At 37.3% G+C, this 57,671-nt stretch carries 59 protein-coding genes (2 of these 59 cut by a window edge); 50 read left to right on the top strand and 9 right to left on the bottom strand.

The genetic code is table 11. The annotated features are described in order from the left end of the window. From mnmG to MNY28_RS09520, 11 genes are all read left to right on the top strand, one after another. On the top strand, positions 1-1,093 hold the 3' portion of the coding sequence (gene mnmG / locus MNY28_RS09570; protein ID WP_346389691.1) for a tRNA uridine-5-carboxymethylaminomethyl(34) synthesis enzyme MnmG. Its footprint begins 791 nt before the window's first position; 1,093 of the gene's 1,884 nt are visible here — the last part of the coding sequence; its start codon lies beyond the left edge, outside the window; it ends in the stop codon at positions 1,091-1,093. Positions 1,094-1,152: 59 nt separating this feature from the next. Next, the gene (locus tag MNY28_RS09565) at positions 1,153-1,425 is read left to right on the top strand and encodes a hypothetical protein (RefSeq protein ID WP_346389690.1); all 273 of its coding nucleotides are present in this window, start codon (positions 1,153-1,155) and stop codon (positions 1,423-1,425) included. Between the two features lie 65 nt (positions 1,426-1,490). After that, complete coding sequence (locus MNY28_RS09560; RefSeq protein ID WP_346389689.1) at positions 1,491-2,852, top strand: hypothetical protein; 1,362 nt, start codon at positions 1,491-1,493, stop codon at positions 2,850-2,852. A gap of 204 nt (positions 2,853-3,056) precedes the next feature. Then, positions 3,057-4,523: an ATP-binding protein gene (locus MNY28_RS09555; protein ID WP_346389688.1), complete on the top strand. Its 1,467-nt coding sequence runs from the start codon at positions 3,057-3,059 to the stop codon at positions 4,521-4,523. A gap of 5 nt (positions 4,524-4,528) precedes the next feature. After that, positions 4,529-7,300 carry a Z1 domain-containing protein gene (locus tag MNY28_RS09550; protein WP_346389687.1) on the top strand — a complete coding sequence of 924 codons (2,772 nt, stop codon included), beginning with the start codon at positions 4,529-4,531 and terminating at the stop codon, positions 7,298-7,300. Then, positions 7,287-8,258, top strand: a complete 972-nt coding sequence (locus MNY28_RS09545; RefSeq protein WP_346389686.1) for a PD-(D/E)XK motif protein — start codon at positions 7,287-7,289, stop codon at positions 8,256-8,258. The genes MNY28_RS09550 and MNY28_RS09545 overlap by 14 nt, the downstream gene beginning before the upstream one ends. Beyond that, a complete protein-coding gene (locus MNY28_RS09540) occupies positions 8,251-10,308 on the top strand; it encodes an AIPR family protein (protein ID WP_346389685.1) in 2,058 nt (685 codons plus the stop codon). Before MNY28_RS09545 ends, MNY28_RS09540 begins: the two co-directional genes overlap by 8 nt. A gap of 11 nt (positions 10,309-10,319) precedes the next feature. Beyond that, entirely contained in the window at positions 10,320-10,550 is a 231-nt protein-coding gene (locus MNY28_RS09535; protein ID WP_346389684.1) for a hypothetical protein, read from the top strand. A 28-nt stretch (positions 10,551-10,578) separates the two neighbouring features. Next, positions 10,579-13,053, top strand: a complete 2,475-nt coding sequence (locus MNY28_RS09530) for a sensor histidine kinase (protein WP_346389683.1) — start codon at positions 10,579-10,581, stop codon at positions 13,051-13,053. 3 nt (positions 13,054-13,056) lie between these two features. Next, the gene (locus tag MNY28_RS09525) at positions 13,057-13,659 is read left to right on the top strand and encodes a response regulator (RefSeq protein ID WP_346389682.1); all 603 of its coding nucleotides are present in this window, start codon (positions 13,057-13,059) and stop codon (positions 13,657-13,659) included. Positions 13,660-13,661: 2 nt separating this feature from the next. Beyond that, on the top strand, positions 13,662-14,291 hold the full coding sequence (locus MNY28_RS09520) for a hypothetical protein (RefSeq protein ID WP_346389681.1): 630 nt from the start codon (positions 13,662-13,664) through the stop codon (positions 14,289-14,291). Here MNY28_RS09520 and MNY28_RS09515 read toward each other — a convergent pair. Further along, on the bottom strand, positions 14,288-15,364 hold the full coding sequence (locus MNY28_RS09515; protein ID WP_346389680.1) for a DNA cytosine methyltransferase: 1,077 nt from the start codon (positions 15,362-15,364) through the stop codon (positions 14,288-14,290). The two genes, MNY28_RS09520 and MNY28_RS09515, sit on opposite strands and share 4 nt — an antisense overlap. 103 nt (positions 15,365-15,467) lie before the next feature. Here MNY28_RS09515 and MNY28_RS09510 point away from each other — a divergent pair, with 103 nt between their 5' ends. The 3 genes from MNY28_RS09510 to MNY28_RS09500 all read left to right on the top strand — a co-directional run bounded on the left by MNY28_RS09510 (position 15,468) and on the right by MNY28_RS09500 (position 17,000). After that, entirely contained in the window at positions 15,468-15,902 is a 435-nt protein-coding gene (locus MNY28_RS09510; protein ID WP_346389679.1) for a very short patch repair endonuclease, read from the top strand. Positions 15,903-16,045: 143 nt separating this feature from the next. Further along, the gene (locus tag MNY28_RS09505; RefSeq protein ID WP_346389678.1) at positions 16,046-16,474 is read left to right on the top strand and encodes a transposase; all 429 of its coding nucleotides are present in this window, start codon (positions 16,046-16,048) and stop codon (positions 16,472-16,474) included. Continuing rightward, complete coding sequence (locus MNY28_RS09500; RefSeq protein ID WP_346389677.1) at positions 16,395-17,000, top strand: IS3 family transposase; 606 nt, start codon at positions 16,395-16,397, stop codon at positions 16,998-17,000. Before MNY28_RS09505 ends, MNY28_RS09500 begins: the two co-directional genes overlap by 80 nt. A 133-nt stretch (positions 17,001-17,133) precedes the next feature. Here the strand turns inward: MNY28_RS09500 and MNY28_RS09495 are convergent, their stop codons facing one another. Continuing rightward, positions 17,134-17,661, bottom strand: coding sequence for a TnsA endonuclease N-terminal domain-containing protein (locus MNY28_RS09495; RefSeq protein ID WP_346389676.1), 528 nt, complete (start codon positions 17,659-17,661; stop codon positions 17,134-17,136). A 206-nt stretch (positions 17,662-17,867) separates the two neighbouring features. Here MNY28_RS09495 and MNY28_RS09490 point away from each other — a divergent pair, with 206 nt between their 5' ends. The 13 genes from MNY28_RS09490 to MNY28_RS09430 all read left to right on the top strand — a co-directional run bounded on the left by MNY28_RS09490 (position 17,868) and on the right by MNY28_RS09430 (position 29,111). Next, on the top strand, positions 17,868-18,734 hold the full coding sequence (locus tag MNY28_RS09490; protein WP_346389675.1) for a hypothetical protein: 867 nt from the start codon (positions 17,868-17,870) through the stop codon (positions 18,732-18,734). Positions 18,735-18,795: 61 nt separating this feature from the next. Continuing rightward, entirely contained in the window at positions 18,796-19,332 is a 537-nt protein-coding gene (petA, locus tag MNY28_RS09485) for a ubiquinol-cytochrome c reductase iron-sulfur subunit (RefSeq protein WP_151899472.1), read from the top strand. 14 nt (positions 19,333-19,346) lie between these two features. Next, complete coding sequence (locus MNY28_RS09480; protein ID WP_151899473.1) at positions 19,347-20,561, top strand: cytochrome bc complex cytochrome b subunit; 1,215 nt, start codon at positions 19,347-19,349, stop codon at positions 20,559-20,561. A gap of 10 nt (positions 20,562-20,571) precedes the next feature. After that, positions 20,572-21,540, top strand: coding sequence for a c-type cytochrome (locus MNY28_RS09475; protein WP_151899474.1), 969 nt, complete (start codon positions 20,572-20,574; stop codon positions 21,538-21,540). Positions 21,541-21,774: 234 nt separating this feature from the next. Beyond that, positions 21,775-22,239, top strand: a complete 465-nt coding sequence (locus MNY28_RS09470; protein ID WP_346389674.1) for an RDD family protein — start codon at positions 21,775-21,777, stop codon at positions 22,237-22,239. Between the two features lie 54 nt (positions 22,240-22,293). Then, entirely contained in the window at positions 22,294-23,259 is a 966-nt protein-coding gene (gene moaA / locus MNY28_RS09465) for a GTP 3',8-cyclase MoaA (protein ID WP_346389673.1), read from the top strand. Next, the gene (locus MNY28_RS09460; RefSeq protein WP_346389672.1) at positions 23,256-24,014 is read left to right on the top strand and encodes a 7-carboxy-7-deazaguanine synthase QueE; all 759 of its coding nucleotides are present in this window, start codon (positions 23,256-23,258) and stop codon (positions 24,012-24,014) included. Before moaA ends, MNY28_RS09460 begins: the two co-directional genes overlap by 4 nt. A gap of 241 nt (positions 24,015-24,255) precedes the next feature. Further along, positions 24,256-24,837, top strand: a complete 582-nt coding sequence (locus tag MNY28_RS09455) for a 6-carboxytetrahydropterin synthase (protein WP_151899478.1) — start codon at positions 24,256-24,258, stop codon at positions 24,835-24,837. 91 nt (positions 24,838-24,928) lie between these two features. Continuing rightward, complete coding sequence (gene sufB, locus MNY28_RS09450) at positions 24,929-26,362, top strand: Fe-S cluster assembly protein SufB (protein ID WP_151899479.1); 1,434 nt, start codon at positions 24,929-24,931, stop codon at positions 26,360-26,362. Then, complete coding sequence (sufC, locus tag MNY28_RS09445) at positions 26,359-27,111, top strand: Fe-S cluster assembly ATPase SufC (RefSeq protein ID WP_346389671.1); 753 nt, start codon at positions 26,359-26,361, stop codon at positions 27,109-27,111. The genes sufB and sufC overlap by 4 nt, the downstream gene beginning before the upstream one ends. A gap of 1 nt (position 27,112) precedes the next feature. Then, positions 27,113-28,345: a SufD family Fe-S cluster assembly protein gene (locus MNY28_RS09440; RefSeq protein ID WP_346389670.1), complete on the top strand. Its 1,233-nt coding sequence runs from the start codon at positions 27,113-27,115 to the stop codon at positions 28,343-28,345. Further along, entirely contained in the window at positions 28,342-28,764 is a 423-nt protein-coding gene (locus MNY28_RS09435; protein ID WP_346389669.1) for a SufE family protein, read from the top strand. Before MNY28_RS09440 ends, MNY28_RS09435 begins: the two co-directional genes overlap by 4 nt. Then, positions 28,761-29,111 carry a metal-sulfur cluster assembly factor gene (locus MNY28_RS09430; RefSeq protein ID WP_346389668.1) on the top strand — a complete coding sequence of 117 codons (351 nt, stop codon included), beginning with the start codon at positions 28,761-28,763 and terminating at the stop codon, positions 29,109-29,111. The genes MNY28_RS09435 and MNY28_RS09430 overlap by 4 nt, the downstream gene beginning before the upstream one ends. 10 nt (positions 29,112-29,121) lie before the next feature. Here the strand turns inward: MNY28_RS09430 and glp are convergent, their stop codons facing one another. Further along, positions 29,122-30,333, bottom strand: coding sequence for a gephyrin-like molybdotransferase Glp (gene glp / locus MNY28_RS09425; RefSeq protein ID WP_346389667.1), 1,212 nt, complete (start codon positions 30,331-30,333; stop codon positions 29,122-29,124). 78 nt (positions 30,334-30,411) lie between these two features. On the opposite strand from glp, the gene MNY28_RS09420 reads away from it, so the two are divergent. The 14 genes from MNY28_RS09420 to MNY28_RS09355 all read left to right on the top strand — a co-directional run bounded on the left by MNY28_RS09420 (position 30,412) and on the right by MNY28_RS09355 (position 43,752). Next, positions 30,412-30,807: a hypothetical protein gene (locus tag MNY28_RS09420; RefSeq protein ID WP_346389666.1), complete on the top strand. Its 396-nt coding sequence runs from the start codon at positions 30,412-30,414 to the stop codon at positions 30,805-30,807. A 1-nt stretch (position 30,808) separates the two neighbouring features. Then, a complete protein-coding gene (locus MNY28_RS09415) occupies positions 30,809-31,480 on the top strand; it encodes a 16S rRNA (uracil(1498)-N(3))-methyltransferase (RefSeq protein ID WP_151899485.1) in 672 nt (223 codons plus the stop codon). 23 nt (positions 31,481-31,503) lie between these two features. Next, positions 31,504-33,183, top strand: a complete 1,680-nt coding sequence (locus MNY28_RS09410; RefSeq protein WP_346389665.1) for a GGDEF domain-containing protein — start codon at positions 31,504-31,506, stop codon at positions 33,181-33,183. A gap of 112 nt (positions 33,184-33,295) precedes the next feature. Further along, positions 33,296-33,496 (top strand): 50S ribosomal protein L31, encoded by a 201-nt coding sequence (gene rpmE / locus MNY28_RS09405; RefSeq protein WP_151899487.1) that lies wholly within the window; start codon positions 33,296-33,298, stop codon positions 33,494-33,496. Between the two features lie 9 nt (positions 33,497-33,505). After that, positions 33,506-34,315, top strand: a complete 810-nt coding sequence (rsmI, locus tag MNY28_RS09400; RefSeq protein ID WP_346389664.1) for a 16S rRNA (cytidine(1402)-2'-O)-methyltransferase — start codon at positions 33,506-33,508, stop codon at positions 34,313-34,315. 48 nt (positions 34,316-34,363) lie between these two features. Then, positions 34,364-35,050, top strand: a complete 687-nt coding sequence (gene rlmB / locus MNY28_RS09395; protein WP_151899489.1) for a 23S rRNA (guanosine(2251)-2'-O)-methyltransferase RlmB — start codon at positions 34,364-34,366, stop codon at positions 35,048-35,050. Continuing rightward, a complete protein-coding gene (locus MNY28_RS09390; protein WP_346389663.1) occupies positions 35,040-35,822 on the top strand; it encodes a hypothetical protein in 783 nt (260 codons plus the stop codon). The genes rlmB and MNY28_RS09390 overlap by 11 nt, the downstream gene beginning before the upstream one ends. Then, on the top strand, positions 35,816-36,649 hold the full coding sequence (locus MNY28_RS09385) for a hypothetical protein (protein WP_346389662.1): 834 nt from the start codon (positions 35,816-35,818) through the stop codon (positions 36,647-36,649). The genes MNY28_RS09390 and MNY28_RS09385 overlap by 7 nt, the downstream gene beginning before the upstream one ends. Positions 36,650-36,723: 74 nt before the next feature. After that, on the top strand, positions 36,724-37,956 hold the full coding sequence (locus MNY28_RS09380) for an LL-diaminopimelate aminotransferase (RefSeq protein ID WP_151899492.1): 1,233 nt from the start codon (positions 36,724-36,726) through the stop codon (positions 37,954-37,956). Continuing rightward, positions 37,956-39,218, top strand: coding sequence for a homoserine dehydrogenase (locus MNY28_RS09375; protein ID WP_346389661.1), 1,263 nt, complete (start codon positions 37,956-37,958; stop codon positions 39,216-39,218). Before MNY28_RS09380 ends, MNY28_RS09375 begins: the two co-directional genes overlap by 1 nt. An 8-nt stretch (positions 39,219-39,226) precedes the next feature. After that, positions 39,227-39,958, top strand: coding sequence for an SDR family NAD(P)-dependent oxidoreductase (locus MNY28_RS09370; protein WP_346389660.1), 732 nt, complete (start codon positions 39,227-39,229; stop codon positions 39,956-39,958). 122 nt (positions 39,959-40,080) lie between these two features. Beyond that, positions 40,081-42,156 (top strand): molybdopterin-dependent oxidoreductase, encoded by a 2,076-nt coding sequence (locus tag MNY28_RS09365; protein WP_151899495.1) that lies wholly within the window; start codon positions 40,081-40,083, stop codon positions 42,154-42,156. 126 nt (positions 42,157-42,282) lie between these two features. After that, on the top strand, positions 42,283-42,612 hold the full coding sequence (locus tag MNY28_RS09360) for a YraN family protein (protein WP_151899496.1): 330 nt from the start codon (positions 42,283-42,285) through the stop codon (positions 42,610-42,612). A gap of 51 nt (positions 42,613-42,663) precedes the next feature. Beyond that, entirely contained in the window at positions 42,664-43,752 is a 1,089-nt protein-coding gene (locus MNY28_RS09355) for an HD domain-containing phosphohydrolase (RefSeq protein ID WP_346389659.1), read from the top strand. Here MNY28_RS09355 and MNY28_RS09350 read toward each other — a convergent pair. Continuing rightward, positions 43,749-44,147 carry a thioredoxin family protein gene (locus tag MNY28_RS09350; protein WP_346389658.1) on the bottom strand — a complete coding sequence of 133 codons (399 nt, stop codon included), beginning with the start codon at positions 44,145-44,147 and terminating at the stop codon, positions 43,749-43,751. The two genes, MNY28_RS09355 and MNY28_RS09350, sit on opposite strands and share 4 nt — an antisense overlap. Before the next feature lie 73 nt (positions 44,148-44,220). Here MNY28_RS09350 and MNY28_RS09345 point away from each other — a divergent pair, with 73 nt between their 5' ends. Together MNY28_RS09345 and MNY28_RS09340 are read left to right on the top strand one after the other, a co-directional pair. Further along, complete coding sequence (locus MNY28_RS09345; protein WP_151899499.1) at positions 44,221-45,639, top strand: aldehyde dehydrogenase family protein; 1,419 nt, start codon at positions 44,221-44,223, stop codon at positions 45,637-45,639. A 166-nt stretch (positions 45,640-45,805) separates the two neighbouring features. Next, entirely contained in the window at positions 45,806-46,270 is a 465-nt protein-coding gene (locus MNY28_RS09340) for a DUF523 domain-containing protein (RefSeq protein ID WP_346389657.1), read from the top strand. On the opposite strand, the gene MNY28_RS09335 is transcribed toward MNY28_RS09340, so the two are convergent. From MNY28_RS09335 to MNY28_RS09325, 3 genes are all read right to left on the bottom strand, one after another. Beyond that, positions 46,239-46,487 carry a hypothetical protein gene (locus MNY28_RS09335; protein ID WP_346389656.1) on the bottom strand — a complete coding sequence of 83 codons (249 nt, stop codon included), beginning with the start codon at positions 46,485-46,487 and terminating at the stop codon, positions 46,239-46,241. The genes MNY28_RS09340 and MNY28_RS09335 overlap by 32 nt on opposite strands. Positions 46,488-46,558: 71 nt before the next feature. Then, positions 46,559-47,026 (bottom strand): DsrE family protein, encoded by a 468-nt coding sequence (locus MNY28_RS09330; RefSeq protein WP_151899502.1) that lies wholly within the window; start codon positions 47,024-47,026, stop codon positions 46,559-46,561. Between the two features lie 74 nt (positions 47,027-47,100). Then, complete coding sequence (locus MNY28_RS09325) at positions 47,101-47,571, bottom strand: rhodanese-like domain-containing protein (RefSeq protein ID WP_346389655.1); 471 nt, start codon at positions 47,569-47,571, stop codon at positions 47,101-47,103. Between the two features lie 109 nt (positions 47,572-47,680). On the opposite strand from MNY28_RS09325, the gene MNY28_RS09320 reads away from it, so the two are divergent. Then, a complete protein-coding gene (locus MNY28_RS09320; RefSeq protein ID WP_151899504.1) occupies positions 47,681-48,040 on the top strand; it encodes a metalloregulator ArsR/SmtB family transcription factor in 360 nt (119 codons plus the stop codon). A gap of 16 nt (positions 48,041-48,056) precedes the next feature. Here the strand turns inward: MNY28_RS09320 and MNY28_RS09315 are convergent, their stop codons facing one another. After that, positions 48,057-49,007 carry an MBL fold metallo-hydrolase gene (locus tag MNY28_RS09315; RefSeq protein ID WP_346389654.1) on the bottom strand — a complete coding sequence of 317 codons (951 nt, stop codon included), beginning with the start codon at positions 49,005-49,007 and terminating at the stop codon, positions 48,057-48,059. 335 nt (positions 49,008-49,342) lie between these two features. On the opposite strand from MNY28_RS09315, the gene MNY28_RS09310 reads away from it, so the two are divergent. Further along, positions 49,343-51,055, top strand: a complete 1,713-nt coding sequence (locus MNY28_RS09310) for an oleate hydratase (RefSeq protein ID WP_346389653.1) — start codon at positions 49,343-49,345, stop codon at positions 51,053-51,055. Between the two features lie 76 nt (positions 51,056-51,131). Here MNY28_RS09310 and MNY28_RS09305 read toward each other — a convergent pair whose 3' ends face one another. Beyond that, positions 51,132-51,941, bottom strand: a complete 810-nt coding sequence (locus tag MNY28_RS09305; protein ID WP_346389652.1) for a hypothetical protein — start codon at positions 51,939-51,941, stop codon at positions 51,132-51,134. 161 nt (positions 51,942-52,102) lie between these two features. Between MNY28_RS09305 and alaS the strand changes: the two genes are divergently transcribed. The 5 genes in view from alaS to MNY28_RS09280 are tightly spaced (each overlapping or abutting the next) and all read left to right on the top strand, a layout consistent with a single transcriptional unit that may run on beyond the window. Beyond that, complete coding sequence (gene alaS / locus MNY28_RS09300; RefSeq protein WP_346389651.1) at positions 52,103-54,694, top strand: alanine--tRNA ligase; 2,592 nt, start codon at positions 52,103-52,105, stop codon at positions 54,692-54,694. Further along, entirely contained in the window at positions 54,694-55,230 is a 537-nt protein-coding gene (locus tag MNY28_RS09295; RefSeq protein ID WP_346389650.1) for a hypothetical protein, read from the top strand. Before alaS ends, MNY28_RS09295 begins: the two co-directional genes overlap by 1 nt. Next, positions 55,220-55,777: a septum formation inhibitor Maf gene (maf, locus tag MNY28_RS09290; RefSeq protein ID WP_346389649.1), complete on the top strand. Its 558-nt coding sequence runs from the start codon at positions 55,220-55,222 to the stop codon at positions 55,775-55,777. The genes MNY28_RS09295 and maf overlap by 11 nt, the downstream gene beginning before the upstream one ends. Next, positions 55,777-56,793 (top strand): GGDEF domain-containing protein, encoded by a 1,017-nt coding sequence (locus MNY28_RS09285; protein ID WP_346389648.1) that lies wholly within the window; start codon positions 55,777-55,779, stop codon positions 56,791-56,793. Before maf ends, MNY28_RS09285 begins: the two co-directional genes overlap by 1 nt. After that, positions 56,790-57,671 carry the 5' portion of an aminotransferase class I/II-fold pyridoxal phosphate-dependent enzyme gene (locus MNY28_RS09280; protein ID WP_346389647.1) on the top strand. It continues 216 nt past the right edge of the window, so the window shows 882 of its 1,098 coding nt (coding positions 1-882); the start codon lies at positions 56,790-56,792; its stop codon lies off the right edge, out of view. The genes MNY28_RS09285 and MNY28_RS09280 overlap by 4 nt, the downstream gene beginning before the upstream one ends.

The raw sequence follows: 57,671 nt of genomic DNA, 5'->3' as shown, positions 1-57,671 counted from the left end.
TTTTACGGGTCAGATTGCAGGAAAAAGTCCGCGATACTGTCCTTCTATCGAAGACAAAATAGACAAGTTTCCCGACAAAGAGCGACATCATCTTTTTTTGGAACCGCAAACCATGGACAATACAGAGATCTATGTCAACGGGCTCAGTACCTCTTTGCCTCCTGAAGTGCAAAGAGAAATGATTCATTCGGTTAAAGGAATGGAAAATGCAAAAATTGTCCGTTACGGCTATGCCATAGAGTATGATTTTGTCGATCCGCGTGAACTGAAGCACTCGCTTGAAACCAAAAAAATCAAAGGTCTGTATCTTGCCGGTCAGATAAACGGGACAACAGGCTATGAAGAGGCGGCAGCACAGGGAATTATGGCGGGAATCAATGCCTCTTTGGCATTGCAAAACAAAGAACCGCTTATTCTTCGTCGTGATGAGGCATACATCGGTGTACTGATTGATGATCTGGTCACAAAAGGAACGAACGAACCGTACAGAATGTTTACTTCGCGTGCAGAGTACAGACTCCTTTTGCGTGAAGAATCAGCGGATGTACGACTGGGAAAATACGGACATGAACTTGGACTCATCTCCGATGAACAGTATGAAAAAATCAAAACAAAAGCCCAGCAGATACAAGAGGGTGCTAAACTTTTGGAAGAGACAAAATTTACACCAAACAAAGAGTTTAATGCACTGTTGGCATCTATGGACGAACAGCCGCTCAAGGATGTCTCAACCGCACAGCAGCTTATTGCCCGTAAAACATTTGATGTGCAGAAGATGGTCACGGTTGTGCCGGAACTTGACAAGTATGATGACTATATAAAAGAAGAAATTTTGGTGGAGGGAAAATATGCCCGTTACGTTGACAAACAGAGCCAGGAGATAGAACGTATGAAAAAATATTTGAAAGTCAAAATACCCGAAGGGTTTGATTTTACGGGTGTGAGCGGGCTCTCCAAAGAGGTACAGGAAAAACTGGCGGCTTTTTCTCCGCCGACACTTCAGGCAGCGATGAATATCAGCGGAATTACACCCGCAGCAATTGAGATACTGCATATATACATCAAAATGGCTGCAAGATCCAATAAAGTGTGAGAATGTTTATTAAAGTACGAGAATATGCACACTAAAGTTTGAGAATGAGATAAATTGACATGACAAAACCCAAAAGTATTATTCCTGAGTTTATGATACAAAACCCGGATGATGTTTTTATGTTTTTAATGCCTTTGAATCTCAAACTTGATTATGAAAATTATGCTAACAGTCACTTTAGTGTAGCTGTTAAAAATCTTACAAAATCAGAATTTTTTACTACAGAGCTTTCTCCTGAACTTTTTTTACAAGATTTCGTTTTCATCAGGCTTATAAAAAAGGGAAACAATTTAGGCAATATAAGCGACCATACAATGATATTAAACTACTAAAAAAGCAATTTAGGATCAATACAGAGCTTCCAAAAGATAAGTATGATATAGCTTTATTCAATTACATGGATGAGATGGAGATTGGAAAAGTATTGGGTTGGAAGAGAAAATACTTAGAGAAAGCAAAAAAGATACGATGTTTTATTTTTGAACAAGAAGATTATAATATCATCATTCCTCACTATGCGATTGCTATATACTACTATTATCGTACGACAGCAATGCGTGAAGCGATTTTAAACTGCAATCTTGAAAATCTTTATATTGCTGCACATAATGATGGGTATGATGCTTCTATTGTCATTCCAAAATATGTTACAAAAGCAGAAGCTCCATTTATATGTAGATTTGCAACCGTAGAAGAAGCACATAAAAAATTTGAAGATACCGGAAAGTTTATTTTGAACTATGTGCACCATATTAAAAACAAGTCAGGACAATATCCTAAAACTATGCCGATAAAAGCGAAGTTTCCTATGGAATATGTTTTTTTGATAGATGCAAAGGTTCATGAGTTTATGCATAAAGGTAAGAGAAGCTATTTTGTACATGAACTTGTGAATGATGATTCTGATATCGGTTTTAAAACACTTCAAGTGTTGCGTGAGCATAAGCAAAGCAGTATAGATATTGATTCGCTTAATAAGTTACCGACAGTACCCAGAGAGATTCCCGGGAAAATGACTGAGGTTTTAAAAGTGGAAGGAGCAAGCAAAAGAAAGCAGCATCGTACAGTTAGCACTAAGCGAAGCCAATGTAACAGTTTAGCGGGCGTTAGCATTAGTGAAGATATGGTTACGGCAGAGGGCATAGATACACTACTTAAAATATACAAAGAAGAAGTAAATGATGAAGTAACAGATCAAAACCTTACGGAATCTTCTAAAAATACAGAGAAAAAGATTAGAAAAACACGAATATCAAGTGAGTATGAGAAAAAGCAAAAAGAGAAGAAAGAATATACTCATAATTTTGATGAATTTCATCAATATAGCAACTATTTAAAACAACAACCTGATATAAAAAATTTTACTGTGTCTCCAAATAAAAATATGGAAAAAGTTATTGATATCTACACAGATAGAGAACATCATAAATGCTATGTTGAAGGAAGATCAAGGCAGTATATCACAGCCATATTTCAATATAAAACAATATATGTAGGACTTTTGGAATTGGAAAACAAGACTGGTACGGCAACAAGTACATGGGTCATCTCCTCAATTAACCCTATTTATCAAAGTGTATTTGGCAAATTTTTATATCATTTTGTTGACGAAGATAAAAAGATAAATGATATGAAAGAAGAGCATAAAAACAATATGCAGATACGATTTTCTACTAAAAATCATGAGAGAACTGAAAATTTGACTGAAAAGGATTTGGCTAAGTGGATGGTTGGAGTTCTTGGGAAAACTTTAGCATGAAATTTTACTTCTATTATTTTCATATATTTAATTGATGCCATTGCGGTAAATAACTTCTAAATTATTCCAATGTATAGATTTTATATAGTACAAATTTTATACATTAGTTTTTATCTAATGGCCAAAATTATGAATTAAAAGCAATTTTACAGGTTTAGTTAAGTAAAATGTACTATTAACTTTAATTAATAAGAATTCATAGCTATGACTAATTACGAATCTACCCTACCAAACCCAAAAAATTTAATTCATGCATTGCGTGATATTGGTTATTCTTTGGAGACAGCTTTAGCGGATATTATTGACAATAGTATTGCGGCTCAGGCTTCAAAAATACATATTCATATTGCCTTAAAAGATAAAATATTTGATAGTTATATTACTATTATGGATAATGGCTTAGGTATGAATGAAAATGCATTGAAAAATGCTATGAGTTTGGGTTCATTTGATCCTCTTTTAAAAAGAGAAGATAAAGATCTTGGACGTTTTGGTTTGGGACTTAAAACAGCTTCTTTTTCTCAAGCAACGAAATTAACAGTTGTATCCAAGCAATATGACACGATAAGTGCAAGGTGTTGGGATTTAGATCATGTTAGTAAAACAAAAAAATGGGAAGTTGCGGTTTACAATCAAAAACAGATAGAACAGATTCCAAGAGTAGGAGAACTTGAACAAACAGGTACACTAGTATTGTGGGAAAATCTTGATAGATTAATTGACCTAAGTGGTAAAAGGAATATAAAAGATGTTTTTTTAGAAAAGATAGATAGTGCAAGAGAACATTTGGGTCTAGTATTTCATCGTTATCTCTCTGGAGAAGCAGGTTTAAAAAAACTATCCATTTATATAAACGGAGATTTAGTTATACCATTTAATCCATTTGAAGGAGCAGGTAAACCTTTCCCTGAAGAAACAATCGGAAAAATAAAAATCCAGGCATATCTTTTACCGCATCAGAGTAAAACAACAGTGGAACAATATAAAAAACTTGGTGGTAAAGATGGCTATATGAAATCACAGGGTTTTTATGTATATCGTAATAGTCGATTAATGATTCATGGGACATGGTTTAGACTTGCAAAACAAACTGAAGCAACAAAACTTGCTAGAGTTAAGATTGACTTATCTAATTCTGAAGATTTTTTATGGTCTATTGATGTTAAAAAATCAAGAGCAACACCTCCAGAGTTAATTAAAGCAGAATTAAAAAGAACTATCGAAAGGATTACAGCCTCATCTACAAGGGTATATAAAAGTAGAGGTGCCCGTATTAGTAAAAAAAATTATGTACCTATTTGGATAGAGGAACATCAGCATAATGAAAAAAATTATAGAATTAACTATGAAAATCCTTTAATAGACTCTTTTTTAAATTCTTTAGATAATAAAACTACAAAAAGAGTAAAAGAAATTTTAACAATAGTAGAAAGTAATTTACCTTTGGATACTATTTTTGCAGATTTAGCTACTGAACCAGAAAACATAAAACAATCAAGCATCTCAAATGAACAACTAAAAAATTATGCAGAACAATATTGGGATATAATGCTAAAGATGGGTAATGATAACACTGCTATAGCTGAGCAGTTTAAACAAACAGAACCGTTTAGTAGATTTTCAGATTTTTGCGAATCATTTATACACTTTAAATTTGAATTGGCAAGGTAATAGAGATGAAAATAATTGAAAAAATAACTAATGATGTCATATATAAACTTTCACAACAACCGGAAAATAAGACACCAGAAATAATTCGGCAACTAATTGCTTTTGAATCAGCTAATCCGTTAAATCCAGTACAATTAACAGCAGAACAAATAGAAAAAATAGCAAAAGAAATAGAACATCAGTTTGGCCTTACAATGGAAGAAGGGACACTAATTGTTGATGATGAAAATTTTGAACCCTGGTTACATAATAAGAAGTCTTCTGAGAATTTTGAACCGTATTTTTGGAATCGATATGAAAAGTTATTACTTCAAAATGGTTTCGCACCACCTGTTGTTTCATCTATTGATAATGTAACAGATAAAATTGTTGCTAGACTAGAAGACCCCGATAAAGAAGGCCCATGGAATAGAAGAGGAATGGTTGTAGGGCATGTGCAGTCCGGAAAAACTGCAAACTTTATTGGTGTTATTAATAAAGCATCGGATGTTGGATATAAACTTATTATTATTCTCGCAGGAATGCAGGAAACTTTAAGGTCACAGACACAAGAACGTGTAGATGAAGGATATATTGGACAAGATAGTAGTAGAAAAAATGCGGTTGACTTTTCTGATTCATTAATAGGAGTAGGTCATTTAAACCATGATAAGCTACCTTATTCATTTACAACAAAGCATAAAGATTTCGATGATACAAGTAACTTTATCGTAGAAAAATATGATGATGCAACGATTTTAGTTGTCAAAAAAAATGCAAAAGTTCTTGAAAAATTGAGGGATTGGCTCAAAAAAAATAATTCTAATATAGATGGCACAATTTCTAATTTACCTCTTCTTCTGATAGATGATGAAGCAGATCATGCCTCGATAAATACAAATGATCCAGAAAAAGACCCTACTACAATTAATAAACGTATACGAGAGATACTTAATTTATTTCATCGGAAATGTTATTTGGCATATACAGCAACTCCTTTTGCTAATATCTTTATTGACCCATCAAATGAAGATGACATGTATGGAGATAATCTCTTCCCTAAAGATTTTATTATTAGTTTAGACCCTCCAAGTAATTATGTAGGTTCCGAAAAGATATTTGGAGATGATACTAATTTAATTAATATTGTTAGAGATATAGGCGATATCGAAGATATAATTCCACTAAAACATAAGAAAAATCAGACTATTACTTGTTTACCAGATAGTCTGCAAAATGCAGTCTATTCACATATTATTTCAAAAGCCATAAGAATATTACGGGGGCAAACTAACAAACATCATTCAATGCTAGTGCATCTTTCACGATATAAAGATGTACAAAAAGAAGTTTTTAATCTAATTGTTCAATTGAGGCGAGATATTGAAAAAGGGGTGAGGTATTATTATAAGCTTCAAAAAGAGGAAGCTTTGCATAATCACTATATGAAAAATTTGTATTCTATATGGGAAGATGATTTTAGTACTATTTACTCTCAATGGACTGATATTCAGGAAAAACTTTTGGAATCGGTTGCCTCAATGCAAGTTATGTTGATTAATGGTGATTCTGCTGATAGCTTAGAATATAAGGCCTATAAAAATGGTTTAAACGTTATTGCTGTAGGTGGGGATAAGCTTTCAAGGGGTTTAACTTTAGAAGGTTTAGCAACAAGTTATTTTTATCGTAGTACTTCAATGTATGATACTTTGATGCAAATGGGACGTTGGTTTGGATATAGAGATGGGTTTGCGGATTTGTGCAGAATATATTTAACCCCAATGACGGAGAGTTATTTTTCTCATATTTCAAATGCCGTTGAAGAACTTAGAGAAGAATTGAAAGAGATGTTTGTAGCTAATTTAACACCTAAAGAGTTTGGTTTAAAAGTTAGGACACATCCCGGGGCATTATTGATAACAGCAAGAAATAAAATGAGAGCTTCTAAAACATTACTTCACAGAACTGATTTAAGTGGTCGATTAGTTGAAACATATGTTGTAGATTTAAAACCTGAGCATAGAAAAAATAATTTGAACTTGTTTAATGAAATTGTAGAAAAGCTTCAAAAAACTAAAAAAGCTGAATACAGTGAAGCAAGCAGTAATAATTATGTGTGGAAACATGTTTCTGCAAATATTGTTGAAGAGTTTATCAAAAGATTCGATAATCATCCACGGGCACAAATGACACAAACCAGACCTATTTTGAGTTATTTGGAAAGAGCTTCAAAGTACTTTCCTGAATGGGATATTGTTTTTATTAGTTTAAAGAGTTCAAAAGAGCGGTATCCTATAGCTAATAGTGATCTTGATATAGGAATACAAAAAAGAGCATGTAATCCTAAGGGACAGTATGAAAAAGATAATTATATAGAAATAAGTAGTCGAAGAAGAGTTGCAGCAGGGACCAATGATGCTGAACGTGCTGGAATGTCTACAGATGAAATAGCAGAGGCTTTGGAAAAATGGAAGCAAGTGCAACAAAGTAAAGCAGAGAAAGAAACTGAACAGGGAAATAGCCAAAAGGCTAAAGAAATTTTGGAAAAAGAGCTTAAAATTAATAGTATTCCAGGAAGATATCTTCGAAGAACAAGAAAAAGACCACTGTTAATGTTGCATATAGTCAACGCCTATAAAGATATTAAAGATGAAACAACACTTGTTGAAGATTATCTTCCTGCATATGGTATTAGTTTTCCAAAAAGGGATGATATATATATTGAGCCTGTTGAATATGCAGTAAATACGACCTATGTACAAAATTATTATGAGGAATTTGAAGATGATGAAGAATAATCCATGGATAAATATTCCTCATACAAAACAAGGCATTAATTCAGTTCGAGTTGATCCAAATAATAGGTTTGATTTTTTTTGGGCTGTTGGAAAAGAAGGAAATTATCTTTTCATTATTGAACATGAAAATATTGAAGATTGGCCTACAAAAAAAATTGCGTTATCTGGTATTGATATACAGCAATTCCAGACATCAAAAGGATATCGTCTTTCATTGATGTTAAATGATTCCAATGATTGGGATATATTTTATATCTTATGTAAGGATTTACTTCAGGCGACAGATGAAGTAACAACACAAAAAGCAATGCTTATTATTATTTATAATAGACTTCAAAGATGGCAAAAATTATTTAGAAAATTTGGTAAAAAACTTTTAAGTGAACAGGAACAGCAAGGATTAATAGGGGAATTATATTTTTTAAAAAATCATTTATTAAATATATTTTCTACAAGTGAAGTACTTTCTTTTTGGAAGGGACCATTCGGAGAGCAGCAAGACTTTGGGATAGGAAATCTTACTGTTGAAGTTAAATCTAAGCAGGGAACATCTGCACCATATATACAAATAAGTTCGATTGATCAGCTTAACTGCAATACGGAAAGTTGTTTTTTATATGTGGTTACATTAAATATAGCTCCCAATAGCATTGAAAATGCAATAAGTCTGAATAGTATTATTTATGAAATTAAACAGTTGTTGCCAAATGCAGATGAAGTGGATATGTTTGAAAATTTGTTGTCAGAAGCGGGATATATGGAACTTTCTGAATATGATGAGAAACACTACTTAATATCAAAAGAGTCAATATTTGAAGTTAAGGATAATTTTCCAAGGCTTCGTGAAGAATTTATACCTCATGGAATTACTTCAATTCAATATAAAATAGAACTCAAAGAGTGTAAACCTTTTGAAGTAAGTTTTGATTATTTTAATAAAAGGCTGAAAAATGAGTGAGCCCTTAGAGAATTTTAGAGAAAGTTTTTTACAAGCGGTATATACTGCTGCAGAGGCAGAAGAAAATTTTTATGAATCTTCTTTCCTAGAACTATATGCGAAAGAACTTCTCGAATCTGGGGAGATTGACAATGAACTTGAACTTTCTCACTGGAGTGAAACAGGTATAAAAATAGATGGCTACAGTTACAATGAAGATGATGGAATATTAAATTTATTTGTTTCCATTTTCTCATCAGATTTAAATAGTAAAAGTTTAACTCAAACAGAAGTAAATCAAGCTTTTAAGCGAATAGAAAACTTTTTTGATAAATCATTCAATAAAAAATATTATTCTAAATTAGAAGAGTCAACAGCAGTATATGACCTTGCATATCAGATATATCAAGGAAAGAAAAATATATCTACAGTAAAGTATTATCTACTGAGTAACAAAATACTTAGTGAGCGTGCAGAAGTTAAACCAGCAAAACAAAGTGAAGAAATTAATTTCATTTATAATATTTGGGATATATCTAGACTTTTTAGGATGGATGCATCTAATCAACAAAAAGAAGATATTTATATAAACTTTGATGAGATTTCCAGTGAACCTCTTTATTGTTTGCCAGCACATTTAGATACTCAAGAGTATAAGTCATATCTTTTAGTTATACATGGTACTTTGCTCGCAATGCTTTATCATCAATATGGAGCAAGACTTTTAGAACAAAATGTTAGAACCTTCTTACAAGCTAGGGGAAAAGTTAATAAAGGGTTGCGTAACACAATCATAAATCAGCCTGAAAAGTTTTTTGCATACAACAATGGACTTACTACAACTGCAGAAGATATAGAACTTGAAGAGACAAAGCAGGGATTAAAAATCAAGTCTTTAAAGAATTTACAGATTGTTAATGGTGGACAAACAACAGCTTCAATTTATAGTGCAATGAGAAAAGACAAAGCAGATCTTAGTAAAATATTTGTACAAGTTAAACTTACTATTGTCGCACCTGATCAAGTAAATGAACTTGTACCAAAAATATCAGAATATGCTAACACACAAAATAAAGTTAATGCAGCAGACTTTTTTTCAAACCATCCTTTCCATATAAGGATTGAAGATTTTTCAAGAAGAGTATATACCCCCGCTGATGAAATGGGTAAGCAAAATAAATGGTTTTATGAACGGGCTCGAGGACAGTATCAAGATATGTTAGCGCATAAGACTAAAGCAGAAAAGAAAAAAATTCAGCTTGAATATCCAAAGCATCAATTAATAACAAAAACAGATTTATCTAAATTTGAAAATGTATGGAAATGTATACCTCATACTGTGGCAAAAGGAGCTCAATATAGTTTTATAGAGTATGCTAAAGAAATTGGAAAGCTGTGGGAAAAGAATGAAAAGGAATATAATGAACTCTTTTATAAGAGTGCTATTGCAAAAGCCATTATATTTAAAACTACAGAAGCAACTATCTCTAACTCTTCGTGGTTTGTAAGGGACTATAGAGCTCAAGCAGTTGCTTACTCAATATCATATTTAGCAAATATCGTAAAAAAACAAGATAAATATTTTAATTTTTTAGATGTTTGGAATCACCAAAGAGTTTCTGAAGCTACTCAAAACGCTTTAGACATAATTACAGAACAAGTATATATGGAGTTAACTAATCCTCCTGCAGGTATTACAAATGTAGGTCAGTGGGCGAAAAAAGAAGGATGTTGGGATACAATTCAAAAGCTTGATATAGAGATACCTCAAGAGTTTTATGAAGAACTTTTAGAAAAACAAGACTTTGAGATTGAAAAAAAACAAGCTAAAAAGATTCAACGCATTGATAATGCAATAGAAGCACAAAAATTAGTTTTTGAATTGGCTGAGAAAAACAAATGGTGTGAAATTAAAGAATTTGGTATAGAAAATGATATGCTTACACAGATGGAAATTGATTTGATTGATATAGCTTGTGCAATACCCAATAAAATACTTTCAGAAAAACAAGCATTAGTTATTGTAAATGCTTTGCATAATCTTGAAGAAATAGGGCTTATTTTACCATAAAAGGAGAAGTAATGGCACTAGTAACAACAATTAAGCTACAGAAACTGGAAAGAGATTCAAAGCATAATGAAGTTGAATGCACTTATACAATTATAGAGAATGAAGATGGAAAGTTTTTGCAAATAGATACTTATGGCTCGGAAAATCGTCAAATAAAAGGTAAAAAGAGTCAATCCATTCGGTTTTCCAAAGATGCAATCAATCAGCTAAAAAATATTATTGAAAAGCTTGAACTTTTATGAGAATAACAATTTAACAAAAGGAACAGTTTTGCATGACTCTAAACTCATTGAAATCGGCTATTTTCTATCAAGAAGAGGAAAAGACGCGCCCCCTCCAGAACTTAAGGTAAAGAGTTGGAAAGATGCTTATTTGTGTTTTTATGAAAAACTCAATAATGGTATGACAAAAGAAAACTTTATAAATAATCTAAAAAATTTCAGAGATCATTTTGACAGCTATATAGACAATAATCGTGTTGGATGGCTTGATAAAGATGGTAAGCCAGATAGGCTTCCAGAAAGATACCAAGCTATTTATAATATTTTATCTAAAATTAGTGATCAGGAATTATGGGAATACATAAAACCATATGCATCAATAGACAGCAATTCATTTTCATGGGAATTTGATGTTAATACCTTTAAATTGATAGGTAGTGAACTCATATCCGATAAGTTTACTGCAATAATAGAGCTTGTAAAGAATTCTTATGATGCTAATGCTACAGAAGTGAAAATTGAGTTTATAAATTCACATAGTTTAGACAATGGTAAAATCATATTGTCAGATAATGGTATGGGAATGAGTAAAGAGGATATTTCTGGAAAATGGATGAGAATTGGAACAAACAGCAAAAGGGTAAGACAATACTCTCCTGAGCCTTTTAAAAGAGTTTTACTCGGTGAAAAAGGCATTGGACGATTTGCAATAGAAAAAATTGCTAACCATATTATTTTGGAAACTAAAGAAAAAGATATATCTTCAATTCATCATCTTGAGATTGATTGGAGAAAATATGAGGAGTCTAGAAACCTAGATAAACCACCACTTTTTACGTCAATTAAAAATAAATATGAAGAATTAGACAGGTTTTCTTATGATAAAAATATATCACATGGTACTATATTGATCTTTGAATACCTTAAAGAAACATGGTCTCATACAGATATAGCTAGACTAAAACGTGAGCTTGCAAAACTTATTTCTCCAATAGATACAAAATATCAAAAATATGAATTCAAAATTTTTGTAAAAGAATCTGATGGAAAGAAACCTATATTTGAAGTAGAAGAATATCAAGAAATAAGAAATACATCTCTTGACTATGCATCAACTGTATATGAGATAGACTTTGAAATTAAAGGTTCTCAGATATTGCAAAAAGAACTTCATTTTAATGAAGAAATGGGAATGATAGAAATAATATATTCCAAAGCCCATTCGTTTGGACCAATAAAGATGAAACTTTATTATTTTAATAAAGATGATAAACGAAAATTCAAAACAGCATATAAAAATAAAGATGTAGCAATTGACGGATTTAAAATATATAGGGATGGTGTATTGGCAACACCTTTTGTGGAAATTGCATCTACTGAAGAAGGAGTAGACAAATATAGAGATATCTTAGGTATAGACAAAAGAAGATGGTCAAACTTTTTTGGAAAAATAAGCTCTCATGATTTCATTGGATTTATTGAAATTTCTAAAGAGTATAATCCTGGAATTAAAGATCTTACAAACAGACAAGATTTTGAAGATACAACGGAATATAAAGAATTTAAAACATTTATTATTTCACAACTTCAACAAATAGAAAAACTGCTTGAAGAAGAAAAAAAGAAGGAGAGAAAGGAAAAAGAGAATCAGCTTGATGAAGCATTAAATGAAGTAAATGAGGTTAAAAAAAGTTTAAAGAATCTCACAAAAATTACACCTGAAATTGAAAATACCGTTAAGCCAGTATTCTCAGTGTTGCAAACAATTGCTAAAACAATAAGAGAAAGTTCTAAGGAAATAAAAGATCTTAAAAGTGATTTAGAAAAACAGGAAGAAGTATATTTTAGTTTAATGTCATTACAAGAATATGCAGCAGATTTGGCACATATGGTAAGAAACTCATTGGATAAAATAATAGGATTTTCTGAATATCTTAAAGATGTGCTTGCGGATACCGACTTGCATGAAGAAGCAAAATTGATGTATTATGAAATGCTAAAATTGACAGAAGACGTCAACTATATGCTTAAATACGCACAATCTGGGGATGAGCTCAAAGAATTTGATGTAGGATTATTGATATTGAAAGTATTCAGTGCACATGCAAAAAGATTTGAAGAAAATAATATTAGTATAGAAGTTCCAAAGCCTGATTCACTTCGAATCAAACATAATGAAACTCTCCTTAGAGATGCTATTCAAAATCTTATCAGTAATTCAATTAAAGCACTGAGTAAATCAAATGCTGATAAAAAAATAATAAAATGTAATGCGTATAGAGAAGATAGTAAGTATTACATCATTTTTTCAGATAATGGAACAGGAATAAGTAACAATATAAAAGACAAAATATTTGATAGATATTTTACTACTAGTAAAAACGAAGGGGGTTCTGGTTTAGGATTGTATGTTGTAAAAAATAACTTGAAAACATTTAAAGGAACTATAGAGCTGATTGACAGTGAATTTGTTGATAAGGGATGTACGTTTAAAATTACTATACCAATAAAAGAAGGGGAATAAAAGATGATTAATGTCTTTTTTATAGATGATGAAATGAGTCCAGAAGAACCACATCAAAAAGTTTGGCAGAACAAATTAGATAAAACAGGTGAAGTTTTTTTTGTAAAAGTCTATTCTAATCCAACAATTGCATTTGAAGAAAAAGAGAACTTTTTATATAACACAATTATAGTTTTAGATTTACAAATGCCAGGATTTGATGGCGATAAGTTTTTGCATAAAATAAGAGAGAATAATATTCATATTCCTGTAATTATATATTCAGGTAATGTTAAAATTGAGGAAAATGAAACTATATTAACTTTAATAAAAGATAATATTTTTTCGTATATAGAGAAACCAAATAGAGATGAAGTTGTTAATGCAATTGTCAATGCATCTAAAATGCTTAAAGATATAGTTCCTTTGGAAGTTAGTGAAGCATTACAAGAGTATATTAATAGAGATCCTAATAGAAAAAATATCATTGTGACAACAAAAGATGAAGCAACAATTACTACTCAAGAAATTATTGAAGAAATTAACAAGAAGACACCCTTTGGAATTTCATATACAAAAGCTTTATATAAAATGAGTTTTGAAAGTTTGTTAAATGAAAAGAAATAAAAATGAATGATTTGGTTCTGATTTCATATACTGACAGTTTATTAGGAAACTATTTTAAATCCTGTCGAGATGATTTGAAGCATTTTATAGAACATAAGGATATTTCAATAAGAATTCATTGTGACCATGATGGTTGTAAGAAACAAGTATTAGAAGAAACAATATATGATCTATCTGACAATTATATTGTGGTAGCATTTACTCATGGCAATGAAAATGCGGTAATTGATCAGAATACAACAGAATTAATACATAAGACTGAGTCTGGAAACTATCATAGTGCAATTTTCTACTCAATAGCATGTTCCAATGCATCATCACTTGGGAAAGAATTAATAAATTACTCAAGTAAACTATTTTTTGGTTACAACCAAGATACTCATGGAATACAGGGACCTCAGAATTTAGTTAAAATATTTATCGAATCAGAAAATTTTGCATTGAAAAGGATTTTATCTGGCATAACTGACGGGAAAGCTCTTTATGAAGAAACGTATACTTTTTTTACACAAAAAATCGAGACATTAAAAGAAGAAAATAAATTGCTTGCACCTCTGCTTCTTCACAATAGGGAAGCTATGCAGATATATACGAATGAAAATGGAAATAAAAAAAGTTTCCCTGAAATTTAGTGAGTGGCTTTTAGGATGTGTTCAAAAATTGCTTTGGCAAGTAATGGTGGAACAGCATTTCCAACTTGTTGCTGCTGAAAACTCAACGGCCCTTTGAAAATGAAATCGTCAGGAAAGCTTTGCAGTCTTGCTGCTTCTCTCAAGGAAAGCCCTCTATGCTCATGAGGATGTATAAGCATGCTTTTTCTGTAGTTTGCAATGGTAACGGCAGGCTCATCTTCTTTTAAACGCTTGTAGATACCGCTATGAGTATGCTTAGTGCTTGAATAAGTTTTTAAAAGACCTCGTTTTTTTGCGGCTTCCCAGTTTTCCCCCTGCTTGATTGCTTCATATCTTTCTACAATATGTGGACGGCTGTGGGTTACATCATTTTGCAGGGCTTTTTTTGATGTTCTTCTTATGAGTTTCACATAGGGATGCACATGCGTAACTTTTTTATAGGAAGCTTCTTTAATCTTGTCACCATTTTTTAAAGATGGTAAATCTTTAAGTGCTTCACCTACGGTAACTTTTGGTTTTTTTTCTAGAGAATCAAAGTCAAATTGAATACCGCCTTTTTCTTTGCGATGACCAATAATAAAAAATCTGTTTCTATATTGCGGAACACCAAAATCAGCAGCATTGAGTACTGAAGAATTGGTTTCATAGCCCAGCGATTGCAGTTCTTTTTCCACTTCAACAGCAAATCGTCCTTTGTCAAAAGACTTAAATCCGACAACATTCTCGAAAACAAACCAGTCCGGTTCTAAATCTTTTACAAATCTGCAATATTCTCTAAACATCCAATTGTTTGGATTATCTAGATTTCTAGTTTTGGTGTTTGCAACAGAAAAGCCTTGGCATGGCGGACCTCCAAACAGCAAAAAGGGGTGTTTTTCAACATGTTCAAGAGGTTTTACAGTTTTGATATCTTTTGCAAGGACATTAGTATCAGGATGATTTTCTTTATAAGTAGCTGCTGCATGTTCATCAAATTCTACAGCTAAAACAGGGTTGATACCTGCCATAGCAGCACCGATACTCATCCCTCCTGCTCCACTAAAAATATCAACAGCTGTAAACTTTTTGGACACAGAAACCTCCACTCTATTTACTGAAATTTTACTATCTTATAGCTGCATTTAATCTTAAATATTTATGTTACAATATTTTTAATAATTAAAGAAGAAAGAAAGTATGGATAATTTAACTGCTGAACAGCGCAAAAAAAATATGAAAAATATCAAGTCTAAAAATACAAAGCCGGAGCTTCTTTTAAGGAAGGCTTTATGGAACAGAGGCTTTCGTTATCGACTTTATGGGAAAGACATATTTGGAAATCCTGATATTTATCTTAAAGGAAAGAGGATAGCAATATTTATAGATAGTGATTTTTGGCACGGGAAACTTTATCAAGAAGGGAAATCCATTCCTCAGACAAATCAGGAGTACTGGATTAAGAAACTTGAACGAAATCTAAAGCGCGATAAAGTAGTAAATAATCAACTACTAACAAGCAATTGGCTTGTCATTAGAGTATGGGAAAGTACGATTAAAAAAGATGTGAAAAATACAGCTGATACAGTCATGCAAATAATGCAAGATAATCATAAAGGATTTTTCAGCCTGTAATTACAAGAAAAATTTATTATACTCTTTTGTAAATCTTTACAAACTGTTTGTGAATACTAAAATGATACGGCTACACTTATTCATACTCAGAACATTTAGCAATTCTGAGATAAAATATCAGTATGAATAAGGATAAAAAGAAGATGAAAAACAGTAAATACACCAGAGAATTTCGAGATTCAAGTGTGCAGTTAGTGATGAATTCAAATGAATCAACAGTAAAGATTGCCAAAGATTTGGATGTCAATGAAAAAACACTTTATAATTGGGTCAGAGAATACAAGAAATCCAATAATATTCCCATAACACCACGAGGTGGATTTACAAACAACAGCACTATTAAAGAAACCGCAGAAGAAGAGAATAAACGCCTGCGTGCAGAGAATAAACTTCTCAAACAGGAACGAGACATATTAAAAAAGGCAACCGCACCCCAAGGGCACTTCTTTCAGGGCGCGTATTTCGCCAAAGAAACTCTGCGAAGTATGTGCCGTGAGCGAAGCGAGGAAATGCCCTTGGGGTGCATGGATACAAGAACACTCAAACGAGTTTCAAATAGCAGTGATGTGTAGGATACTTCAAGTCGATAAAGCAAGTTATTACCACTGGATAAAGCAAGGATGCCAGATGCAACAGATAGATAAAAAACTTAATGAACTCATTGAAATTATCTTTATGCAGGGAAGAGAGAACTACGGTACCCGACGAATTAAAGATAAACTGGTACAAAGGTATGGATTTGTTGTTTCTCTTCGTCGCATAGGGCGTATAATGCGTGAACTGGGGCTTGTTGCAAAGACGAAAAAACGCTATAGAATCAATACAACAAACTCAAATCACAACTTACCTGTTGCACCAAATATTTTAAACAGAGATTTTTATGCTTCATATCCTGATGAGAAATATGTTGGCGATATCACTTATATTCCAACAAATGAAGGATGGTTGTATTTAGCGACTGTAATGGATTTATACTCCCGTCGCATTGTTGGTTGGTCAATGGATGACACGATGAAAGTATCACTTGTAAATGATGCTTTAAATATGGCACTTATTGCCAGAAAACCAGCAAAAGGTTTAATCTGGCATACTGATTGAGGTAGTCAATATGCTTCATACTCTCACAAGGATTTATTACAACAACATGGCATAATTCAGAGTATGTCTCGTAAGGGTAATTGTTGGGATAACGCGGTGGCAGAGAGCTTTTTTCATACACTCAAAACTGAACTCATTTACCATGAGATATTTGAGACAAAAGCTCAAGCCAATCAGGCCATATTTGAGTATATTGAGGTTTATTATAGCCGACAAAGAATGCACTCTGCAAATGGTAATTTATCACCTGTTGAGTTTGAAGAAAAAATGATGTTACAAGTTGAAACAGCAGCTTAGAATCTTTATGGATAAGTATGAAATAGGGTTGACATATCAATGTAAACTTTTCTTCAAAATACTCTTTCTTTTTTTCAAGTTCCTGAGTATATTTTACTTCAATAAGGCTATCTTGTTTGTTTGAGTCGGAAGTATATCTTACAAAACAATCAGCACTGTATGTTTTGGTTCTGTTTTGAAAATCGATTGTTATTTGAGGTTGCTCTTGGTAGGATGCAACATCATCGTCAAATTCAAGAGTCAAGAAAAAGATTTTTTCCAATTTGGATTCATAGGCGATAGATTTATTATTCTTAACACTTGGAAAGTGCCCTGTTACTGAGCGGTAGTTCTTCTTTATTTGGCGTTGTGGAAAGGTAATCATAATAGATAGATTATATAATAGTAAAATAAACAGATATATTCTCATACTTTATTGAATAATTATCAAGCTTTATTTCATAAATTAGATGCAAGATATGTATGTTTTTAATCTCATAAATAGTACAATACTACCAAAAATAAGGTTTTTAAGATGAAAAATTATCATTCTCAAACTTTAGTAGATATGACAATGGCTGCAAAAAAACTATGAGAACTTTTTATTATGTGCATACGGGGCACAGAATAGGCCTGGACAGATTTCGCAGGGCAGTGGCGATACTCAATGCTTTAAAAGATGAAGATATTACACTGTTGACAAGTGATTATCGCATTGCACAGGCGGCACGTGATTTTGGCATACAAAAGAGTGTGGGGATTGATGTTGTCAGAAATATCCCCCAAATTGCCCATAACGGCGACAAGCTGATTTTTGATTCTGCAGAGGCAAATCCTGTCATGCTTGAGGATATGCGAAACTATTTTTCAAGATTTGTGAGAATCAGCGATAAGCCTGATGAGGTAAAAGCGGAGAATGAATTTTTGCTCTCTCCCTATTTGGAAGATGAAGGTATCTGCAAAGCCGTGGTTGTAGCTGACAAATACTTTACATGTAAAGAAAAGACAGTACCACTCTCCTATTTTTTCGGAGATGATGATTATGAAAAAGATTTGGAAAAACATGTAGATTTTATAGAAGATTTACGTCCACATTTGCAGCTTGGATTTTATTATTTTCTAGATTATGAAGAAATGTTAAAAACAAGATTCGTTCATTATTTCGAATTTGAAGAGTATGATGAAATGATAATGCAGAGTGAAGTTTTAGTCACAGCTTCGCCACAGGCAGTGCTGGATTCTTTAGCCTCTGGCGGGAAACCTGTTTATATACAGAGAGAAGATTACACACGGGATTTTATTCCTCTGTTTGAAAGCTTAAATATTCCTGTCGTTTATAATTATGATAAAAATCACTTAAATGTGATATTAGAGACTGTTTTTACGAGAAATTATGAAATAATTGAAAAAAATAGTAACAAAACAGCAAACTTTCTAAAAGAAAGCTTAAATTTATAAATAATTAAAACTTATTTGGTATATAATAAGGATTGAAAATTGAATAAAGAAGAGAGAAAACATGAAAAATAATAGCCGTAGAGGTTTTATGGGCAAAGCGTTTGGTGCTGTTGCCGGTGTGGGTGCTGTCGCTTCATTGTACGCGATGAAGAGATCATGGGATCCTTTACCGAGCGTCAAAGCAGCCGGATTTACTACTCTTGATATGTCGCAGTATAAAGAGAATGAGTTGGTAACAGAAAAATGGAGAGGGAAGCCTATTTTCGTTTTAAAGCAAACTGCAGAGATGGTTAAAAAAGCAGAAAAAAATCCTAAAGATTTAGAGAGACTTATTAAAATTGGAAATGATTACTTTTTAGTATGTCTTGGTCTTTGTACACATCTTGGTTGTATCCCTGGGTACAATCCTGACGAAAAAAGCTTTTTGTGTGCATGTCATGGTGGTATGTATGACTTTACAGGGGAGGTGACAAAAGCTCCTCCACCGCGTGGGCTTGATATTCCTCCATTTAAAATTGATGGAGACAAACTGGTTTTAGGTGAAGAAGGACCTGAATATAAGAAGATGCTTGAAAATGGCATAACATTAAAAGCATAAGCAAAGGAAGATAAATGGCACATTTTACAAAAGCAAAAAATTTGCACGATTGGCTTAATCAACGACTTGCGATTGATACGCTTAACCGTGTTTTAGCTACGGAGTATTGGATTCCTAAAAATATTAACTTTTTATGGGCAATGGGTATGATACTTGCGATTACATTCGGACTGTTATTGATATCGGGTATCTTTTTACTGATGTATTATCAACCGAATATTGATTTGGCATTTGACAGTGTAAACTACACGATAATGCAGGAAGTCGGTTACGGTTGGTTATGGAGACATGTTCACGGTGTAGCGGCATCTGTAGTGTTCCTGATAATCTACATTCATATGTTCACAGGGATATATTACGGTTCATATAAGAACGGTCGTGAAATGATTTGGATTTCAGGGATGCTTTTATTTGTTGCGTTTTCAGCAGAAGCATTTTCAGGATACATGCTACCATGGGGTCAAATGTCTTATTGGGCTGGTATGGTTATTACAAATCTTTTTGCTGGTGGTAGTTTACATGCTGATGGCTTAGTTGAGTGGATACGCGGAGATTATATTCCTGCTCAAGCATTTTTAAATCGTTTCTTTATGTTACATGTATTGTTGATTCCTTTGGCAATTATCGGTCTTATCGGATTACACTTCGGTGCGCTTCGTATTCCACATGTAAACAACCAGGACGGTGAAGAGATTGACTTTGATGCTGAAGCGAAAAAATATTTGGCCGGCGACAAAGCAAATTCAAAAGTAATTCGTTTTATGAATGACTTTTTGGCAAAAGATATGATGGTTGTGGGAATTTTCCTCATTCTTTTCTTTTATCTTGTCTTTTATCATTATGATTTTGCAATGGACCCTGTAAACTTTGACCCTGCAAACGGTCTGAAGACGCCTGCGCATATTTATCCTGAGTGGTATTTCTTATGGTCTTATGAGATTTTACGTCCATTTTCAACAGATGTTGGACTGATTGCATTTGCTTTTGCACAGGTAATTTTCTTTCTGTTACCATTTTTAGACAGAAGCCCAAATGCAGTGCCTGCGTCACGTCGAGGTCTGTTCAAATACTGGTTCTGGGCAATGTTGATTGACATGATTATACTGACGGCAATGGGTAAAGTTCCGCCAGAAGGTGTATTTAGCGCTATCGGTTTTTACGCGGCTATAACGTTTATCGGTTTATGGATTATACTTCCATTTATCACAAAATTTGAAAAAAAAGTTTAAGGAGTAAACAGTGAAAGAATTATTTATATTAGTGGTCGTAACTGTATTTACTCTTGTGACATACTATTTGGTTGAACCGTTTGCACATTCGCAAATGCACAAACACATAGAAAGTGAAGGGTTTACATACAAAGATTTACCGGCATTGACAAAAAAAGGTGATGCTGCACGTGGAAAAGACCTGGTCATGGGTGCAGGTGCCTGTGTTGGTTGTCACAGTATTGAGGTTGCCGGTATGCCTGCTCCGATGGATCCTGTAACTGCAGCACAAAGCTACGGTGTAAACCCACCGGATTTATCAAATGCAGGAGTTGTCTTCGATGCTAAATTTTTAGCGGCACTCATTAAAAACCCTGCACATGCTTTAATGCTTGAGCATAAATACAATGAAAAAAGCGGTAAATCTTATCCGATGCCACAGTTCTACGGAGCCGGCGGAGATATGGATCAGGAAGTGGCTGACATGGTTGCCTACTTACAGTCAATTGCAGTACCGCAAGAGAAATTAACGCCAAATATGGCATTTGAAGTTGCTTGTGGACGATGTCATGCAATTCATTATCAGTATAATTTAGACGGAAAGCTTCATGCACCGTGGACACAAATCGGAGAAAAACCGACATTCAAACACAAACAGGATGAGTTGGCATTTGAAACAAAAGTGCTTGATTATCAAGACGCTTTAACAAAATATCTCGGTACCTTGCCACCGGATTTAAGTATGTATATCCGTTCTCGCGGAGAGCACTACATCAAAACTTTTGTTGAAGATCCTCAAGCGTATCTTAAAGGAACTGCGATGCCTCGTGTAGGTGTGACTGCAGAAGCTGCTGATAAAGTGATTGAGCATCTTGAAAATGTCGGAGATTCCAAACGTCACAAAAGAGAAGAAATCGGTAAATATGTTATGATATATATTATTATCTTTGCAATATTTGCTATTCTTTGGAAAAAAGAAGTGTGGAGAGACTTGCACTAGTCTTTTTCTTTGGGTTTCCATACTTTGTGTGGGAATCCATTCCCTGGCTATTACAATCAATGTTATTAAGTTAAGCGACTTTTGGGAACCCGTACTTCAGTGCGGGCTGAGAGTGGCAAGAATATTGCAACAGCCGGCACTGAAGTACCGGTTCCGAAAAAGTATTAATTTTTTTCACTTAATAACACTGCGCTATTACCCCTCCTAAAGTTAAGCTTTGATATAATCTTTTTTATGAGATTTAGAGATATCAAAAAAAACACAAAACATCAAAAACAACAACAAAAGAGACCTCACATACGCTATGCGCGTTATCCGGATAGAATAAAAGCACTCATTACCGACTTGTTTATGATATATGCACCTATTTTATATATTATTGCTTATATTGTGATGGGAAGCAAAGAAGCATTTCAGTCTTCGCAATGGGCACCATTTTTCGGGGTAGCAACATATGGATTGATTTACGCCGTTCTTCTGGCAAAATTTGGACAGACTCCGGGAAAAAAAGCCTATAAAATTAAAGTAGTTGACGATAAAACATATAAAAATATAGGATTTTTTCGGGCTTTGTGCCGTTTTACAGCTTTTTTGTTTTCTGCAACAATTCTTTTAGGATTAGCAATTCCATTTTACAGAAAAGACAAAAAAGCATTGCATGATATAATATGCGCAACTGTAGAAATTGAAGTTGATTAAGAAGTGCATCAACTCTAAAAGATATAATGACAAGAATTAAAATTAGGAAATATAATGCTTATTGATAGCTATGACAGAGTGGTAGATTATTTAAGAGTTTCTGTAACCGAACGATGTAATTTTAGATGTCAGTACTGTATGCCCGAAAAACCGTTTTCATGGGTTCCAAAAGAAAACTTATTGAGCTTTGAAGAGCTGTTTGAATTTATGAAAGTGGCTATTGACGAGGGTGTGAAAAAGATTCGCATTACAGGCGGAGAACCGCTTTTGCGCGAAGATCTGGACAAATTTATTCAAATGATTTATGATTATGAACCTGCGATAGATTTGGCAATGACAACCAATGCTTTTTTGCTCAAAGGCACGGCACAGCGGCTTAAAGATGCAGGGCTTAAACGCATTAATGTCAGTATTGATACTCTTAAACCGGAAGTGGCACAGGCTATAGCGGGAAAAGATGTTTTGAAAAATGTACTTGAAGGCGTGGATGAAGCACTCAAAGTAGGGCTGAAAGTCAAAGTAAACATGGTACCTATGAAAAACATGAATGCTGATGAGATTGTGGATGTGCTGGAGTATTGCAAAGAGCGTAATATGAGTGTGCGTTTTATAGAGTATATGGAAAACAAATTTGCCAAAGCGGATATTTCAGGGCTGAAATCATCAGAGCTTCTGGAAATTCTCAGAGAAAAATATGAATTTGAAGATGAAGGTTTTGACGGTGCCTCGCCATCGCATTATTACAGAATGAAAGACGGATACCGGTTTGGTATTATTGAACCCTACGGAGATGATTTTTGCAAGCAGTGCAACCGTATAAGACTGACTGCCGAGGGTAATCTGATACCGTGCCTGTATTTTGATGAGGCAATGAGCATTGCGGAGTCGATTAAAAAGGGTGATATCAAAGGGGCGGCAGCTGTTTTAAAAGAGGTTGTGCGTACAAAACCGGAAAAGAATCGCTGGGGCGGAGAAGATGATGAAGTTTCCAACCGGGCTTTTTATGAGACGGGTGGATGATCTACCTCGTTGAGCATTTTTACTCTATTCAGGGGGAGGGCAAGTATGTAGGCACGCCTTCTCTTTTTTTCCGTTTCGGCGGCTGCAATATGAAGTGCGAAGGTTTCGGGTGTAAAGAGACAGCAAATGACGGTACAGAAGTTGTCGGCTGTGATACTGTTTATGCCGTCAATAAAGAGCATTTTTTACAGAGTTGGGTACCTGTTTATAAAGTAGAAGAACTGCTCAATATTCTCTCTTTGTATGATTTGCCCGAAGCGGTAGACATTGTTTTGACAGGCGGTGAGCCTCTGATTTATGCCAACGATACACTCTTTGTTGCTTTTTTGGAAGCCCTGGTGGCAAAGGGACATCAGATAACTTTTGAAACAAACGGTTCTTTAGCGGTTGATTTTGAAAAATATCCTGTATACAAAGAGTGTGTGTTCGCTCTGTCAGTGAAGCTTTTTAATTCTGGAGAATCCCTGAGTAAACGTCTGCGCGGTGATGTGATTTACAATATTGCCGCAAATGCAAAAGATGCTTTTTTTAAATTTTCCATTGACAAAGAGTCTATAAATATAGCTCTGGAAGAGGAGATACAAAGCGTCACCATGCATTCCCCTCAGACCAAGGTTTACTGTATGCCTGTAGCAGGAAGCAAAAAAGAGTTGGAAGAAAATACCGAACCGCTGATAGAGTTCTGCAAGGCAAAGGGGTACAATTTCAGTGACAGACTGCACATAAGAATCTGGGATGCCAACAAAGGTGTATAGCATCAAGGCAGTTTCATATGTTTTGTCGGAATCCGTACTTTAATGCTCAAACATGATTTGAGAGAAAAACTAAATTTTTTTCTGCAGTCCGGGCTGAGAGTGGCAAGGCTATTGCAACAGCCGGCACTGAAGTACCGGTTCCAAGAAAGCATTAGTTTTCTTAACTTAATAGTGTTGTCGGAACCGGTACTTCAGTGCCGGCTTTGTGTCTTTAAAAATAGGTGAACAAGAGGGATTTATCATGATTATCAGAAAACTTTTTAAATTTGAAAATGCACATATTGTACGGGGATGCTCAACTGTAAAATGCAGAAGTTCGATTCACGGGCACTCTTACAAAGTGGAACTGCTTTTTGCATCCAACTTTTTGGATAACGGACAGATGGTCTATGATTTTGGACTGATGAAGCAAAACATGAAAGATCTCGTGGAGAGTTTTGATCATGCGATTGCTCTGTGGCGTGATGATGATCCGGAGTTTGTCCGTGATATGAAAAAACACTCTGCGCGATGGGTCCAATTGCCGGTGTCGCCTTCTGCAGAGCAGTTTTCACGTGTTATTTTTGTGATGATAGAGAGACTTTTGTCGCTTACATCAACACAAAACGGAGAAAAAGAAGTACGCCTTGAGAGCGTCATAGTGCATGAAACCGCCACAGGTTATGCACAATGTTTTCGTGAAGATGCCCACTCAAAAAATATGGGTGAAATCAAGCTTGAAGAGATTGTTTTTTCTGTGCAGGTTTTAGAGGATTTTAAAGATAAAGACCTATTTGAAAAGATAAAAAGAGGAGAAACTTTTTTAAATCCTGCAAGTGTCTGAGCCCTCTTAATATTTTTTAATAATAGAGTGCTATACTTAAAGCAAACAAAAATATAAAACACTGTTCTTTTGGTATAAAAGGAGAAGAGATATGGCACAGGAAGAGATTAACAAAGCTGTCTCGGGCGAGTATAAACTCGGATTTGAGATAGATATAGAACAGGACACACTGCCTCCCGGGTTAAATGAAACAACCGTTCGTTTCATTTCCCAAAAGAAAAATGAACCGGAGTGGATGACGCAGTGGCGCTTAAATGCTCTTGAAAAATGGCAGAAAATGCAAGAGCCCCACTGGGCACATGTAACTTACGAACCTATAGACTACCAATCAATTTCTTATTTTTCGGCTCCAAAAAAGGGAGCAAATTCTCTTGATGAAGTTGATCCAAAAATTCTTGAAGCCTATAAAAAACTCGGCATTCCTTTGGATGAACAAAAACAGCTGCAGGGGATTGCCGTAGATGCCGTTGTGGATTCTGTTTCTGTAAAAACCACATTTTCTGAGGAGTTGAAAAAGCACGGGATTATCTTTTGTTCTATTTCTGAGGCCCTGCAGGATTATCCTGAACTTGTTAAAAAGTATATGTTCAGTGTCGTACCGATGAATGACAACTATTATGCAGCCCTGAATGCTGCTGTTTTTACAGACGGCACCTTTGTCTACATTCCAAAAGGGGTTCGCTGTCCGATGGAGTTGAGTACCTACTTTCGTATCAATGCACTCAACACAGGACAGTTTGAGAGAACACTGATTGTTGCAGACGAAGGAAGTTATGTAAGCTACAATGAAGGCTGTTCCGCACCAATGCGGGATGATTCACAGCTGCATGCCGCTGTTGTGGAACTGATTGCGATGAGGGATGCGGAAATCAAATATTCTACCATTCAAAACTGGTATCCCGGTGACAAAGAGGGCAAAGGCGGCATTTACAACTTTGTTACCAAACGCGGTCTTTGCAAGGGAGACAATGCGAAAATTTCCTGGACGCAGGTGGAGACCGGTTCCGTCATCACCTGGAAGTATCCAAGCTGTATTTTGCAGGGAGACAACAGTGTGGGTGAATTTTATTCAGTTGCCGTGACAACGCTTGCACAGCAGGCAGATACAGGAACAAAGATGATTCACCTGGGAAAAAATACAAGTTCTACCATCATCTCAAAAGGAATTTCTGCGATGCGGGGACAGAACAGTTATCGCGGACTAGTCAAAATGGCGGCCAAAGCTGAAGGCGCACACAATCGAAGCGAATGTGATTCTCTGCTTATAGGAAGCGAGTGCGGGGCACATACATTTCCTTATTTGGAGAACAAAAGTGCCCATGCCAAGGTTGAACATGAGGCAACAACAACAAAAATCAGCGACGAACAGCTTTTTTATCTGCGTCAACGGGGTATCAGCGAAGAGGATGCTGTGAGCATGATAGTACACGGATTTTGTAAAGAGGTGTTTAACCAACTGCCGATGGAGTACGCGGTAGAAGCCAAAGCGCTCTTAGAATTAACATTGGAGGGAAGTGTAGGATGAGTACAATGATGGAAATAAAAAATTTGCATGCAAATATAGGTGAAAAAAATATTTTAAAAGGATTGAATCTTTCACTCGAAACAGGGAAAGTTCATGTCATTATGGGGCCAAACGGTGCAGGGAAGTCGACACTCTCCAAAGCCATTGTCGGGCATTATGATATCAGTGTCGGTGAGGGCGATATTGTTTACAAAGGAGAAAATATTGTTGAAGAAGCACCGGAAATGCGTGCGCTCAAAGGTATATTTTTAAGTTTTCAAAATCCTGTAGAGATTCCGGGTGTGAGCAATGCCTATTTTTTACGAACAGCGGTGAATGCAAAAAGAAAGTTTGAAGGCAAAGAAGAGCTTAACGCTGCAGAATTTTTACGCGAAGCAAAGCGTCTGGCAACGGAACTCGGAATGAAACCTGAGCTCATTACCCGTTCACTCAACGAGGGTTTTTCGGGCGGCGAGAAAAAACGAAACGAAACACTGCAGATGCTGATGCTTGAACCTGATTTTATTATTTTGGATGAGATTGATTCCGGACTTGATATTGATGCTCTGCGGGCAGTAAGTGAGGGGATTAACAAAATCAGAGATGAGAAAAGAACCTTTTTGATTATCACACATTACAGCAGAATTCTTGAGTATGTGAAACCTGACTATGTGCATGTGCTCAAAGACGGCAGAATTGTTAAAACTGCGGGTCCTGAACTTGTGGCAGAGTTGGAAGAGAAGGGATATACAACTCTTGAGGAGTTTTAAAATGAAACAGATAGTTTTGGCAAATATTTTAGCAAACCTTTCTTCTGTGGTCTCACAAGAAACAGCAGCTGCGGCATCCCGTCTGCAACTACTCGGACTGCCTACGAAAAAAACAGAGCAGTACCGGTATTTTCCTATTGAAAAACTCCTCAATGCAGAGTACAGAGCAATCGCAAAAAAAGAGTCTGAAATTGAAGAAGCTGATTTTGTAGAGATAGTTGATGGTGTTGTAGTACGTGCGCCAAAGGGCTTGAAAATCGGCTATACAAAGAGGCGTACTATTGCTGAAGAACATTTTGACCCGCTCTATTATCTTGGGCATCTGCTCTCTTTGGAAGTCATTGAAATCAATTTTGAAAATGACAGCAGCATAAAGATTTTACACAGATATACCCAGGAAAATGCGCTTATTGCCTACAGGGTAGTTGTGCAGACTGCACCAAATATAAAAGTGACACTTTCTGAATCTTTTATAGGCTGTGATGCAAAAGAGAGTTTGGTGCTCTACGGCTGTGATATCCGTCTTCAAAGAGATACGCGATTCACTTTTATAAAAGATGAAACACTCGTTGAGGGTATCTATACACCGGTCCATTCACATTATATAGAGCTGGCAGAACAAAGCAGTGCAGACTTTTTCAGTTTTGATTTTGGCAATGCCGACGGGCTTCAGTTAATACAGGCAAAACTGATGCACTCAAGTGATTTCAGGGCACATCATCTTTTATATACAAAGGGAGAGAGCAAAAGAGGCACAGTTTCCCAGATTGTGCATGCGGCAAAGGAGGCAAAAAGTTCCCAAAAAGCAAAAACAATTTTAGGAGAGAGCGGACGGGGAATTTTTGATGCGCTCATTAAAATCAAAGCAGAAGGGAGCGGTACAAAAGCCTACCAAAACTCCCAGGCCGTTTTACTCAATGACGGGGCCTACATGGCGAGTAAACCACAGTTGGAAATTTATATAGATGATGTGGAAGCCAGTCACGGTTCAACGATAGGGGAGCTTGATGCACAACAGCTTTTTTATCTTCGCTCACGGGGTATTATGCTTGAAGAGGCCAGAAAAATGTTGATTTTGGCTTTTGCAAATGAAATCATTGATGCGATAGAAGATGAAAAAACAAGAGAAAATGTGCACCTCTCTTTTGAAAAGGTTTATTACGGTCATGGACAGTTGGAGTGTATAGCCACCTGCCATCACTGCTGTGAGACTGTGTTTGGAGAAGAGTTGTGAGTGTTAGGAACAAAGTAAATTATTACAAAGAAGATCTGGAGATGTTTGAAACACCAAACGAAAAGTTTGAATATATTTTTGATTTGGGAAAAAAACACACTGTCTTGCCTGAAGAAGAAAAAAATGAAGCAACATTTATAGAAGGCTGTTCTTCTCCTGCCTGGCTTGTCGGTGAGTGTAAAGATGGTAAGCTTGTTTTAAGAGGTGAGGGCAGCAGTGAAATGGCAAAGGGAATGCTGAGTCTGCTTTTAGATATTTTCAGCGGACAGGAGGTGGATGATATTCTTGCCTTTGATCCCAAAGAGCTTGAAAAACTGGGAATAGTCGAGCACCTTTCCCCTGTTCGTCAACAGAGTTTAGAGGCTTTTTTAAACAAAGTCTATGCTTATGCAAAAAGATGCAAAGAGGAAGTGGTATGAGTGATATAAGAGATGTGACGCCTAAGGAGAGTGAAGCACGGGTTATTGAAGAGTTAAAGAAGATATATGATCCTGAACTTCCGGTAGATATTTATAATCTTGGTCTGATTTATGATGTCAAGTGTGAAAAAGATCCGGTGAGCAAATTAAACAGATGCAAAGTTGTCATGACGCTTACTGCACCAACCTGTTCGATGAGCCAGGTCATTATAGATATGGTGAAAAATATTGCCAATACGATAGAAGACGGTTCTGTTGAAGAACTTGATGTTGAGGTGGTGTATGATCCGCCATGGGATCAAAGCAAGATGAGCGAAGAGGCAAAACTTGCTATGGGGATGCTGTAAAATTACGCTGCTAACTTAAAGGTATAAAGTCTGCACTGCAGAAGCTGAACTTTGTACTGATTGTCTTTACCGGGGTTTGTTTTGGAATTTCTGTACAGTTTTCATCAGTGATGATAAAACTGTTCGCCTCTGCGAGAGGAGAAATCATTCCCGGAGCATACTGCTCACAAACCGTAAAATATTCACCGTCAAAATAGCCGGGAATGACTGTTCTTCTTCCTGCGCGCAGTGTGACATCATTTTTCATTTTGGCAGTAATGGGGTTGATGTATTTGTCTTTTTGTCCGCTCATTGCATAAATAATGCTTCTTCCGAAAAGCTCAAAATTTAGAGCTGCTGCGAGCGGATTTCCAGGCAGATTCAAGATGACTTTGTTTCCGATTTTTCCAAAAGTAGTCGGTTTTCCAGGTTTGATGGCTACTTTGTCAAAAAGAATTTCATACCCGAAGGCGCCAAACGCCTCTTTTGTAAAGTCGGCATCTCCGACACTTACTCCGCCGCTTGTAATGATAAAATCACAGTCAAGTGCACTCCTTATGTGCGTATGAATATCTTCGAGGGTATCTGCGGCAGTACCGATAAACTCCACTTCACAGCCGAGTTCTTTGACACGGGAGAGGAGCGTCGGTGTATTTGTATTGTAGAGTTGATACTCTGTAATTTGCTCAAAGTGCATTTTCAGTTCATTCCCTGAAGCAAACAGAGCGACACGGGGCTTTTTGTACACTTTGACATGGCTGATGCCCTGGGATGCGAGCAGTGTGATCTGATGCGCATCGATTTTGTCACCGACACAGAGCAAGAGAGTCTCTTTTTTGATATCTTCACCACTGAGACGGATATGCTTTGAGATGACAAGATTGTCGGGAAGTTTGACACCGTTTTGGCACTCCTGTGTATCTTCAACCGGTACGATACACTGGGTTCCAAGCGGAATTCTTGCTCCTGTCATGATTTTGATGGCTTCTCCGTGTCTGAGTTCACCCTGAAAATCATCCCCTGCAAAAATTGTACAAGACACCGTAACACATTTGTCAGAGTCTTCTATCTTTACCGCATACCCGTCCATCGCGGAATTGTCATAAGGCGGGAGATTGTGTGTTGCTGTAATATTTTCGGCAAGTACATAGCCCAAAGCTTCTTCAATGGGCAGTATTTTGAGCGATTTTCGTTTCGTATTTGTATAAATCAGTTCGAGTGCTTTTTCAATGCTTACAGTCATAATAGTATATCCTTTGTGCAGACTCTTTGTTTAATAGACATATTATAATATAATTTCGTTATGAATGAAATGTATAATATGGGTTTAAGCCTACATAGTTGGTCTGCGGTTGCAATTTTGGTGATGATTTTTGTAAATCTTTTTTTTCTGATAAGTTCTCAGGAGCTTGCCAGATACAAAAGGGTCAACTCTTTGTATTTGACACCTTTGACAATGACAATACTTGGTTCGCTTTTGTTTACCGGTATTGTGATGATGGCGGCAAAGCACCTGCACTTCAGTATAGAAAATATTGCTATGATTTTTTTAGGTGTTGTATTGATTGTTTTGGAAACAAAAAGGTTAAAAGCCCTGAAATATCTGAGTACGAAAAAAGAGCATGCTTTTAACGCATACAAACCGTTTGCAAGAACAATTTTGCAGGCAGAATTTGTTTTGGTGCTTTTGATGTCACTGTGGATGTGGTTTTTGTAAAATGGTATATCTTTTCAATGCAGAGGCAGGCAAAGACTCTTTACATGTAAAGAGCGAAGATTTTAAATATCTTATAAAAGTACGCCGCCACAAAGTCGGTGACGAACTGGGTTTTCGCAATAAAGAAGATATAGAGAGGCTGCATATATACAGGTTGCAGAAAATCGAACCAAGAACGGCAGTGTTTGAGCGTATTTCTTCAGAAATCCTGAGAGTCAAAGCAGAAAAAGAGCTGCATATCGGCTGGTGTGTCATTGACAACAGGTCTGTTGAAAAAGTACTGGCAAGTCTGAACGAAACAGGGGTGAAAAAGATTACTTTCATCTACTGCGAGCGCAGTCAGAAAAACTTTAAGCCTGATTTCAAGCGGTTTGAACGGATCCTGCAGGCTTCAAATCAGCAGTGCGGGCGTACAGAGTTTATGGAATTTGCTACATGTAAAGGGCTTGAAACATTTATCAAAGAAAATCCGGATACAAAAGTTTTTGATTTTACAGACAAAATACTGGAGTGTGAGAGTGATTTTACAACAGTACTGATAGGCTGTGAGGGCGGGTTTTCAGCCAAAGAAAAAGAGTTTTTGAAAAATCAGGAAGTGTTCCGGCTGGATACACCTATGATTCTTCGTTCTGAGAGTGCAGTTTTAGCAGTTGCAAGCAAAATATTGCTTTAAGAGAAGCGTGATATAATTTTTGAATGAAGAGTTATAATATAATTTATAAAGATGAAAAAACATTTCAAAAATTTGTAAAAAAGTATAAACTGAAAGAGGAAAAGGCACTTCTTGTTCAGGTATTGAGCGGGATTACAGAGGAAGAGTTCTGTCTCTCTCTTGCACAGTTTATCAAAAAAGAACTCCCCTATGCAAATATCATCGGTACCACAACGGCCGGCGGCATAGCGAATGCTGTCATGTATGACAAAGAAGTTGTGCTCTCTTTGAGTCTCTTTAAAAAGAGTACAGTCGCTTCGAGACTTTACTCTTTTGAAGATGATTTTAATGTTGCAATGATGAAAAAAGCGCTGGTACGGGAAAATACAAAAGCGATGATAATTTTCAGTGACGGATTTAAAAGTAACGCTGAAGCATTGATAGAAAATATTCACAGGACCATGCCCGATATTGTCATTGCAGGAGGAAGAGCCGGTGATGAACTTTTTCAAAAAACATTTGTTTTTGACGAGAAAAATTACAGTGACAACGGATGTGTGATAGCAACATTAAGCGGTGAGGAACTGCATGCCAAGAGTGATTATATTCTTGCCTGGACCCCTATCGGCAAAGAGATGATAGTGACAAAAGCACAAGAGACAGTTTTGTATGAACTTGACGGAATCCCTGTTTTGGACATATACAAGAGATACCTTGGCAAGCATATTTTGGAAAAAATTCCTGAAGCATGTGCTCCTTTTCCGTTGTTGCTGAAAAAAGGAGACATTACTGTAGCGCGGGATCCTATTGCTGTGACGCAAGAGGGCTTTTTGCAGTATGCAGGCAGATTTGAAGTGGGCGATGTTGTGCGGTTTAGTTTTGCCGACATTGAAGATTTGACAGATCATCTTGATGAACTTTATGGTGCTTTGAGCCGGCACTGCGCAGAAACAATCTTTATATATTCCTGTGTCGCACGAAAAGCACTTTTAGGAGAAAAACTCGAAGATGAACTGGGTGTTTTGGAAGCCATTGCACCGACAGGCGGTTTTTTTACTTTTGGTGAATTCTTTCAATCTTCTGAGATGGCAGAGTTGTTAAATGTCACGACAACAGCGCTCTTCTTGTCAGAATCAGACTATACAGAGTGCGAGAAAAAAAGTTTTGCACCAAAGCATACTTTTGACTCTATAAAAAAATCATTAACCCATCTGGTCAAGATGACATCCCAGGAGTTGGAGACCCTGACTATCCATGATCCTCTGACTGCCTTGTATAACCGACAGGAGTATATCCGCATAGTTACAAAGAAGATAAAAAGTGCAAAACGGTATGGCGAAGTTTTTGGCATGATGATGATTGATATAGACTTTTTTAAACTGGTCAATGACAATTACGGACACGATGTCGGAGATCATGTCTTGAAAAAAATTGCACAAATTTTGCTGAAAAATGTACGTGAGGATGATTTTGTTGCACGATGGGGCGGCGAAGAATTTATTATTATTGTGAAAAATGCCAAAGTAGAAGCTTTGGAAAAAGTAGCACAGAAGATTCAGAAAAAGATGCTTCAGGAATCTTTTACTCCGGTGCCAAAGGTGACGCTCTCCTTCGGATTAACGCTTTACTGTGAGGGAGATGATGAGGATGCACTCTTTAAACGTGTAGACAATGCACTCTACAGAGCAAAGGAGAATGGAAGAAATCAGTATATCATCGGATAAATTTTGTATTAAGAAAAAATTTGGTTATAATTCCATTCAGAAAATCTGCCCCCATACGGATTTAAAAAATATATAGATATTCGTACTTCGACGAGTATCAAAAGGTAAAAAGATGAAAAAAGGTATTCACCCTCAGTTAGTTGACTGTACTGTAACATGTGCATGTGGAAATAGTTTTGTAACAAAAAGCCAAAAGCCGGAAATGAGAATTGATATTTGTAATGAATGTCACCCGTTCTTTACAGGCGAAGAGCGTATGGTTGATACGGCTGGTCGTATCGAGAAATTTAACGCACGTTACAATAAAAAATAATTTTTTAACTTGCTGACTCTTGTTCCAACTCCGATTGGAAACATCGGCGATATTTCACTCAGAGCGATTGATGCTCTGAGAAGCGCCGATACACTTTTATGCGAAGACACCCGCGTTACCAAAAAACTCATCCATATTCTTAAAGAACGCTATAATACAGAATTTAAAGAGAAACAAAAGTTTATTGCTCTGCATTCTCATAATGAACAAAGTTTTGTTGAAAAACTTTCTCCCTCTTTTTTTGAGCAAAATATTGTCTATGTCAGTGATGCCGGCATGCCCGGTGTGAGTGATCCCGGACAGGCCTTGGTTGCCTATTGTCTGGAACATGATATTTCCTATGATGTGCTTCCTGGTGCCAATGCCGTGCTTACTGCTTTTGTTGCCAGTGGATTTTGTGAAACAAAAATGCTGTTTTTAGGATTTTTGGACCATAAAGGAAGCAGTCGCAGTGAAGGTTTGCAGCGTGCTTTGCACAGTGGCTATACAACAGTTTTATATGAGTCCCCTCACCGTTTGGAAAAACTGCTTTTAGAAATTGCAAAAGAAGCACCTGAAAGAGAAATATTTCTGTGTAAAGAGCTGAGTAAGAAATATCAAAGATACCTGCGTGGCACTGCAGCTGAAATAGTTGTAAAACTTGATGGAAATTTTCGTGGCGAATGGGTTGTGGTGATTCAGGCAGCCAATGAACAAAACAGTTCTGCCGTTAGTGAAAACGATATACTGGCACTGGACTTGCCTAAAAAAGTGCAGGCAAAACTTATCAGTAAAATTACAGGTGAAAATACAAAAGAGATCTATCAAAGATTAATGTAAATTTATGAAAAAATTTTAAATAAACACTTTTTTGGATAAAATACTCTCATGTTAATTTATGCCAAACAACCAATATATTATCTTATCAACAACTATCCGCAAAAAATAAAGACTCTGTATCTTGCAAAAGAACTTGAAAAAAAAGAGTACTCCCGCCTTATGAAAATGGATTTTGCAATTAAACGCATTCCAAATGAAGCAGCCGTTAAAATGAGTAAAAATGCCAATCACCAGGGATTTTTGGCTGAAGTTGAAGATTACAAACTCCATAATTACCAGACATTTTTAGACAAAGAGTTTGTAGTTGTTTTGGCAGGGCTCACAGATGTCGGCAATATTGGCGCCATTGTACGAAGTGCTTATGCCTTGGGTGTGGATGCGATTATTGTCAGCGGGATCAAACATCTTGCTGTTGAACCATTGCTTCGTACAAGTACCGGTGCACTTTTTGATATGCCTTTGGCTGTTGAAAATAACATACATAACTTATTGAATGATTTTAAGATGTCCGGTTTTGTCAGCTATGGTGCTGATATGGGCGGTATTGATATCAGAGAAGCAAAAATTGCGAAAAAAAGGCTTTTAGTCCTGGGCAATGAAGGAGAAGGTCTGACCGCAAGAGTAAGCGCAAAATTAGACAATATAGTCAGTATAAAAATGGCACATGATTTTGATTCACTGAATGTAAGTGTTGCCGGAGCTATTTTAATGGACAGGATGAGATATGAACAATGACGGGTTGCAAAAATTAAAAGATATCGGCGCACAGAAAATTTATGAAGATACACACATACCGGTAGGACATATACAGGCAATTTTACATGCAAGTTTTGACGGTTTGAACAAAATTCAGTTTATTGGTTTTATTTCGATACTCCAAAGAGAGTACAACATTGATTTGAGTGAATTGAAAAATGCCGGAACTGCCTACTATAATGAAAAAAATCCTGTTGAGACAACCACTGAAGACGGGATTTTTATAGCACCGAAAAAAAAGAAAAACTTCACACTTTTATATATTTTACTTACAATGGTTGCTCTGCTTGCTGCTTTGTATTATACAATGGAATATACAGATAAAGAGATAAAGACTCCTCCTCCAAAACAAAGCAATATTCAGATTTTATCTGTTGATACAAATGTCAGTCAGAAAAAAGATGAAAACAAGACACTCAAAGATGCAAACACGACACAGGAAACTGCAATAAAAAAAGAAAAAGCCGTAGAGAAAAGTTTTAAAATTATTGCAAGATCAAAAGTCTGGATGGGTTATATTGATGTTGCAACAAACAAGAAATATCAAAAGACATTTATGGGAGAGTTTGATCTTGATCCAGACAAAGAGTGGCTTTTGATTTTTGGGCATGGCTACATAGATGTTGTCACGGATACAGAGAAAAAGAAATTTAATTCGAAAAAAACATTAAGACTCCTGTATAAAGAGGGTGCAGTGAAGGAGTTGACTTTTGAGGAATTTAAAAGACTCAACAGAGGTAGTGCATGGTAAAAGTCTTTGTTCTCATGGCACTCTTTTTTGGTTTTGCAAATTGTGCTGATATAACACAAGACCCATTGGATGTGAAAATTAAAAGCTTTTTAGGTAAGAAATCCTATGAGACAAACAAAGATTTTATCAATGTGATTTTTGAACCGAAATCCTCTTTTTATGTCAAAGACAGGGTCAATGCGGTAAAAGTCATACAGACACTCAAAGACAATGGTCTGTTAAATCTTTTTTTTCGTTCACCACAGGATTTTCGGCTCAATTTTAAAACAAGCGGGTATCCTCTCTTTTTTGTAAAAATTATGGAAGACACGCTGCAAAACCTGGGCTATTTCAGATATGTGACAACAGCATCAAATTTTGACAGTTCAGAATTTTCCTGGAGTATCAATCTCACATCAGAGTATGCAACCGACCCTTTGATACTGCAAAACGAACTGCAAAAAAGCGGTTGTAATATAATAGACGTAGAAAAAAATTCTCTCAAAGAGTGGACATACACCATTGACATAAGCAACGGATATCTCAATGTCGCTCAGCTGCATACAGGCGAAGAGATAAAACTAAAACGCTCTTTGTATGCCCACTGGCTTGATATTTCAAAGATCAGAAGTCTGACGATCAAAAGTTCAAGAAGAAACAGATGGTATCCGTATATTGCCTATTATGATGCCTCCTTGCATCTTTTAAAACTTTTTAAAAAAAATAAAATCTATAAAAAACTGACACTTATCATGCCCAAAAATGCGAAATATATCAAAATATCGGATATGCATACACTTAAAAATGTCAAAGATTCTCTTGTTTTATATCCAAAGGGCAAAAGATAATTTACAGACCGTAACTTTATTCTAATAATTTTTCGCTAAAATAGCACTAAATATTTCATGTTATAGGGTAAACAATGTTTGATGAGTTTAATTTTAATAGAGTTGAGAGACTTCCAAAGTATGTATTTGCGGAAGTTAATGATATAAAAATGGCAGAACGCCGTGCCGGTAAAGATGTGATAGATTTTTCTATGGGAAATCCTGACGGACCGACGCCGGAGCATATACGAAACAAACTTGTCGAATCAGCCCAAAAGACAAAAACACACGGATACTCCTCTTCAAAAGGGATTCCGAAACTCCTCAAAGCAATTGCAGACTGGTATGAACGCCGTTATGACTGCAAGCTTGATCCTGAAACAGAATGTGTTGCAACCATGGGTTCCAAAGAGGGGTATGCACACCTTACCTATGCCATTACAAACATAGGAGATGTGGCGGTTGTACCTGATCCTACCTACCCGATTCACGAATACTCTTTTATTTTGGCCGGAGGCAATGTTATCAAATTCGGTATAGAATTTGATGAACACTACCGGGTGAATGAAGATCACTTTTTTGAGAGTCTGGAAAAGGTTTTCAAAGAGAGCTCCCCGAAACCAAAATATGTTTTGGTCAATTTTCCGCACAATCCGACAACAGCAACGGTTACGCCTGAGTTTTATGAACGTTTGGTTGCGATGGCAAAAGAGAAAAGATTTTATGTGATTTCCGATATTGCCTACGGTGACATTACCTTTGACGGCTATAAAACACCATCTATTATGAGCGTAGAGGGTGCAAAAGATGTGGCAGTCGAGTCGTTTACGCTTTCAAAATCGTACAATATGGCAGGCTGGCGTGTAGGTTTCTTTGTAGGAAACAAAAAACTCATAGGCGCCTTGCAAAAAATCAAATCATGGTTGGATTACGGTATGTTTACGCCTATTCAGGTGGCGGCGACGGTTGCACTGAACGGCGATCAGACCTGTGTGAGCGAAATTACCCAAAAATACAATCACCGCCAGGAGGTGCTCATAGAAGCATTCGGGCGTGCCGGCTGGCATATACAAAAGAATGAGGCAACAATGTTTTCCTGGGCAAAAATTCCTGAGTGTGTCGCACATCTCGGTTCTTTGGAGTTTTCGAAACGTCTGTTGATTGAAGCAGGTGTTGCCGTGGCTCCGGGAATCGGTTTTGGAGAGTACGGTGAGGGCTATGTTCGTATAGCACTCATTGAAAATGACAACAGGATTCGTCAGGCTGCAAGAAATATTAAAGAATTTTTAAAACAGTTTGACGGCTGTAAAAAAGAGAGTAAAAAGTAATGATAAAAGTCGGAATAATCGGTGTCGGAACAGTCGGAACAAGTGTAGCCCAGATTTTAAAAGAGAATGCGGATGTGATTTCTGCCCGTGCGGGTGTTGATATTGTCGTCAAAAGCGGTGTCGTGAAAAATCTCAAAAAAGAGCGGGGTCTGGACATTGTATTAACAGATAATGTAGATGATATTTTAAATGATGAAGAAATAGACATTGTCGTAGAATTGATGGGCGGGGTGGAAGAGGCATTTGAAGTGGTAAAACGCGCACTCAAAGCCGGTAAGTCTGTTGTAACTGCAAACAAAGCGCTGCTGGCATACCATCGTTATGAATTGCAGGAGATTGCAAAAGACAAAGCCTTTGAATTTGAAGCGAGTGTTGCCGGTGGTATTCCAATTATAACGGCACTTCGTGACGGTTTGTCAGCCAATCATATAGAATCAATCATGGGTATTATGAACGGTACATGTAACTATATGATGACAAAGATGACGAATGAGGGTGTGGCATACGATGACATTTTAAAAGAGTCTCAGGAACTCGGCTATGCCGAAGCTGATCCGACGTTTGATGTGGGCGGATATGATGCTGCGCACAAGCTGCTTATTTTGGCTTCCATTGCCTACGGCATTGATGCAAAACCAGAGGATATTCTGATAGAGGGCATTGAAAATGTGACGCAGGACGATATTGCATTTGCCAAAGAGTTCGGTTATGCCATCAAACTTTTAGGGATTGCAAAAAAAGACAAAAATGAAGTGGAACTGCGAGTACATGCCTGTTTGATTAAACAAGAAGAGATGATAGCAAAAATAGACGGCGTGATGAACGGCATCTCTGTTGTCGGCGACAAAGTCGGCGAAACACTTTACTACGGTCCGGGTGCAGGCGGCGATGCAACGGCTTCGGCAGTTGTGGCAAACATCATAGATATAGCAAGAAGCGGAAAATCGACGCCGATGCTTGGATTTAACCGACCGATGGAAGGCAATCAGCTGACACTCAAACCAACGGAAAAAATCGAGTCCAAATACTATTTGAGAGTCAATGTCTCAGACAGAACCGGTGTTTTGGCAAGACTGACAAAAATATTTGAAACACACAATATCTCTATAGAAACCATGCTGCAGCGTCCAAGTGACAAGGAAAGTGCAAACCTGTTGATATCAACACATACAGCCGTGGAAAAAGATATACAAAATATGATCCGCGAACTTGAAGCACTTGATTTTATAAATGCAAAACCTTCTATGATCAGGATAGTGTAACTTTTAAGATGAAAATCCTGATTACAGGGGCAAGTTCCGGTCTTGGTGCGGAATTTGCACGTCAATATGCGAACAAAGATACTGAACTTATTTTGTTGGCACGCAGAGAGCAAAAACTGCGAAGCCTGCAAAAAGAACTCGCTCCAAAATGTAAAAGTATTACTTTGCTTGTTGTGGATGTGACTGATTTTGTTCAACTTCAGAAAAAAGTCAGGTCAGTCGGAGCAGTTGATTTGCTTCTGTTAAATGCCGGAATATCGCTTGGACATACGCAAAATATTCCAACGATACATGATTTTCAAAATCTTTACAATGTCAATGTGCTGGCAAATCATGCGATTTTAGAAGTGCTTTTACCGCAACTGCAGGCACAAAAAAGCGGTCATATTGTATTTGTTTCATCGCTTTCGTCACTTTTTACTATGCCGAGTGCAAAAGTGTATGCTTCGTCAAAACGTGCTTTAAATGCCTATGCTGAGGGTATATTTTACAAGTATGCAAAAGACGGTTTACATGTAAGCATACTTTTGCCGGGATTTGTCAAAAGTGAAATGACTGACAAAAATGAATTTAAGATGCCGTTTTTGCTGGATACTGCAGAGGGAGTCAAACGTATGAAAAAGGCAATAAAAAAAAGAAAAAAGTTTTATGCCTTTCCTCTTAGATTTTATTTAATCATTCGTTTTATGAATTTACTTCCATCAGCTTTAAGTCAAAGAATTGTAAACTATCTTTCATAGTTGTAAATTGCAGATTTTTTAAAAAACATATCTTAGAAGGCAAATCCTCGCTTTGCTCTGAGCTTCACGATATGCTTTTTAAAAAATCTTACTGAAAATACGGTAGTAGTTGAGGGTGGAAAATGGAAAATATAAAAACAATTGACAGTGTGTGCGCATACTGTGGCGTAGGCTGTGACATTGCCGCACATGTTGATGTCAAAGAGAACAAAATCAAGAAGATATTCGCACATCCCGACGGTGCTACATCAGAGGGAAAGCTTTGTATCAAAGGAACATACGGTTTTGACTTTGTTGATGCAAAAGAGCGTATTAAAAATCCCCGTATCCGAAAAAGCTTTTTGGAAAAGAATCCTCATATCAAAGCTGTTATAGCTGATTCGCTTCATTCTCTGGATGAAAAATGGTATGAAACAAATTTGGAGAGTGCAACAACAGCCGGTGCAATGAAGCTTAAAGATATTCAGGCAAAATATGGCGACAAATCTGTCTGTTCGCTTGGCGGGGCAAGAAGCTCTTGTGAGAGTGCCTACTATTTTCAGAAATTTACGCGTTATACACTGAACTCTCCACATGTGGACAACTGTGCGAGAGTCTGCCATTCCCCATCACTAAAAGGCATGCGTCTTACTATTGGCGAAGGGGCTGCCTCGAATCCTTTTGATGATATATACAAAACAGAATTTATGATCGTAATGGGCTCAAATACTACAGAAGCCCATCCTATTGTCGGAAACCGTATGATAAAAGCGGCACAAAAGGGCACGCCTATTGCATGTTTTGATGTTCGTGAGATAAAACTGCACAAGTTTTCAAAGTATAAAGCGGTAACACCGCATGAATCAAATCTGCTTGTTTTAAATATGATAGCCTACACTATCATCAAAGAAGAGCTTTACTGCAAAGATTTTATCAAAAACAGAACAAAGAACTGGGAACATTTCAAGGAAAACATATTAGCCGACCCGTATGCAAATCCGGAGTTTTTCAGAGATGTAGAGGGATACGAATATCTTGCGGATATGCTTCCTGAAATTGCCCGTGAGTATGCGGCCAAAAAGTCTTTGATTCTCTGGGGTCTCGGGATTACCGAACATGTGGACGGTTCCTATGCTGTTATGGCCATAGTGCATTTGGCACTTATGACCGGAAATATCGGTAAAGACGGAGCCGGTGTTATGCCGCTTCGCGGACAGACCAATGTACAGGGTGTCTGTGACATGGGAATGCTTCCGTATTATGCGCCTGATTATACAGCTCCAAAAGAGGTAGGGCTAATGACACCCCAATTGGTTGACGGAATGCTTGACGGCAGTATAAAAGGTGTTCTCAACATTGGTGAGGATCTGACACACATTCATCCGAATCTTAACAAGATTACGAAAGCCTTTGAAAATTTGGAACTGATATTTGTGCAAGAGCTTTTTATGACAGATATTGCCGAACGTGCCGATATAGTGGTAGGTGTAAAATCAGCCTACGAAAAAACAGGTGTTTATATCAATGCCATGAGAAAAGTACATCTTTCAAGACCTTTGGTAGAGTGTGATTTACCTGATGACTGGGAAGTGATCAAACTGCTTGATGAAAAGATGGGCGGCGGTTTTGGTTTTGACTCGTCCGAAGCAATATGGGAAGATGTCAGAAAAACAGCGACAAACAGATTTAAAGGCGCTTCTTACAAAGTGCTCAGAGAAAATGAAAAAAAAGGCATTTCCTGGCCGATAACCGAAGAGGGAGAGGGCACTCCTGTACTGCATCGCGAAGATTTCAGAACACGTGACGGCATTGGTGCTTTTAGATACCACGGATACAAACTCTCAGGGATGGTAGAAGAGATTTTAAACAAAAATCTCAAAGGATACCATCTTACAACAGGCCGTGCTATGGCACATTACAACAACTCTGCACAAACAAAATATACCGAAAAACTGATGAAACGCTATACAGAGGATCTCTTGTTGGTACATGAAGAGGATGCGGCAGACTTTGTGAGCGAAAAGGTGATTCTAAAAACAGAGTTTGGTCAGACAAATCCTCTTCGTGTAAAGTTTACCAACAAAGTCCGTCCAAAAACGCTTTATACAACATTTCATCATGCAGATTCAAAACTGAACAATATATTTGGAGACAAGAGTGATGAGCTGATTATGACAGCGGCATTTAAGTCTATACAAGTTGAAATAATAAACTGCTAAGCAAACACCAGCCCAGGTTAAAACCTGGGTTCCGAATAAATATAAGCATGTCAAGATATCGAGGAACCCAGACTTCAGTCTGGGCTGAGAGTTGCTTTGAAAATTGCCAAGAAAGGACATAAACCCATGAGCAGAGCAAAAGGAAATATAGCAGAAGAAAAGGCTGCTCTATTCCTGCAGGAACATGGGTATACTATTTTAGAAAAGAATTTTTATTCCCGTTTTGGCGAATTGGACATTATTGCCTTCAAAGATAATATCCTGCATTTCATAGAAGTAAAAAGCGGTGAAAATTATGAACTAGCCATTCAAAACATAACACCGGCAAAACTCTCCCGTCTTATAAAAACCGCACAGGTCTATATGAAAAAAAATACTCTGGATCCTGAGTATATGTTTGATGCACTGATAGTCACCCCGAAAAACATAGAAATATTGGAAAATATTACAATTTAATTTAATTTTTGCTAAACTGTAGAAAGTGATATTTGTTTTACAGGTTTTTTTATGAAAAATAATTTTTTGAATGATACAATGAATAAAGACTATTTGCTCAAAACATTTGACAGAGATGTCATTTTTTCTGCAACTGATTTGCAGGGAAAAATTGTATATGCCAGTGAGGCATTTTGCAGAATAAGCAAATATTCAAAAGAAGAACTTTTAGGAAAAAACCATAATATTTTAAGACATAAAGATATGCCAAAAGAGCTGTTTGCAGATTTGTGGGCTACTCTAAAAGCCGGAAAAGAATGGTATGGCGAGATAAAAAACAGGGCCAAAGACGGCAGTTTTTATTGGGTGTATGCGCATATCGGACCATATACCAATGAGAGCGGAGAAGTTGTCGGCTACCATGCATTGAGAGAAAACATTACAGACAAAAAAGCTTTGCAGGAGCTGCAGAAAAATATGGAAAATATGAATGAGTATCTCAAAGAAGAGGTACACCGCAGAATCAAAGATATTGTAGCACTCAACAAAGATATACGCGAAACACAAAAAGAGATCATATTTACAATGGGCACAATTGGCGAGAGCCGTTCCAAAGAGACAGGAAATCATGTAAGGCGGGTTGCAGAGTATTCCCGCTTGTTGGCGGAGTACAGCGGTATGGATAAATTTCATGCGCAGATGTTAAAAGAAGCAAGTCCAATGCATGACATAGGAAAAGTAGGCATACCCGATGCCATACTCAACAAACCCGCAAGACATACAGCCCAGGAGACTGAAATTATGAAGACACACACTACTCTGGGGTATGATATGCTTAGGCACAGCGACAAAGAACTTTTACAGATTGCAGCTACGATTGCGTATGAGCATCATGAAAAATATGACGGCTCTGGATATCTCAGAGGTTTGGCAGGAGAAGAGATAAGCATATATGCAAGAATTACCGCTGTAGCAGATGTATTTGATGCGCTTGGAAGCGAGAGAGTGTACAAAAAAGCCTGGAAGGATGAAGATATTGTTGCAATGTTTCAAGAAGAAAAAGGAAGACACTTTGACCCTCTGCTTGTTGATATATTTTTAAATAATATTGCGGACTTTAAGAAAATAAGAGACCGATATTGTGATGTTGCCTGCTCTTAGTTATTTGTATTTAGATCGGCTTCGTCTAAAAGGGTAAAAAAGCCTGCGGGCTCAAGCACTCCGAAACTTTCAAATAAAATTTTTCCCTGTGAATTAAGAAAATAGTGTCTTGGAACGCCGAATCTTTGGAATTTTTTTGGAATGAAGTGCCGGTCACGTGAGAGATATACAAGGATATAGTCTTGACGAAGCCTCTGTATGATTTTTTTTTGAGAGAGTGTTACTTCTTTAAATCTTTTGCAAAAATGGCATCTGTCCGCTCCGACAAAGAGATAAATGTTTTTGTGCGCTTTTTGTGCCTGATTTACTGCCGTATTGTAATCATGCAGCCATTTGTCCGTTTCAAATCCAAAAAGAGAAGATGCTAAAAATAGGATAGTTATAAATGTTTTCATAATCAAATTGTATTAGGATTACAATTAAAATGATATAATTTTCCTAACATAAAATGATATCTTAGGAAAAATGATGAAAGAAGCAAAAATATTTTTCGGTTCTAAAGAAGCAGAAAAAGCAGAAGTAAGCCAAAGAAAATCGCCTTACAGCGGGGAAGTGGTCTCAACTGCCCCTGTATGCAGCGAAGAGGATGCAAAAAAAGCATTGCAGATTGCCAAAGATGCCGCTGTATTTGCCAAAAAAAGTACTTTGGCACAGCGTTGCGCATGGCTGCTTGATGTTGCCAAAAAACTTCAAGAAAACAAAGAAGATTTGGCAAAAACCATTACGGATGAAGTAGGGAAGCCTATCTCTTTTTCACGTATAGAAGTTGAACGTTGTATTGAAACCATAACGCTTTCAGCAGAGACAATGCGGACAATGCACGGTGAAACGATCAACACTGATGCCATGCCCAGCGGAAAAAAAACGCTTAGCTTTTTTCGACGCGAACCTGCCGGTGTTGTTGTGGCAATTACGCCTTTTAATTTTCCTTTAAATCTCGTGGCACATAAACTCGGACCGGCACTTGTCGCAGGTAATGCCGTAGTGCTTAAACCGACACCCGAAGCACCTCTGACCGCATACAAGTTTGCAAAGCTTTTTATAGAGAGTGATTATGCCGTACCTGATGCATTAAGTGTTGTTTACGGTGATGCAGAAGTTGGTAATGCACTAATTACAAGCGATATTCCCCGTGTTATCAGTTTTACAGGCAGTGTTCCTGTCGGCAATATTATTACAAAGAATGCCGGTATCAAAAAAATAGGACTTGAACTCGGAGGCAATGCCGCGACATTCATAGAAAAATCGGCTGATCTGGCCTATGCTGCAACGAAATGCGCCATGGGTGCTTTTGTCAATTCGGGACAGGTGTGTATATCGCTGCAGCGTATTTATGTGCAAGAAGATATATATGATGAATTTGCAGAACTTATGGCAGCGGCTACAAAAAAACTCAAAGTCGGCAGCCCTTATGATGAGGAGACATTTATGGGACCGCTCATAGACGATGAATCATGCCAGCGTGCTATGGGTTGGGTTGATGCCGCTATAAAAGAGGGTGCAATTCCTTTACTGGTTCCGCGTTTGGAAGGCAGAACATTTTATCCCTGTGTCATGGCAAATGTAAGGGATGATATGGCAATTGTCTGCGAAGAGGTCTTTGCACCGATAGTTTCGCTGGTAAAAGTGATGGATTTTGATGATGCTGCCCTAAGAATGAATGACTCGCCTTACGGTTTGCAGTTTTCGATTTTTACGAACGATTTAAGCATTGCAAACCGTGCAATAGAGGAGCTTGATGCGGGCGGAATAGTTATAAACGATATGCCGACACTTCGTTTTGACATACAGCCCTACGGCGGGGTGAAACTCAGCGGAGTAGGACGCGAAGGTCCGCGTTTTGCCATAGAAGAGATGACGGAGTTGAAGTCTATTGTCATTTGTTAAATGACAAGTGAAATTTAGACTTTTGCACCCTAAGAGTCGGCACTAAAGTACCGATTCCGATGAAAGAGCTTTTTGGAACCCGCACTTTTAACGCTAAAGCGTAACTAAGAAAAAACTAAATTTTTTTTTGCAGTGCGGGCTTTGTTTTTTTACAAGAGAGGGCTGTATGAAAAAAAAAGTAATCGTTTCTGCCTGTTTACTCGGTGAGTGTTGCCGTTATGACGGTAAAACAAAAAAGACAGATGTGGTAGAAGAGGCTTTAAAGGAGTATGAAATCATTCCTTTCTGCCCTGAAGCACCGCTTTTTGGAACGCCGAGAGAACGTATCAATGTTGTGGAAATAAACGGAAAAAAGAGAATCGTGACAGATGAGACAAACAAAGACGTTACACAGCTTTTGGAAGACGAAACAAACGCTTTTATGAAACTGCATCCAAAGGTTGACCGTATCATTCTCAAATCAAAGTCACCAAGCTGCGGATATGGTACGACTCCTGTTTTGAATGAGAAAAAAGAGACTGTGAAACTCGGCAACGGAATCGCTGCAGAGCTTATGAGCAAATATTACAAAAATATCAAAATCGAAGATGAATTAAATTTTATGAAACATAATCCAAACGAGTCAGGTTGACATACCAGTCATCTCTGTAATAATGGCGTGACGGTTTCAGATAGACTTTAAAAGCATCCTCAAAACACTCGATTTTTTTGATAAAATTCTCAGGGATTCCAAGCGTGTTTTCGCAAATGCTTTTGGCGCAGGCATCATCCAGATCATAAAAAAACTCTAACTCGGGATTGTTCGCATCTATCGTAAACTCTCTCTCATGCATTTTGTTTTTCTCCATTTTCAGTGGGTTTGAAAATTGTAGTATTTTTTTATTCCATTTTGGTTACAAAGAGTGACACATATTCTCTGTTAATCTCCTACAGGAATATAAGCAAAACCGTCATTTTGTTTGTTGATAAGTCCTATGGTAGAGTTTGGAATAATTTTTACAAAAGGAACAATGTCATCTTTTGTAAGCCTGTTGCGGTCCATTGCCGCACCGCACATTAGAAATTCCACATCGTAGGTGTCAGCCATTGTGGCGATACGCTGCTTGAGCTCTTTGTAGGCTTTTTGAAGTTTTTGATCATTTTTAAAGATGGTAGTGTCCAGATTTTTTACAAAAAATCTGTAGGCTCCTCCATGGATAACAACGGCTACATCAAGCTCTTTGAGCTGGTTTGCATAGAGTGTTTTGTTGAAAACAATTCCTTTGAGTATATTTCTTTCAAATTTTGCCAAATTTTTTGTTGTCAAATCATACACTGCCTTTGCATTTTCATCTTCGGCCTGAACCAGACTAAGAAGCAAGGTTAAAATCAGTATCACTTTTTTCATTTATACATTCCTTTTGAATTAATGGCATTGGAGATGCCCTTATATTATCCCAGATAAGTAAAATTTATGTAAAATCACTTTTCTTTTTTTAGTACAACTTCACCCAGACCTGTTTTTACAGGGTATCCTGCTTTTACCCAGCCTTTGAGCCCGCTTTTGAGCGTGGTTACATTTTTGTAACCCATTTTTTTCAACACTTCGGCTGCCAATGCCCCTCTGCCTCCGCTTCGACAATATGTTACTATCAGGACATCAGGATCTTTGATCTTTTTCGCCGCTTCCCATTCCAGATTGCCGCGTGTAATGGCTACAAAATTTTCTTTGTTGAACTCATCATAGGGAATACTTCCCTCGGCTCGCTGTTCACTCTCTCTTACATCCAGAACAATGACGTCTTCACCTTCATCAAGCAAAGCTTTAAGCTGTTTTGCAGGCATCTCTCCCACACTTTTTCTGGCTTCTTTGATAAGCACCATTTTATTTGCAATATCTGCCATGAGCAGGTTGGTACTCAATAATGCAATGATCAATAACAATTTTTTCATTGTTATTCCTTTGTTTTGAAATAACCTAATAGTTAAATGCTTAATTAGGCATTTAACTAAATAGATGAGAGTATGGTATAATTTTATAATTAAAATGTCAAGGACAACAATGCTGGATATGCAACAAAAAATCAAGATATTCAAGGCGCTTGGGAATGAAACACGTTTTTTAATTTTTAAAAATGTTTTTACTGGCGGATATACATGTTCTCTTGATAAAAAAGATCCAAAGGTCAAGGTCAGTCCCCATGCAACCTGTGTAAGCACCATTGCCGAGCATTTTGATTTTTCACTGCCTACGATCTCAAAACATTTAAAAGAACTTCGAGAAGCCGGTATCATCACAATGGAAAAAAAATCAAATAAAATCTATATAGAACCGAATATGGAAACAATCCGGGAGTTAGGGGGCTGTTTCAATACTTTGGTTGAAAACTTTGAAGCCAACCGGGAACTTTTTTTCACATAAGACAAAGCGTGTAAAATTACAACTTTTGAAGTTTCTTCTTCCTGTCAAGATAAAAAACATCAAAATCAGCGGCAACAAAACATTCCCCTTTATAGGCAAACTTTATCTCCCTGCAAATCATTTCTGCATCGCAGGAACTTCCCCGTGAATATCTTGGACTGATGTGGGTAGCTATAAGATTTTTGATGTGATGTTTCTGTGCCGCTTCACCCAGTTTTTTTGCTGTAGTATGAAGAAATTTTGTCTTTAAAGCATCGTATACTTTCTGTGTGTAGGTACTTTCATGCACCAGCAGATCAAGATTCTCCAGATAAGCGCCTAAAATATCAGGTTTACTGTTGTCTCCGGCTACTATGAGGCTTCTTCCCGGCAGGGGAGACAGCATATAGTCCTTTGAGAGAAACTCTTTTCCTTTGTGCATAATGCTGTTTCCGCGTTTAAGCTCTCCATAAAGAGGCGAAGGCTCGAGTCCCGCCAGGCGCAGCTTTTGCTCATCAAGTTTGTCTGTTGTGTCATGCTCTTGTATAAAATAGGCAAAACTTTCCACAGAGTGTACAAGCGGGAGAACACGGAGGACGAATTTGTCAAAGATTATTCTGCTGTTTGCTTCTGTCTCAACTATTTTGAGCGTATATCCCAGATGCTCTTGGGAAGTGTCTGTAACACATTCAATGAAATGTTTGATTCCTTTTGGTCCATATATCGTCAGAGGAGAAAAGGCTTTGTCGAGTTTTTTTGAAGAGAGCAGTCCGGGAAGTCCGTAGCAATGGTCGCCGTGGAGATGGGTGATGAAGACTGTAGAGAGTTTTCCAATGCAAAGAGAGGTTCTGAGTATCTGATGCTGCGTAGCTTCCCCGCAGTCAAAAAGATACCATTTGTTATCCTGGTCAAATTCGAGTGCAAGGGCTGTGACATTTCTCTCTTTTGTCGGTTTTCCGGCACTTGTTCCTAAAAAAGTAAGTTTCAATGCGTATTCCTTATATTTGTAATATAGGGCACTTCTAAAAACCCTGATATCCCTCAAAGCCAAAAAGAGGAGTGAGGTTGTGCAAAACTTTTCTTGAACCATAGCCGTAGCTACGGTGATAGAAAATTTTGTGCAAGATTGCTTCTCTTTTTGGTTCCCGCAGGGCATTTTAGCAAAAGCACTACTGCTTCGTTAAAACCACTTGAAGCTACTCGTAGCTCCTGCGTAGTTTTTGCCTTGCATTAGTACCTTCGCTATAATGTTGAGATATATCAGGGTTTTTAGAAGTGCCCTATAATGGTAATAGTGAAATTTTATACAAAGGATACCCAATCATGAATAATTATCAAAGAGTCCATTCGCACAAACCCGCAGGTATTGAAAACAAACGAGCTTTTTTGATTGGTTCGGGTATAGCTTCTTTGGCTGCTGCCGAGTATTTAATGCGTGACGGATATATGCAGGGTCATCAAATAACGATATTTGAAGAGAGCAGTGTGGCCGGTGGTGCGCTTGATGGTGCAGGCAATCCTCAAACGGGCTTTGTAGCGCGCGGAGGACGGGAGATGGAAGAGCATTATGAGTGTTTGTGGGATTTGTATGCCGGGGTCCCATCTCTGGAGGAGGAGGGAAGAACTGTTCTTGATGAGTTTAAAGAACTCAATGACATTGATCCGAATTTTTCAAAGGTACGCGTAATATACAACAGGGGAGAAAAACAGCGTTCAACAGGTTTGGGACTGGAAGAGAAACACATAAAAGAGTTGACAAAACTGCTTTTGAAAAAGGAAGAGGATTTGGGAACTATGAGTGTTGAAGAGTATTTTGAGGCATCCTATTTTGAGACAGACATGTGGCTGTACTGGAGAAGCATGTTTGCTTTTGAGCCGTGGCACAGTGTTGTCGAGATGAAGCGCTATATGCACCGTTTTATGCATCTTTTGCCGGGAATGAGTACGATGAGGGGCCTGGTGTTTACCAAGTATAACCAATACGATTCTTTGACCCTTCCGCTGAAAAAACTTTTAGAGGACAAAGGTGTCAATTTTGTTTTTAACACCAAAGTAAGTGATCTGGAAGTAGATATTCAGGAAGAGAAAAAGACGATAACCGCCATTCATCTGCTGCAAAACTCCAAAGAAGAAGTTATTGAGACATGTGAAAATGATTTGGTATTTTTTACCAACGGCTCAATGGTGGAAAACTCCTCTTTTGGAGATATGAAGAGGGCTCCTGTTTTAAATAGAAAAGAGGGTGCCTGCTGGGCATTGTGGAAAAAGCTGGCACAAAAAGATGCGTCTTTCGGCAAACCGGAAGTTTTTTGCAGTGATATAGACAAAACAAAATGGGAATCATTTACGATAACTGCCAGGGGACCAAAAATGCGCAAACTTTTGGAGAGTTTTGCCGAGAGAAAATTTTTGCCGCATAAAACAGCAACGGGCGGAATTATTACCATTAAAGATTCGAACTGGCTTATGAGTGTTACGGTAAACAGGCAGCCGCAGTATAAAAACCAGCCATTTGAGTATACGGTTGCCTGGGCATATGCACTCTATCCGGACAACAAAGGCGACTTTATCGACAAGAAGATGAGCGGATGTTCCGGAGAAGAATTGTTAAAGGAACTGTTATACCATTTTGGAATAGATGACAAGGATATGCAGGAATATGTTGAGGAGTGCATCGTGATTCCTGTGATGATGCCTTATATAACAAGCCAGTTTATGCCAAGGCTTCAAGGCGACAGACCGGAAGTTGTACCAAAAGGGAGTGTGAATCTGGCTTTTTTGGGGCAGTTCTGTGAGATTAAAGATGATTGCGTCTTTACTGTTGAATACTCTGTCCGTTCTGCAATTACCGCTGTGTATACACTATTGAAACTCAATAAAAATGTACCGGAGATATATCCGGGCCAGTATGATATTCGTGTGTTGGCAAGTGCTGTCAAAACGATGAAAAGTGAGCATGAAGGCTTGATAATGCGTTTGATTGAGAGTGTTGTCAAAAAGAAATTAAAAAATACCATTTTTGAAAAGTTGCTTTAAGGCACCCCGTAAAGGCTCCGGACAAGAGATACCTGATGAGAAATCAAAAGTATCAATTGTCACGCAAAAGAGCTTATTACTGAAAAAGAGAGCTAAAGTATTCTTCAATATCTCCAGGTGTGCCTGAGATTGACATAAACTCACCCATGCTGAGGTTTGGATAGGCAATAGCAAGATAGTATTTCGGGTGTAGGATTTTTGCTGTGTCTCCTTCAACCATTACCATATAAGGTAAAAATGCACTGTGTTTTTCTCCTTTTATTTCAGAAACATAGTATTTTTCACCTTTCTTAGTCGGCATTGCTATACCATAAAGCGTTGCACTCCCGGTTTCTAATGTAAAAACAATGTTTTTTGCTGCATTTTTTTCCAGTTTCTCTTTGAGTTTTTCTCCTTTTGCAACTTCTATCATATCTTCATAATACGGCATAGCCATCATAAAGTGATACCCTGCAATATCGTCATCATCAAGAGCATCTTCTGAATTTTTGAGTGTGCCAAAAGCATTTGCAAGCTTGGTGTTTACTTTTTTTGCATGTGCTTTTTGAAAATCATCCTGCATAAAAGCATGTAAAAAATATTGTGGATTTGTAAGCACGAGTTCATTGTCTTTAGTGTTTACGAGCACTTTTTGCACACCGGCAAATGCCCTGTCTTTTTTAGAAGCATCTTTTGTCAATGTAGGACATGTATAGGCTATGACATGATAATTTGGGTCCTGCATAGCATCATATTCGCCAACAACCTGTAAACCGTTTTTTGTAAGTGCCGTTTTGACATCATTTGCATTTTGAAATGCCGCATATTCATATGTGCTTACTTTTTCAGCAAAAAGATTTGCTCCTATTATCATTGTTACCAAGCCTGTTACTACTGTTTTTTTCATTTTCTCTCCGTGAATTAAATTGAAAAATATTATAATTTATTATAGTTAAGAGGCACATTAATTTTAAAAAATTTGTTTAATTTGTAGAAAAAAGAGAATAAATTCAAAAAATTTAGCTCCTTTTGGATATAATCGCGTAATTTTATAAAAGAGAAACAACCATGGATATTAGAGAAGAGTATTTAAAATTTTTTGAATCAAAACAACATACAAGAGTTCCCTCAGCGCCTTTGGTGCCTGAAGATGCGACTCTGCTTTTTAACAACGCAGGCATGGTGCCTTTTAAGTCGATTTTTACAGGGGAGGTTCCTCGTCCCAAAAATCCTCGTGCCACATCCTGCCAGACTTGTATCCGTGCGGGTGGAAAACACAATGACCTGGAAAATGTCGGACATACAGCGCGTCATCATACTTTCTTTGAAATGCTGGGAAATTTCAGTTTCGGAGACTACTTCAAGGAAGAGGCAATTGCCTATGCCTGGGAGTTTATCACTGAGATATTGCATCTGGACAAAGACAAACTCTGGGTAACAGTGCATGAAAGTGATGATGAGGCTGAAGAAATCTGGAAAAAGCACATTGCGCCTGAGCGGATTATGCGTCTTGGAGACAAAGACAACTTCTGGTCTATGGGTGATACGGGACCGTGCGGACCGTGTTCTGAAATCTTTTATGATCAGGGAGCAGAACATTTTAGCGGTCCCGAGGATTATATGGGCGGTGAAGGCGACAGATTTTTGGAAATCTGGAACCTTGTTTTTATGCAGTATGAAGTCAAAGAAAAAGGCGGAGAGAGAATTCCTCTTGCACATCCATCCATAGATACAGGAATGGGACTGGAGCGTGTTGTAGCCATTAAAGAGGGTGCCATTTCCAATTATGGATCCTCTTTGTTTATGCCGATTATCCGAAAAGTCGAAGATTTGACAGGCAAAGAGTATGTATACGCTACGGGTGCATCGTACCGTGTTATAGCAGATCATATCAGAACCGCAGTATTTTTACTCTCTCAGGGTGTAAATTTTTCTAATGAGGGACGCGGGTACGTGCTTCGAAGAATCCTGCGCCGTGCTGTGCGTCACGGGTATCTTTTAGGTTTTCGCGAACCGTTTATGTATAAACTTGTCGATACTTTGGTTGATATTATGGGTGGGGAGTATGAGTATCTTCAGACCAAAGCAGAGGTTGTCAAAGAACAGATAGAGCTTGAAGAGGCACGATTTTTCAAGACAATAGAATCAGGCATAGCACTTTTTAACATGGAACTGCAAAATACCAAAGACAAGGCGAATGCCGAAGACAGAGAAGGTGCCCTGGGGTATGTGTTTTCGGGTGAAGTGGCTTTTAAACTCTATGATACCTACGGCTTTCCGCTTGACTTGACAGAAGATATGCTCAAAGAAAAAAACCTCTCACTGGATACGGCAACATTTGAGAGCCTGATGAATGAGCAGAGAAGACGTGCCAAAGCTGCCTGGAAAGGGAGTGGGGATGATGCCATCAGCGGTGACTTTAAAACACTGCTTGAGGAGTTTGGTGAAAACAGATTTGTCGGATATGAAACTATGCATCATGCAAGCAAAGTGCTGGCACTTTTAGATGAAAAGTATGTGCGTGTGGAAGAACTGCAAGCCGGAGAAAAAGGATGGGTATTTTTAGATATTACACCTTTTTATGCTGAGAGTGGCGGACAGTGTGGTGATACTGGAGAACTTGAAGGCATTGCACAGGTAGTTGATACGAAAAAATTCTTTGGTTTGAATCTTTCGAAGATAGAGTTGCATGCCTCTCTCAAAGTCGGACAGCATGTAGATGCAAAAGTGGATATTTCCAGAAATGAGATAACAAAACATCACTCGGCAACACACCTGTTGCATGCGGTACTTTTTGATGTGCTTGGAGAACATATTTCACAGGCGGGTTCTTTGGTTGAGGCAAATCGTCTGCGATTTGATTTTTCTCATCCAAAAGCGCTCAGTGAAGAAGAATTACATGTAATAGAAGAGCGTGTAAATGTTGAAATAATGCGTGCAATTCCTGCCCAAACCGAGGTACTGCCTATAGAAGAGGCAAAAAAATCAGGTGCGAAGAGCCAGTTTGGCGAGAAGTATGGAGATGAGGTGCGTGTTGTTAAATTTGCAGATGCTTCTGTTGAGTTTTGTGGCGGAATACATGTAGACAATACGGCAAATATCGGTTCGTTTATCATTACCAAAGAGAGCGGTGTGAGTGCCGGTGTGCGACGTATTGAAGCTGTGTGCGGCAATGCGGCGTATAAATACTTTTGTGAGCAAAGAGCACTTGTAAAAGAGGCGCAGAGTGAAGTGAAAAATCTTGATCTGCTTGCAGGAATCAGCAGGCTCAAATCAAATATAGCTGCTTTGAAAGATGAACTCAAAGAGGCACACGAAGCTGCAAAAGTTGAAATTAAAGCAGATGAGATAAACGGTGTGTCAGTAGTTGTGGATGAACTGCCTAACGGGGATATCAAAGAAAAGATAGATGAGCTGAAAAATCAAAATGACAAACTCTGTGCAATGCTTTTCCAGGTCAAAGGTGATAAAGTGCTCATAGCCGCAGGTGTCAAAGGGTGCGATGCGAAAGCGGGTGATTGGATCAAAAAAATAGCACCGCTTCTTGGCGGAGGCGGTGGCGGTCGTCCTGACTTTGCCCAAGCCGGAGGAAAAGATGCTTCAAAACTGCCTGAGGCAAAAGAAGCAGCACTGAAATTTATTACAGAGGTATTGGATTGATGAAAGATTTTATGATTGAACTTTTTGCAGATTACAGAACACAGATAGTCTTTTTACATGTAATCTCTGCCGTTGTTTGGGTCGGAGGGATGATTGCCATGAAATTTGCAGCGCATCCTTCATTTATACAAATTGAATCACCCTTACACAGACTCGAACGAATTTCACATGCACTCAACAGGCTCTTTATGATTGTTTTACCTTTTGTTGCTATACTTATCATTACAGCAGTCATCATGGCTGTCGGACTTGGTTTTCGTGCGGCTGCCGTTGATGCAGGCGGCAATGTGATAGATGAGTATGCGATGCATATATATAATCTTGTGCATGTAAAAGAGGTGATCTGGATGATTATGGCGGCTAATCTTGCGGCTATGATTTTCAGACGCAACAAAGCACAGAAACTTTTACAAAAAGGTGATACAGCAGGTGCAAAAAAAGCGTTAGAGCTTATTGGAAAATATATGGTTCCCATCAATATCACACTTGGAATTATTGCAATTTATCTGGGAGTGACTCTGCGAAATGCGTATTAGACTCTGCTCATCATCTCAGACACGCGCCATGCTTTTAAAAAAAGCAGGCATTGATTTTATTCAAGAGAGTGTTGATTTTGATGAAGAGAGTATTGTCGCAAACAGCCCGAAAAACTTTGTTTATCAGGCAACTCTAGGCAAGTATGAAGCAAATCTCAGAGTATTTGGCTATGAAGAGTATCCGCTGTTGGTAGCCGATACTGTTGTTACAAGCCAGGGACATATTTTAAGAAAGGCACGCTGCAAAGATGATGCCCGTAATATTTTAATGACGCAGAGCGGAAATATTACGAGTATCATTACATGTATGATATATCATGCAAAACAGCAAAAGATAATAGATATTTCAAAGACAGACTACCTGTTTGAACCATTTAATACACAAGATTTGGAACGTTACTTAGAGAGCGGAGAGTGGCGAGGCAAGGCTGGTGCCTGTATGGTAGAAGGGTTTTGCAAGCCCTACATCAAAGAAGTTAGAGGCTATGAGAGTACGGCAATGGGACTTTGTGTCGAAGTGCTGGAAACTTTTATGGAGCAAAACTGATGTATTTTTATAAAAGATACAGTTTTTTTATTAATATACTGCTGGCATATCTCTTCGTACTTTTTGTCACATTGCAATTAAGTCTGGTTTGGAATGTTATTCTTGTCACACTTTTGTTTATGGGTATCAGTATTCTGTTTTATCGCTATGCCAAGCAAAAACACTATTATAAAAGTATCATTGACAACTCTACAAATATTGTCATTGTCAGTAATGAAAAAAAGCTTGTTTCTGCAAATAAAACTTTTTTTAAATATTTCAAAGGCTATAAAAATATAGAAGAGTTCTCACAAAAACACCATTGTATATGTGAATTTTTTGAAGAAGAAGAAGGATATATCGGCGCTGTAAACAATGGTCTGGGTTGGATAGAATATATTGTCAAAAATTCTGAGGTATATCACAAAACCAAAGTCAGGATTTACGACAAAGAGTACTATTTTGCTATTTCTGCTTCGGTTCTTGACAAAAAAGACAATCTGTACGGAATTATACTGTCCGATATAACCGAACAGGAAAACTATAAAAAAGAGCTGGAGATTCTGGCTGTAAAAGATTCACTGACAAAGATCGGCAACCGGCGTTTTTTTCATAAAAAACTGGATGAACAGATTTTGCTGACACAGCGCTATCACCATCCGTTTTCGCTGATTATTTTTGACATAGATTTTTTTAAAAAAGTCAATGACAACTACGGGCACGATACAGGCGATAAAGTACTGGTAGAATATACAAAGTATATTGCTTCTATGCTGCGTGATACCGATATTTTTTGCAGAATCGGCGGCGAAGAGTTTATAGTGATCCTGCCAAATACTACGAAAGACAAAGCGTATGCCCTGGCACAAAAGATAAGAGAAAGTGTTGAAAAATACAAAGCTGTTCTGCCTATTACCATGAGCTTTGGTGTTGCAGAGTATGAAAAAGGCGACGATGATATTTCTCTGTATAAAAGAGTTGATTTGGCTCTTTACAAAGCAAAAGAAACAGGGAGAAACAAGGTAGTTCTTGGATGAATTTTTATGCTAAAGAGCTCAAAGCTCTTCAAAGAGCAGGGCGTTATCGGACACGTGAAATTGTTAACAACACCCTGCATGATTTTGCCTCAAATGACTATTTGGGACTTTCGCACAACAAAGAACTTCATACGCTTACATGTAAACAATTGGCAGAGTATCCGCTCAACAATGCCAAGGCATCTATGCTGATAAACGGCTATCATCAGATACACAAGGATTTTGAAGAGGCTTTATGTGAAGCAAACGGCTTTGAGGCAGCAATAGTGCTTGGAAGCGGATTTAATGCAAATATTGCCTTGATTGAATCGCTTGTCCGTCGCGGTGATACGCTTTTTATGGATGAACTGTATCATGCCTCAGGTGTTTTGGCTTCCCAGTTACATAATATAGATGTAGTTTTTTTCAAACATAATGATATGCAGGAGTTGCAAAGCTTGCTAAAACATTCAACTGTCAAACGAAAGATCGTTGCAGTTGAGGGTATTTACTCGATGGACGGTGATTTGTGCGCAAAAGAGGTTTTTGATATATGTGATGAAGAGGAAGCGATTTTGATAGTTGATGAAGCGCACAGCAGCGGAGTAGTCGGAGACAAACTGATGGGTGTTTTTGATTATTACAGTATTGCCGTAAAGCAAAACCATATTAAAATGGGAACGCTCGGAAAAGCCTATGGCAGTTTCGGTGCTTTTATACTCTCATCAGAACATATATCACACTATCTTTTAAATCGTGCAAAACCGATTGTGTATGCGACTGCTCTCTCTTTGTATGATACACTGTTGGCGCATAACGGACTGAAATATATTTTGCAAAACAGTGAAACACTGAAAAAAGAGATAATGCTTCGCCAAACAATAGTCTCCCAAGAGTTA

It is taken from the genome of Sulfurimonas sp. NWX367 (assembly GCF_039667065.1).
Classification (GTDB): Bacteria; Campylobacterota; Campylobacteria; order Campylobacterales; family Sulfurimonadaceae; genus Sulfurimonas; species Sulfurimonas hydrogeniphila.
Note: the sequence above shows the minus strand (reverse complement) of the source record. Positions and strands in the feature narration are given on the sequence as shown.

What these genes read in the sequence shown, in the direction of transcription:
- MNY28_RS09565 (WP_346389690.1), top strand. Translation starts at nt 1,153, where the DNA reads ATGACAAAACCCAAAAGTATTATTCCTGAGTTTATGATACAAAACCCG.
- MNY28_RS09560 (WP_346389689.1), top strand. Translation starts at nt 1,491, where the DNA reads ATGGATGAGATGGAGATTGGAAAAGTATTGGGTTGGAAGAGAAAATAC.
- MNY28_RS09555 (WP_346389688.1), top strand. Translation starts at nt 3,057, where the DNA reads ATGACTAATTACGAATCTACCCTACCAAACCCAAAAAATTTAATTCAT.
- MNY28_RS09550 (WP_346389687.1), top strand. Translation starts at nt 4,529, where the DNA reads ATGAAAATAATTGAAAAAATAACTAATGATGTCATATATAAACTTTCA.
- MNY28_RS09545 (WP_346389686.1), top strand. Translation starts at nt 7,287, where the DNA reads ATGATGAAGAATAATCCATGGATAAATATTCCTCATACAAAACAAGGC.
- MNY28_RS09540 (WP_346389685.1), top strand. Translation starts at nt 8,251, where the DNA reads ATGAGTGAGCCCTTAGAGAATTTTAGAGAAAGTTTTTTACAAGCGGTA.
- MNY28_RS09535 (WP_346389684.1), top strand. Translation starts at nt 10,320, where the DNA reads ATGGCACTAGTAACAACAATTAAGCTACAGAAACTGGAAAGAGATTCA.
- MNY28_RS09525 (WP_346389682.1), top strand. Translation starts at nt 13,057, where the DNA reads ATGATTAATGTCTTTTTTATAGATGATGAAATGAGTCCAGAAGAACCA.
- MNY28_RS09520 (WP_346389681.1), top strand. Translation starts at nt 13,662, where the DNA reads ATGAATGATTTGGTTCTGATTTCATATACTGACAGTTTATTAGGAAAC.
- MNY28_RS09510 (WP_346389679.1), top strand. Translation starts at nt 15,468, where the DNA reads ATGGATAATTTAACTGCTGAACAGCGCAAAAAAAATATGAAAAATATC.
- MNY28_RS09505 (WP_346389678.1), top strand. Translation starts at nt 16,046, where the DNA reads ATGAAAAACAGTAAATACACCAGAGAATTTCGAGATTCAAGTGTGCAG.
- MNY28_RS09495 (WP_346389676.1), bottom strand. Translation starts at nt 17,661, where the DNA reads ATGATTACCTTTCCACAACGCCAAATAAAGAAGAACTACCGCTCAGTA.
- MNY28_RS09490 (WP_346389675.1), top strand. Translation starts at nt 17,868, where the DNA reads ATGAGAACTTTTTATTATGTGCATACGGGGCACAGAATAGGCCTGGAC.
- petA (WP_151899472.1), top strand. Translation starts at nt 18,796, where the DNA reads ATGAAAAATAATAGCCGTAGAGGTTTTATGGGCAAAGCGTTTGGTGCT.
- MNY28_RS09480 (WP_151899473.1), top strand. Translation starts at nt 19,347, where the DNA reads ATGGCACATTTTACAAAAGCAAAAAATTTGCACGATTGGCTTAATCAA.
- MNY28_RS09470 (WP_346389674.1), top strand. Translation starts at nt 21,775, where the DNA reads ATGAGATTTAGAGATATCAAAAAAAACACAAAACATCAAAAACAACAA.
- moaA (WP_346389673.1), top strand. Translation starts at nt 22,294, where the DNA reads ATGCTTATTGATAGCTATGACAGAGTGGTAGATTATTTAAGAGTTTCT.
- MNY28_RS09460 (WP_346389672.1), top strand. Translation starts at nt 23,256, where the DNA reads ATGATCTACCTCGTTGAGCATTTTTACTCTATTCAGGGGGAGGGCAAG.
- MNY28_RS09455 (WP_151899478.1), top strand. Translation starts at nt 24,256, where the DNA reads ATGATTATCAGAAAACTTTTTAAATTTGAAAATGCACATATTGTACGG.
- sufB (WP_151899479.1), top strand. Translation starts at nt 24,929, where the DNA reads ATGGCACAGGAAGAGATTAACAAAGCTGTCTCGGGCGAGTATAAACTC.
- sufC (WP_346389671.1), top strand. Translation starts at nt 26,359, where the DNA reads ATGAGTACAATGATGGAAATAAAAAATTTGCATGCAAATATAGGTGAA.
- MNY28_RS09440 (WP_346389670.1), top strand. Translation starts at nt 27,113, where the DNA reads ATGAAACAGATAGTTTTGGCAAATATTTTAGCAAACCTTTCTTCTGTG.
- MNY28_RS09430 (WP_346389668.1), top strand. Translation starts at nt 28,761, where the DNA reads ATGAGTGATATAAGAGATGTGACGCCTAAGGAGAGTGAAGCACGGGTT.
- glp (WP_346389667.1), bottom strand. Translation starts at nt 30,333, where the DNA reads ATGACTGTAAGCATTGAAAAAGCACTCGAACTGATTTATACAAATACG.
- MNY28_RS09420 (WP_346389666.1), top strand. Translation starts at nt 30,412, where the DNA reads ATGGGTTTAAGCCTACATAGTTGGTCTGCGGTTGCAATTTTGGTGATG.
- MNY28_RS09415 (WP_151899485.1), top strand. Translation starts at nt 30,809, where the DNA reads ATGGTATATCTTTTCAATGCAGAGGCAGGCAAAGACTCTTTACATGTA.
- MNY28_RS09410 (WP_346389665.1), top strand. Translation starts at nt 31,504, where the DNA reads ATGAAGAGTTATAATATAATTTATAAAGATGAAAAAACATTTCAAAAA.
- rpmE (WP_151899487.1), top strand. Translation starts at nt 33,296, where the DNA reads ATGAAAAAAGGTATTCACCCTCAGTTAGTTGACTGTACTGTAACATGT.
- rlmB (WP_151899489.1), top strand. Translation starts at nt 34,364, where the DNA reads ATGTTAATTTATGCCAAACAACCAATATATTATCTTATCAACAACTAT.
- MNY28_RS09390 (WP_346389663.1), top strand. Translation starts at nt 35,040, where the DNA reads ATGAACAATGACGGGTTGCAAAAATTAAAAGATATCGGCGCACAGAAA.
- MNY28_RS09385 (WP_346389662.1), top strand. Translation starts at nt 35,816, where the DNA reads ATGGTAAAAGTCTTTGTTCTCATGGCACTCTTTTTTGGTTTTGCAAAT.
- MNY28_RS09380 (WP_151899492.1), top strand. Translation starts at nt 36,724, where the DNA reads ATGTTTGATGAGTTTAATTTTAATAGAGTTGAGAGACTTCCAAAGTAT.
- MNY28_RS09375 (WP_346389661.1), top strand. Translation starts at nt 37,956, where the DNA reads ATGATAAAAGTCGGAATAATCGGTGTCGGAACAGTCGGAACAAGTGTA.
- MNY28_RS09370 (WP_346389660.1), top strand. Translation starts at nt 39,227, where the DNA reads ATGAAAATCCTGATTACAGGGGCAAGTTCCGGTCTTGGTGCGGAATTT.
- MNY28_RS09365 (WP_151899495.1), top strand. Translation starts at nt 40,081, where the DNA reads ATGGAAAATATAAAAACAATTGACAGTGTGTGCGCATACTGTGGCGTA.
- MNY28_RS09360 (WP_151899496.1), top strand. Translation starts at nt 42,283, where the DNA reads ATGAGCAGAGCAAAAGGAAATATAGCAGAAGAAAAGGCTGCTCTATTC.
- MNY28_RS09355 (WP_346389659.1), top strand. Translation starts at nt 42,664, where the DNA reads ATGAAAAATAATTTTTTGAATGATACAATGAATAAAGACTATTTGCTC.
- MNY28_RS09350 (WP_346389658.1), bottom strand. Translation starts at nt 44,147, where the DNA reads ATGAAAACATTTATAACTATCCTATTTTTAGCATCTTCTCTTTTTGGA.
- MNY28_RS09345 (WP_151899499.1), top strand. Translation starts at nt 44,221, where the DNA reads ATGAAAGAAGCAAAAATATTTTTCGGTTCTAAAGAAGCAGAAAAAGCA.
- MNY28_RS09340 (WP_346389657.1), top strand. Translation starts at nt 45,806, where the DNA reads ATGAAAAAAAAAGTAATCGTTTCTGCCTGTTTACTCGGTGAGTGTTGC.
- MNY28_RS09335 (WP_346389656.1), bottom strand. Translation starts at nt 46,487, where the DNA reads ATGGAGAAAAACAAAATGCATGAGAGAGAGTTTACGATAGATGCGAAC.
- MNY28_RS09330 (WP_151899502.1), bottom strand. Translation starts at nt 47,026, where the DNA reads ATGAAAAAAGTGATACTGATTTTAACCTTGCTTCTTAGTCTGGTTCAG.
- MNY28_RS09325 (WP_346389655.1), bottom strand. Translation starts at nt 47,571, where the DNA reads ATGAAAAAATTGTTATTGATCATTGCATTATTGAGTACCAACCTGCTC.
- MNY28_RS09320 (WP_151899504.1), top strand. Translation starts at nt 47,681, where the DNA reads ATGCTGGATATGCAACAAAAAATCAAGATATTCAAGGCGCTTGGGAAT.
- MNY28_RS09310 (WP_346389653.1), top strand. Translation starts at nt 49,343, where the DNA reads ATGAATAATTATCAAAGAGTCCATTCGCACAAACCCGCAGGTATTGAA.
- MNY28_RS09305 (WP_346389652.1), bottom strand. Translation starts at nt 51,941, where the DNA reads ATGAAAAAAACAGTAGTAACAGGCTTGGTAACAATGATAATAGGAGCA.
- alaS (WP_346389651.1), top strand. Translation starts at nt 52,103, where the DNA reads ATGGATATTAGAGAAGAGTATTTAAAATTTTTTGAATCAAAACAACAT.
- MNY28_RS09295 (WP_346389650.1), top strand. Translation starts at nt 54,694, where the DNA reads ATGAAAGATTTTATGATTGAACTTTTTGCAGATTACAGAACACAGATA.
- maf (WP_346389649.1), top strand. Translation starts at nt 55,220, where the DNA reads ATGCGTATTAGACTCTGCTCATCATCTCAGACACGCGCCATGCTTTTA.
- MNY28_RS09285 (WP_346389648.1), top strand. Translation starts at nt 55,777, where the DNA reads ATGTATTTTTATAAAAGATACAGTTTTTTTATTAATATACTGCTGGCA.